At 47.3% G+C, this 40,746-nt stretch carries 39 protein-coding genes; 9 read left to right on the forward strand and 30 right to left on the reverse strand.

Annotation, left to right across the window (positions count from 1 at the left end):
- Positions 1-65: 65 nt before the first annotated feature.
- From mfd to COV52_03785, 3 genes are all read left to right on the forward strand, one after another.
- Complete coding sequence (gene mfd, locus COV52_03775; protein PIR11439.1) at positions 66-3,440, forward strand: transcription-repair coupling factor; 3,375 nt, start codon at positions 66-68, stop codon at positions 3,438-3,440.
- Between the two features lie 73 nt (positions 3,441-3,513).
- Positions 3,514-3,900: a hypothetical protein gene (locus COV52_03780; protein PIR11440.1), complete on the forward strand. Its 387-nt coding sequence runs from the start codon at positions 3,514-3,516 to the stop codon at positions 3,898-3,900.
- Between the two features lie 8 nt (positions 3,901-3,908).
- Positions 3,909-5,609 (forward strand): hypothetical protein, encoded by a 1,701-nt coding sequence (locus COV52_03785; protein PIR11441.1) that lies wholly within the window; start codon positions 3,909-3,911, stop codon positions 5,607-5,609.
- 38 nt (positions 5,610-5,647) lie between these two features.
- On the opposite strand, the gene COV52_03790 is transcribed toward COV52_03785, so the two are convergent.
- The 5 genes from COV52_03790 to COV52_03810 all read right to left on the reverse strand — a co-directional run bounded on the left by COV52_03790 (position 5,648) and on the right by COV52_03810 (position 10,013).
- Positions 5,648-6,229, reverse strand: a complete 582-nt coding sequence (locus COV52_03790; protein PIR11442.1) for a Holliday junction branch migration protein RuvA — start codon at positions 6,227-6,229, stop codon at positions 5,648-5,650.
- A gap of 6 nt (positions 6,230-6,235) precedes the next feature.
- The gene (locus COV52_03795) at positions 6,236-6,733 is read right to left on the reverse strand and encodes a crossover junction endodeoxyribonuclease RuvC (GenBank protein ID PIR11443.1); all 498 of its coding nucleotides are present in this window, start codon (positions 6,731-6,733) and stop codon (positions 6,236-6,238) included.
- On the reverse strand, positions 6,734-7,477 hold the full coding sequence (locus COV52_03800) for a YebC/PmpR family DNA-binding transcriptional regulator (GenBank protein ID PIR11444.1): 744 nt from the start codon (positions 7,475-7,477) through the stop codon (positions 6,734-6,736).
- The gene (locus tag COV52_03805; GenBank protein ID PIR11445.1) at positions 7,477-9,258 is read right to left on the reverse strand and encodes an aspartate--tRNA ligase; all 1,782 of its coding nucleotides are present in this window, start codon (positions 9,256-9,258) and stop codon (positions 7,477-7,479) included. Before COV52_03805 ends, COV52_03800 begins: the two co-directional genes overlap by 1 nt.
- Before the next feature lie 515 nt (positions 9,259-9,773).
- Positions 9,774-10,013, reverse strand: coding sequence for a hypothetical protein (locus COV52_03810; protein PIR11446.1), 240 nt, complete (start codon positions 10,011-10,013; stop codon positions 9,774-9,776).
- Positions 10,014-10,193: 180 nt separating this feature from the next.
- Here COV52_03810 and COV52_03815 point away from each other — a divergent pair, with 180 nt between their 5' ends.
- Positions 10,194-11,624, forward strand: coding sequence for a hypothetical protein (locus COV52_03815; GenBank protein ID PIR11447.1), 1,431 nt, complete (start codon positions 10,194-10,196; stop codon positions 11,622-11,624).
- 139 nt (positions 11,625-11,763) lie between these two features.
- On the forward strand, positions 11,764-13,065 hold the full coding sequence (locus tag COV52_03820) for a transposase (protein PIR11448.1): 1,302 nt from the start codon (positions 11,764-11,766) through the stop codon (positions 13,063-13,065).
- Between the two features lie 299 nt (positions 13,066-13,364).
- On the opposite strand, the gene COV52_03825 is transcribed toward COV52_03820, so the two are convergent.
- The 12 genes from COV52_03825 to COV52_03880 form a co-directional block, all read right to left on the reverse strand.
- Positions 13,365-14,237 carry a hypothetical protein gene (locus tag COV52_03825; GenBank protein PIR11449.1) on the reverse strand — a complete coding sequence of 291 codons (873 nt, stop codon included), beginning with the start codon at positions 14,235-14,237 and terminating at the stop codon, positions 13,365-13,367.
- A 77-nt stretch (positions 14,238-14,314) separates the two neighbouring features.
- The gene (locus tag COV52_03830; protein PIR11450.1) at positions 14,315-14,605 is read right to left on the reverse strand and encodes a GTP cyclohydrolase; all 291 of its coding nucleotides are present in this window, start codon (positions 14,603-14,605) and stop codon (positions 14,315-14,317) included.
- Between the two features lie 357 nt (positions 14,606-14,962).
- Positions 14,963-15,883 carry a hypothetical protein gene (locus COV52_03835; GenBank protein PIR11451.1) on the reverse strand — a complete coding sequence of 307 codons (921 nt, stop codon included), beginning with the start codon at positions 15,881-15,883 and terminating at the stop codon, positions 14,963-14,965.
- An 81-nt stretch (positions 15,884-15,964) separates the two neighbouring features.
- Entirely contained in the window at positions 15,965-16,381 is a 417-nt protein-coding gene (locus COV52_03840; protein ID PIR11452.1) for a hypothetical protein, read from the reverse strand.
- Positions 16,382-16,390: 9 nt separating this feature from the next.
- Positions 16,391-17,512 (reverse strand): 23S rRNA (adenine(2503)-C(2))-methyltransferase RlmN, encoded by a 1,122-nt coding sequence (gene rlmN, locus COV52_03845; protein ID PIR11453.1) that lies wholly within the window; start codon positions 17,510-17,512, stop codon positions 16,391-16,393.
- A gap of 394 nt (positions 17,513-17,906) precedes the next feature.
- Complete coding sequence (locus COV52_03850; protein ID PIR11454.1) at positions 17,907-18,338, reverse strand: nucleoside-diphosphate kinase; 432 nt, start codon at positions 18,336-18,338, stop codon at positions 17,907-17,909.
- A gap of 98 nt (positions 18,339-18,436) precedes the next feature.
- Entirely contained in the window at positions 18,437-19,996 is a 1,560-nt protein-coding gene (locus tag COV52_03855; protein ID PIR11455.1) for an amino acid permease, read from the reverse strand.
- Between the two features lie 19 nt (positions 19,997-20,015).
- Positions 20,016-20,225 carry a hypothetical protein gene (locus tag COV52_03860; GenBank protein PIR11456.1) on the reverse strand — a complete coding sequence of 70 codons (210 nt, stop codon included), beginning with the start codon at positions 20,223-20,225 and terminating at the stop codon, positions 20,016-20,018.
- Positions 20,218-20,649, reverse strand: coding sequence for a universal stress protein A (locus COV52_03865; GenBank protein PIR11457.1), 432 nt, complete (start codon positions 20,647-20,649; stop codon positions 20,218-20,220). The genes COV52_03860 and COV52_03865 overlap by 8 nt, the downstream gene beginning before the upstream one ends.
- A gap of 11 nt (positions 20,650-20,660) precedes the next feature.
- Positions 20,661-23,234 carry an ATP-dependent chaperone ClpB gene (locus COV52_03870; GenBank protein PIR11458.1) on the reverse strand — a complete coding sequence of 858 codons (2,574 nt, stop codon included), beginning with the start codon at positions 23,232-23,234 and terminating at the stop codon, positions 20,661-20,663.
- A 199-nt stretch (positions 23,235-23,433) separates the two neighbouring features.
- Positions 23,434-24,729 (reverse strand): MFS transporter, encoded by a 1,296-nt coding sequence (locus tag COV52_03875; protein PIR11459.1) that lies wholly within the window; start codon positions 24,727-24,729, stop codon positions 23,434-23,436.
- A complete protein-coding gene (locus COV52_03880) occupies positions 24,730-26,052 on the reverse strand; it encodes an MFS transporter (GenBank protein PIR11460.1) in 1,323 nt (440 codons plus the stop codon).
- A 156-nt stretch (positions 26,053-26,208) separates the two neighbouring features.
- On the opposite strand from COV52_03880, the gene COV52_03885 reads away from it, so the two are divergent.
- Both COV52_03885 and COV52_03890 read left to right on the forward strand, forming a co-directional pair.
- Complete coding sequence (locus tag COV52_03885) at positions 26,209-26,682, forward strand: hypothetical protein (protein PIR11461.1); 474 nt, start codon at positions 26,209-26,211, stop codon at positions 26,680-26,682.
- 202 nt (positions 26,683-26,884) lie between these two features.
- A complete protein-coding gene (locus COV52_03890; GenBank protein ID PIR11462.1) occupies positions 26,885-28,240 on the forward strand; it encodes an MFS transporter in 1,356 nt (451 codons plus the stop codon).
- 57 nt (positions 28,241-28,297) lie between these two features.
- Here COV52_03890 and COV52_03895 read toward each other — a convergent pair whose 3' ends face one another.
- The 5 genes from COV52_03895 to COV52_03915 form a co-directional block, all read right to left on the reverse strand.
- Positions 28,298-29,521 carry a hypothetical protein gene (locus COV52_03895; GenBank protein PIR11463.1) on the reverse strand — a complete coding sequence of 408 codons (1,224 nt, stop codon included), beginning with the start codon at positions 29,519-29,521 and terminating at the stop codon, positions 28,298-28,300.
- 183 nt (positions 29,522-29,704) lie between these two features.
- On the reverse strand, positions 29,705-30,166 hold the full coding sequence (locus COV52_03900) for a hypothetical protein (protein PIR11464.1): 462 nt from the start codon (positions 30,164-30,166) through the stop codon (positions 29,705-29,707).
- A 114-nt stretch (positions 30,167-30,280) separates the two neighbouring features.
- On the reverse strand, positions 30,281-30,568 hold the full coding sequence (locus COV52_03905) for a hypothetical protein (GenBank protein PIR11465.1): 288 nt from the start codon (positions 30,566-30,568) through the stop codon (positions 30,281-30,283).
- 36 nt (positions 30,569-30,604) lie between these two features.
- Positions 30,605-30,949, reverse strand: coding sequence for an aldehyde-activating protein (locus COV52_03910; GenBank protein PIR11466.1), 345 nt, complete (start codon positions 30,947-30,949; stop codon positions 30,605-30,607).
- The gene (locus COV52_03915; protein PIR11467.1) at positions 30,946-31,455 is read right to left on the reverse strand and encodes a hypothetical protein; all 510 of its coding nucleotides are present in this window, start codon (positions 31,453-31,455) and stop codon (positions 30,946-30,948) included. Before COV52_03915 ends, COV52_03910 begins: the two co-directional genes overlap by 4 nt.
- Positions 31,456-31,852: 397 nt before the next feature.
- Between COV52_03915 and COV52_03920 the strand changes: the two genes are divergently transcribed.
- Positions 31,853-32,251, forward strand: a complete 399-nt coding sequence (locus COV52_03920; GenBank protein ID PIR11468.1) for a hypothetical protein — start codon at positions 31,853-31,855, stop codon at positions 32,249-32,251.
- 4 nt (positions 32,252-32,255) lie between these two features.
- Here COV52_03920 and COV52_03925 read toward each other — a convergent pair whose 3' ends face one another.
- The 7 genes from COV52_03925 to COV52_03955 form a co-directional block, all read right to left on the reverse strand.
- Positions 32,256-32,504: a hypothetical protein gene (locus tag COV52_03925; protein PIR11469.1), complete on the reverse strand. Its 249-nt coding sequence runs from the start codon at positions 32,502-32,504 to the stop codon at positions 32,256-32,258.
- The gene (gene feoB / locus COV52_03930; protein PIR11470.1) at positions 32,491-34,731 is read right to left on the reverse strand and encodes a ferrous iron transport protein B; all 2,241 of its coding nucleotides are present in this window, start codon (positions 34,729-34,731) and stop codon (positions 32,491-32,493) included. Before feoB ends, COV52_03925 begins: the two co-directional genes overlap by 14 nt.
- A complete protein-coding gene (gene feoA, locus COV52_03935) occupies positions 34,728-34,922 on the reverse strand; it encodes a ferrous iron transporter A (GenBank protein PIR11481.1) in 195 nt (64 codons plus the stop codon). Before feoA ends, feoB begins: the two co-directional genes overlap by 4 nt.
- Positions 34,923-35,043: 121 nt before the next feature.
- Entirely contained in the window at positions 35,044-35,376 is a 333-nt protein-coding gene (locus COV52_03940) for an alkylphosphonate utilization protein (protein PIR11471.1), read from the reverse strand.
- A 1-nt stretch (position 35,377) separates the two neighbouring features.
- Positions 35,378-36,331: a thioredoxin-disulfide reductase gene (trxB, locus tag COV52_03945; protein ID PIR11472.1), complete on the reverse strand. Its 954-nt coding sequence runs from the start codon at positions 36,329-36,331 to the stop codon at positions 35,378-35,380.
- Between the two features lie 144 nt (positions 36,332-36,475).
- On the reverse strand, positions 36,476-37,351 hold the full coding sequence (locus tag COV52_03950; protein ID PIR11473.1) for a succinate--CoA ligase subunit alpha: 876 nt from the start codon (positions 37,349-37,351) through the stop codon (positions 36,476-36,478).
- 111 nt (positions 37,352-37,462) lie between these two features.
- Positions 37,463-38,629: an ADP-forming succinate--CoA ligase subunit beta gene (locus tag COV52_03955; GenBank protein PIR11474.1), complete on the reverse strand. Its 1,167-nt coding sequence runs from the start codon at positions 38,627-38,629 to the stop codon at positions 37,463-37,465.
- A gap of 138 nt (positions 38,630-38,767) precedes the next feature.
- Here COV52_03955 and COV52_03960 point away from each other — a divergent pair, with 138 nt between their 5' ends.
- A complete protein-coding gene (locus COV52_03960; protein ID PIR11475.1) occupies positions 38,768-38,962 on the forward strand; it encodes a hypothetical protein in 195 nt (64 codons plus the stop codon).
- 1 nt (position 38,963) lies between these two features.
- Here COV52_03960 and COV52_03965 read toward each other — a convergent pair whose 3' ends face one another.
- Positions 38,964-40,529 (reverse strand): hypothetical protein, encoded by a 1,566-nt coding sequence (locus tag COV52_03965; GenBank protein ID PIR11476.1) that lies wholly within the window; start codon positions 40,527-40,529, stop codon positions 38,964-38,966.
- Between the last annotated feature and the right edge of the window lie 217 nt (positions 40,530-40,746).

The raw sequence follows: 40,746 nt of genomic DNA on the forward strand, positions 1-40,746 counted from the left end.
GAAAGCATACATCCTTATTCCTCGCAAACACTTCATAAAGCACAAAAACTCAGTATAATGTCGCGATGTTTTCAAGCGACCTATCAAAGCCGCTGTGGGGTAGCGAGCTTGCCTTAGCCATTGCTGACTATGCAAAACAGCACAAAGGCCCTGTGCTTGTGGTAACGCCCTCACAATTTCACTCGTACCAACTAGAAGACGAGCTGGGCTTCTTTACGCCTGAAAAAACCGATGTACTACTGTTTCCAGAGTGGGAAACCCTGCCTTACGATCCGTTTTCAGCGCATGAAGATTTACTCTCAAGTCGGATCGAACTACTCAATCGTGCGCCCAAACTTAAACACGGCATCATGATCGCCAGCGCTCCGTCGCTGATGAACCGATTGCCGCCTAAAGATTTTATCGCAGCTAATGTCTTTCATTACCATCTGGGTGATACACTGGATGTGGACACCTTTCGAAACGCACTGACAGAACACGGCTATCGTGCCAATAGCCAAGTGTTTGAACACGGCGAATTTGCGATCCGCGGTGCGATTATCGATGTATTCCCCATGGGCAGCGACTTGCCCTATCGCATCGAATTATTCGATGATGAAATTGAAAGCCTACGTAGCTTTGATCCGGACACACAAACCTCGATCGAAAAAATCGAAGCCATCAAGCTCTTGCCTGCACACGAGTTTTCCTTAAACGAAGATTCACGCACACGGTTTCGAAACCGCTTTCGCGAAAATTTTGCTGTAAACCCCGCGCAATGCCCAATGTATCAAGACGTCAGCGAAGGTGTGGCTTCATCCGGTTTGGAGTATTTTATTCCTTTGTTTTTCGATGAGACCACAAGCTTTGCCGATTATTTGCCAGCCAACACACACATCATTCGCTTGCCCGCACTGAACAAAGCCTGTGAAAATTACTGGCAAGAGATCAAGCATCGACACGAGCAGCTCTCTCACGATGTTACACGCCCTATTTTACCGCCTAGCCAGGGATTTTTTGCACCCAGTGATGTGTTTTTAAAGCTGAACCAGCACGAAAATCACGATATTAATTTAAAGGCAGATTCGCCTTTTCCAAACTTAATGGCCGAAGTCAAAGAAACTGAAAAGCTGCAGCGTTTAAAACAATACCTAGGCGAACAGGTTTCTCAACGCGTGTTATTCACGGCACACAGCAAAGGCCGGCGTGAAGTCTTAAAACAGTGGCTAAAAAGCCAAAACATTGAAACCCACACCATCAAAACCTGGTCGGAATTCCTTGAAACAAAACATCAGAACGCCATCACGATCGCCCCACTCGATCAAGGCTTGGTGCACGATGAAATCTTACTGATCACTGAAACGCAACTTCTGGGCGAGCAAGCCAGCCAACGACGCAGTGCGCGTAAAAGCAAACTCACGCCCGAAAATGACATTGGCCTGCGCAGCGTGGCCGAGCTTAACGAAGGTGAAGCGATTGTGCACATCGATCACGGTGTGGGGCGCTATCACGGTTTAGAAACCATCGAACACGGCTCGCACATTGGCGAGTTTATTAAAATCCAATACGCCAATAGCAATTTATTTGTGCCGGTCACCAGCCTGCACTTGGTTAGCCGATACAGTGCGGGCGACAGTGAAAACGCACCTTTGCATTCACTCGGCAGTGATAAATGGCAAAAAGAAAAACGCAAAGCCAAAGAAAAAGCGAGCGATGTAGCCGCAGAGCTATTAGCGATTTATGCGCAGCGTGAAGCACGCGGTGGTTTTGCGTTTAACTGCACACCCTCCGATTATGAAGCCTTTTGCAGCCAATTTCCTTTCACGGAAACGGTCGATCAAGAGCGCGCGATCGAAGCCATCTTGCATGACATGGCCGCGGCAAAACCCATGGATCGCTTGCTGTGTGGTGATGTGGGCTTTGGCAAAACCGAAGTCGCAATGCGGGCCGCCTTTATCGCGGTGATGAATCACAAACAAGTCGCCGTGCTTACGCCGACCACCCTGCTCGCACAACAACATTTTCAAACCTTTAGCGACCGCTTTGCAGACTTCCCCGTGAACATCAAAGTGCTTTCACGGTTTGTCACACCCAAACAACAAAAAGAAACGATCGACGCTTTGGCCGCTGGCAAAGTGGATATTGTCATTAGCACACATAAGATTCTAAGCAAAGACATCGCCTTTAATGCACTAGGTTTATTAGTGATCGATGAAGAACATCGCTTTGGCGTGAAACAAAAAGAACAACTCAAAGCCATGCGCACCGAAGTGGATATTTTAACGATGACCGCCACACCGATTCCGCGCACGCTGAACATGGCTTTTGCGACACTGCGCGATTTGTCGATTATCGCCACACCACCCGCTCGTCGACTGGCCGTGAAAACCTTTATTCAAAAGCGCCAAGAGGGCATCATTCGCGATGCGATTTTGCGTGAAATCATGCGCGGCGGCCAAGTCTATTTTTTGCATAACAATGTCGAGACCATCGAAAAAACAGCGCGGCACATTGAAACCCTGGTTCCTGAAGCACGCGTGGTGATTGGCCACGGTCAAATGCATGAACGCGAACTGGAAAAAACCATGGTGGATTTTGCGCACCGTCGATTTAATGTGTTAGTCGCCACGACCATCATTGAAACCGGCATTGACATCCCCACGGCAAACACCATCATCATCGATCGTGCCGATAAATTTGGCTTAGCGCAACTGCACCAGCTACGCGGCCGTGTGGGTCGATCGCATCACCAAGCCTATGCGTATCTCATGATTCCTGACCCGAAGTCCATCACTAAAGAGGCTCAAAAACGTTTAGAAGCGATTGGACAGCACGAAGATTTGGGCGCAGGTTTCATGCTCGCCACACAAGATTTAGAAATCCGTGGCGCCGGTGAACTATTAGGTGAATCGCAAAGTGGTGAAATGCATGCTGTGGGCTTTTCGCTGTACATGAGCATGCTTGAGCGCGCCGTTGAAAGCATTAAAAATGGCAAAATGCTAAACCTTGATGAAGCGTTGCACGAAGATATCGACATTGATGTGGGTATTAATGCCTTGATTCCTGAAGATTATCTTCCTGATATCCATCTGCGCTTAATGTTTTATCAACGTATCAGCACCGCCAACGATGAAGAAAGTTTACAATCGATTAAAATTGAAATGATTGACCGTTTAGGCCTATTGCCCAAACAAGCCGAAAATCTTTTCACGATTCAGCGTGTTAAACAGTTGTGCCATACGATTGATATAAAAGCACTGAAAAAACAAGATAGCACGCTGAAAATCACTTTTCATTCCAAGCCCAATATCAACACTCAAGCCCTACTGACATTGATCAATACGAATGAGCGCTACCGTTTTATGGGCCCTGTCAGCATTGCCCTAACGCTTGACAATAACGAGAGCGTCCAAACGGATATTGAGAGATTAAGTAAGACCTTATGCCTCGAGCCTGATTAGGGCGCGCTATTTTTCTTGCCTTCATCGCTAATTATGCGTATAATTTGACCAAATAATAATAAATAAGTCGACCATGAAAAAAACAAACGCCTCTCTTACTTTATTGTTTGCCTCAATGCTTAGCTTAGCCAACATTACCTGGTGCCCTGCGCCTTATCGTATTCATACCACAAAAATTCAGCATTCCTTTAATGCGCTTTTGTCTGCCAAAGTATTAGGCGTTGAATACGCAAGTTACGGTGCGGCGATTTCGGCTAAGCACGCGCTATTTGACTCTGCTCAAATTATTCATAACGGCCAAACATTGCGATGCTTTTATCGCTTGGGTGGCGGTGAGATTTTTCTGGATGCAGGGGGCGATTTATCTAAAGCAAGGCTAAAACATGCTCAATTTCTTTTACACAAAACGGCCATGCGTTGTAGCGGTGCTCGCATGAGCTGCTTAGTCCATGTTAATTAGGTAAAAAAATGATGACAACAAGCGTAGCCGAAAGTGCGCAAACAGCCAGATTATGCAACTCACTGGGCAATGGTCAGGCGCCTAAGCTTTCATTGAAATTACTGGCCAACGGCCCAAAGTGGAACACATTTAACATTAATTATGGTGCCATGGGGAATATCCCCTTGCCCAATCCCTATAATGCCAGCCAAGACTGGAGCACTTGGGGTGTTTATGACGAGCAAAACAACTATTATGGTTCGTTTGATCTCGCTCGACAAACGTCAGCCTCAGCGTACACCTTATCAAACTATCAGGGTGAGGCAGGCTATTATTTAGAAGGCGTTACATTCAAATCAAGCGAAAATCAATACACCATCTCGGCAGACAGCATTCATCAGCCAGCGCCATTTCCTAATGTGCCGCGCTCAACACCCGCTTGTTACAAGGATACAAACGTACCTATTAAGCTTGGTGTTTCAGGCAATCAAATTCTCGCCAATGGTCGCTCTATTACACTTCAGGGATTTGTTCGCCCCTCTCTGGAGTGGAGTCAAACCGGACAATACTTAAGTGAGCAAGACATTAACAATATTCGCGCTACAGGTGCGAATGTCATTCGACTGGATTTAAACGCTGAGCTCTGGAACCAATCGGGGGATGTAAGCGAGATTGGCTCCTACAAACAAACCGTGGATGCCATAATCGAACTCGCCACCCAAAATGGCATGGCTGTGATCCTTGATTTGCATTGGATGGATGCTTTACGCAAGCAAACACCTATGCCCGATAAAAACGGTGCCACGCAATTTTGGTCGGATATCGCCAGTCGCTATAAAGACCATGGCACAGTCATGTTTGAGCTGTTTAACGAGCCCAATGGCGACGGTGTGACGCCAGATGTATGGCTCAACGGTAACGACCAATATGCCGGCATGAGCGAAATGCTTAAAGCTGTGCGAGACACCGGCGCAACTAATCCTGTCATACTCAACGGGCTAGCCTTTGGCTACGATCACATACATTTGCAAGAACAATGGGAAGCTTTGGCTGGGGAACCCAACCTGATTTTGGGTATCCACGCCTACAATGACCAAGGCTCAGAAAATTACGATCCAGACAATGGCGGCAGTTTTCAAAACAATCTCGCTCCCTATCTTCAAAACAGACCCGCCCTTTCAACAGAGTTTGGTTGCAACCAAGCACAAGCATACTCCGATGGCAGCTGGCAAGCTGTTTACCAAAGAATGCTCGACTTCTACCTTGAAAATAATATCCATTCAACGGGCTTTGCCTGGTGGATTGATGTGCCCAGCTTCCCAAGCATGATTAGTGGTGATTGGACAGCCCCCGTTTTACAAAACGGCGGCAAACTCTTCAAGCAGGCATTACTTGGCAATGCCACAGACTTTTTCAACTGGCCTGCACCCGAAACACGCTCGACTGACGCGATAGCTGGCGCGTGCGATAGCACAGCGGCTTTACTAGCGGCTCAAACGTACGAGCCCCCGAAAGAGTACAATAGCACAGCGGCTTTACTAGCGGCTCAAACGTACAAGCGCCCACAAGAAAATAGACCATCATCAGCAGCAGCAATCCCACCTCTCCTTGCACGTCAAAACCCCCGGGGGCTAGGCCGCGTATTAGCTAGCCTTTTTCCCGCTTGTTGCCTGCCTTCACGCGAGATTTCGCAGCCCCCGGCGGCCCAGCCCACACACACAACCCGCTAGCCAGGATTATGCGCTGCGCGCAATCCAGGAGAAATGCCCTACAGCTTATTTAAAGCCTTTAAGCTCAGACGAATCAATGTCTCAGAATCTTCAGCCTCTTCTAAAAAGCCCTTAACTGTTTTACTGGCGACGGTGTCTTTATAACCTAAAGCAATCAAGGCGCTGATCGCATCTTGCTCGGCACCACTCACAGACATAAAGCTTTGCGTATGAGGATGGGTATCAAACTTATCGCGCATTTCAATAATTAAACGCTCGGCCGTTTTACGCCCAACACCCGGGATTTTTGTTAGCGCCGCCACATCATTTTGTGAAACGTATTGCGCAAATATAGCGCCTTCCATACTCGATAAAATGGCTAACGCCATTTTGGGACCGATACCATTGACTTTGATCAAGCGCACAAACAACTCACGCTCGGCTTTATCAAAAAAACCAAACAAGGTGTGCGCATCTTCTCTCACCACCAAATGCGTGTACAAGGTGACGGTATGCCCGACATCGGGTAGACGAAAAATGGTATTCATGGAAGCTAGAATTTCATACCCCACATCGTGAACATCGAGCAGCACGCTGGGTGGGGTTTTCTCAAGAAGTTTGCCTTTGAGTTGGGCGATCATGGTGCGCTACCTAGCTTGGTTGAGTCGCTCTAAGCTAGCATGGGTTTGACTGTGACACAAGGCTGCGGCGAGCGCGTCTGCCGCGTCAGACGGGGGCGTTTTATCGAGCGCCAGCAAGGTTTTGACCATGTGTTGGACCTGCGCTTTATCGGCATTGCCATAGCCGACCACGGCTAGTTTGATTTGGCGAGGCGAATAACCTTCGATAGGAATACGCGAGGTGGCAATAGCCGCCACTGCGCTACCTCGCGCCTGGCCAAGCTTTAAAGCCGACTGCACATTGGCATTCACGAAGACTTCTTCCATCGCCGCTTCCGTTGGCCGGTATTGCTCGACCAAGGTTTTGATGTTTTCAAAAATCACTGCCAAGCGCTCATACATATTCTCACTCTCGGTGCGAATACAGCCAGAATCAACATAACGAATACGCTTGTCATCCACCTGAATAATACCGTAGCCGGTCACGCGCGAACCAGGATCTATCCCTAGAATGATGCGACTCATTTAAGCCAGCTCGTCTAAAATCTCAGGTGCTATATCGGCGTTAGAATAGACTTCTTGCACATCATCCAAATCCTCGATGACATCAATCATCTTCAAAAACTTTTCAGCATCGACTTTATCAAGATTTACTTTGACCGCAGCATCCATGGTGACTTCCGCATTATCGGCCACAAAACCCGCCGTTTCTAAGGCGGCTTTCACTGCGCTAAACGCTTCTACCGCCGTGTAAACGATAAAGCTGCCGTCATCTTCAGTAAGCACATCATCCGCACCGGCCTCTAGCGCTGCTTCAATCAGCGCATCTTCCTCGGCATCAGGCGAAAAACACAATAAGCCCTTTTTCTCAAACTGAAACGCCACCGAACCTGATGTGCCTAAATTACCGCCGTGTTTTGAAAAGGCGTGTCGCACTTCGGCCACTGTACGATTTTTATTGTCGGTTAAGCAATCGACCATCACCGCGGTGCCGCCAATACCGTAACCTTCGTAACGAATTTCTTCAAGGTTGGCACCCTCTTCGCCACCGGCACCGCGTTTAATCGCACGCTCAATGGTATCCTTGGTCATGTTCGCCGAAAAGGCTTTATCCAGCGCCAAACGCAGGGCTGGATTGGCATCAGGGTCGCCGCCTTGTTTTGCTGCCACGGTGATCGCGCGAATCAAACGCGAAAAAATCTTACCCTTCTTTTTATCTTCTTTGGCTTTTCTGTGTTTAATGTTCGCCCATTTACTATGACCTGCCATCACTCACCCTCTTTTTTCACATCACGTTGACGTAATTTAATGCTTAACTCTTGCAACTGTGCCGTCGACACGCTCGCCGGTGCTTCGGTTAATAAGCAGCTTGCGGTTTGTGTTTTCGGAAACGCAATCACATCGCGAATGTTGTCAGTACCCGCCATCAACATCACCATACGGTCTAAGCCAAACGCAATGCCGCCGTGTGGTGGGCAGCCGTGTTTCAATGCGCTCAATAAGAAACCAAATTTTTCTTCGGCTTCTTCATCGCTAATGCCGAGCGTGCGAAACGCGGCTTTTTGCATGTCTTCTTGGTGAATACGGATCGAACCGCCGCCAATTTCATAACCGTTTAACACCGCATCGTACGCGCGGGATAAAGCTTGCGCGGGGTGTTCAGCAAAGTCACGACCATCGTTTGTTTGCGGCGCAGTGAACGGATGATGCAGCGCATAAAAACGACCGTCTTCGTATTCAAACATCGGGAAATCCACAACCCACAACGGCGCCCAACCTAACTTCACCAAGCCTTTATCGCGGCCAAGCTTAACGCGCAAGGCACCCAAGGCATCGCTGACAATTTTGGCCTTATCGGCACCAAAGAAAATGATGTCGCCCGTTTTGGCTTCTGTGCGTTCAAGAATGCCTTTGATCGCACCTGGCGTTATGAATTTCAAAATCGGCGACTGCAAGCCTTCTTCACCTTGTGAAAGATCGTTGACTTTGATGTACGCCAAGCCTTTAGCGCCATAAACGCTCACAAACTTCGTGTAATCGTCGATTTCTTTTCGGCTAAGCTCGGCACCGCCTGTAAGCTTCAACGCTGCCACACGGCCGTCTGGATCATCAGCCGGACCACGGAAGACTTTAAACTCCACGTCTTGCATAAGGTCGGCAATATCCACCAACTCCAGCGGAATTCGTAAATCGGGCTTATCGCTACCAAAACGTCGCATCGCTTCAGCGTACGTCATGCGCGGAAATATTGGCAGGTCGATACCCGCCACCGATTTAAACACCACGCGGAGCATATCTTCAATCAAGGTTTGCAGCTGGTTTTCATCCATAAAGGACATTTCAATATCGAGCTGTGTGAATTCAGGCTGGCGATCGGCACGCAAGTCTTCATCACGAAAACAACGCACGATTTGGAAATAGCGGTCAAAACCCGACATCATCAACAATTGTTTAAACAACTGCGGCGATTGCGGCAAGGCATAAAATTGACCCGGGTGCACACGGCTAGGCACCAAGTAATCGCGCGCGCCTTCGGGGGTCGCTTTTGTCAGCATGGGCGTTTCAATATTTAAAAAACCACGCTCAGTGAGATACTCACGTAATGCAAAATCCAACTTGGCACGCAGACGGAAAATACGCTGCATTTCCGGGCGGCGAAGATCGATAGAACGGTGCTTTAGGCGCACTTCTTCGCTAACAGCAATATGTTCATCCAGAGGAAATGGTGGTGTGGCCGCTTTGTTTAAAATATCCAAATGCGTGCAGACCACTTCGACCTGGCCCGTTTTGAGATTGGGGTTCACGGTGCCCTCTGGGCGATGGCGCACCACACCCGTGGCCTTGATCACGTATTCACTGCGCAGTGCTTCGGCCGTGGCGAACATAGCCTCGTCTTCGGGATTGAACACCAACTGCAGCAAGCCCTCACGATCACGCACATCGACAAAAATCACCCCACCGTGGTCACGACGACGGTGCACCCAACCGCAAACGACCACCGTCTGCCCAATCATGGATTCTGTGACTTCACCGCAATAATGGCTGCGCATAAAAAAGGCCTTATAAATGATTAAAATAAGGCCGGTATATTACAGAGATTAGCCCGCGCTCGCAAGCTGTGAAGGCGCTATAAATACCGTTTTGGAGCCTGTTTTGGTAGCCTGAGTTGAAATGCGAAGCATTGATAACCCGGGGAAATCAAACCCGGATTATCACGCCTTCGGCGTTCAATTCAGGCTACTTTTTTTGTATCTATGTAGAGCATCGCGACGACGGATCAACCCTGGCGGTTAAGATGCGTCGTTATCAGCCGAATTGAGATTACCTGCGTTCTGAGGTGGATTTGTTATAAAGGTATCTTGCGTATCCCACATCCCCAAAACACCGGGTGAAACGGGTACTGGCGGTGGTGTTATTTCACTGTCGGCCAAGCTACTACCTTCATGAGTAGCGCTATTAGCACTGATCTCATGAAAAGCCGCCTTGGGTTTTTGCACTGTTGTCGCCAGCGCGCAACTGAAACCTAAAAGCCCTGCAAGACAATACCCAAAAACAATTCAATGAGTTAGGCAGTCAAGTTAAGGCTATTCAGCAAGGTTTGCAGCAAATCCAAAACCCCAATGCCACCACAAGCAGCGGTAGCACAAATCAATAGTAGCAACCGTCTTGGGTAGCAACGTCTTTGCGAGGAGCGAAGCGACGAAGCAATCTCCAGGTTAATGAAATAGATTGCCGCGCTCACTGCCGACAACAAGCCTGTGGCTGCGATGGCCAACACGGTCAATTTGAATTTAAATGAACTCACAACAAAACTCCTTACTGTTGTTTAAAACGCTTTCGACATAGCCCATATTGCAACCTCGTTCAAGCCATAATCTAGGGCGCGTCCCTAAATTCATCGCTGGGTTGCAAAACAAGCGCAACACGAATTGTCAAATAGGCCTAAATTCAGTATCCTCGCAGCCACATAACAAGAGGCCTGATCATGTCCCATAGAAGACAAAGACAAACAGCCCGCCCAGCGAGTACCACACAAACCAGCCAGTGCCTTAATACACGAGAGCTGCTTGAACGAGACCCCCTCCTTCGGCTTTACCTCAGCCGGCTATCCAAACAATTGCCGAATTTTCTGAGCCTGGATGCAAACCACCAGCTCCCGAAGATCAGGCCCGAGAACCTACTCAATGCTTACGCGGTGTTTCATAACGAAAGGTTTCGGCCTAATTTTCAGGCTTTAAACTCGCGCTTAATAAGCTTAAACGGCTACAATAACCTTGAGCTTTCACAACCCATGCTAAACCCAGATGACGTGGCAGCTATCAGCGCACTGGCGCATTGGTTTGATTTGAGCTTTTTCTACGTGATTCAGCTCAGGTGCTTGTTAAACAGCCACCCCAAACTACACATCGCTAACACACTGGCCGCTGCTCTAGGCGTACTGGAAACGATCATCGAAAAGTTTCAGCAAAACGTCTTCGCCACCGCCGCAGCCCATACATTTTTTGATGAAGTCGGCCTATGCCTCGATAATGAATGCCTCTCCTATCAACTCAAAAGCGCTGTGAGTCTAGCTTTCGCCTTTTGTAAAGAAACCCGCGAATGGCTTGCACCCCTTAAGGAGAGCTTAGCGGCATCCGATTTTGACAAGCGCCTTAACGATGCTGAAAAAGCACAACAAGCATTGCTCGCTCAATACAAAGAAGAAAAAGCCGCCCGACGAGTCAAAACAAAACCAGAGCCAACACCGGGTAATGAGTCGCCCTCCACGCTATCGGATAACAGTGAGAGTGACACAGAAAGCAAAACACCCTCTGCTGCAAACAATCTCAAACCGATCAGTGATTACAAGAGTGCCAAATTACTGATTAGCTTTCAGCAATACAAAGAAGCCAATGCAGCCCTTACAAGACAACTAGACCCTTTACCTACCGAAAGAAATGAGCAGCTTTTGCGACAAAGTAAACTGTATCTTCATATCGCTGTTTGTTATCGATTATCGGTTCAGACTTTTAGCGACTGCCGCGCGATCTATCAACACTATCACAACGCGTTAGACGCTTTAAGCCAGTCGATGAAATCTCTAAATAATTTATCATCTGATTTTTTCAACCATAATACAACTCGACTCGACGCATTAAAACGCAGCATTGAAGTGGAGCTTTATACCTTGCACTCTGCCCTTGAAAAGCTTGACAATCGCGTCAGCGATATTGTGGCAGAACATCAAGCTGTGATGGACTATTTATCTGAGCATAATCTACACCGTGGCAATAACATGGGGAAAGCTAAAAGCTCTAAAACGAAGCTGTTTGATCAAGTTAAAGACTTGCCACCTCAAATTGAAGCATGCATGTCTGGGGTTGTGGCAGAAGCGAATGAAATTGCTTTATCGTTGTCGGCAAACACCGCGCCGTGAATAAACCCGGGTTATCCTCGCGATACTCCTCAACCCAATGAAATGGACTCAGTAATTCCCGCTAACTAAAGAACCCCTTGCCAAATAAGGGTTGTAAAGGCATTCTCATTTTATTTTTCGCAACAATGAGGATGTTGAGATGAAGATTAAGCTGCGTAAGCGTCTTTCAGCCCCGGGTTTGCTTGAAGCCGGCCGTCTACGTTTTTCCAGGATTCCTGATTCGCTTGCTGCTAGGACAAAGTACCCATTAGCGGATTGCCTTATGTCTGCATTAGCGATGTTTAGTTTAAAATATCCATCACTGCTTCAATTTGACCACAGTCAAGAAGATGAAAAGGTGCGGCATAATTTAAAAACGCTGTATGGTGTGGATCAAGTGCCCAGTGATACCTATATGCGTGAACGCTTAGATCCCCTGGACCCGGAGCGACTACAGCCGGCCTTTAAGGCCTGCTTTAGTGCTGTACAAAGAGGGAAGCAACTGCCTTTGTTTTCATTTCTTGATGATTATTATCTGGTATCTAATGATGGTACAGGCATGTTTTATTCAGAGAACGTGCATTGTGAGAACTGTTGCATAAAGAAGCACCGCAAGGGCGGCGAAAGTTATTATCATCAAATGATGTGCGCTGTGATGGTGCACCCCCGTCAATCGACGGTGTTGCCAATGACGATGGAGCCGATTCTTAAGCAAGATGGCGTGACCAAAAACGATTGTGAAAGAAACTCGTCAAAACGCTTATTAACGAAGTTACGTTGCATGCACCCCAAACTTAAGATGGTCATTGTAGAGGATGCGCTGCATAGCAATGCGCCTCATATTAGCCTGCTTAAGGAATTGGGTTATCAATATATTATTGGTGTGAAACCTGATGGCAACAAGTGGTTGTTTGACTGGGTCAATGCGGGTGGCTGTCAAACGAAGCAGATGAATCGGAAGGGTTTTCAATATGAGTTTCGTTGGTTTAATGATGCGCCACTGAATGCATCGCATGAAGACCTTCGTGTTAATTTTTTCGAATGCAAAGAGACCTCCCCTCAAGGAAAAACTCAAACGTTTACTTGGATTACAGGATTTCATATAACAGAGGCGAATGTTTATGAATTAATGAAAGGCGCACGCGCTCGGTGGAAAATAGAGAACGAGACTTTTAATACGTTGAAGACACAAGGCTATCACTTTGAGCACAACTACGGGCATGGTTATCAAAACTTGAGCACTGTTTTGGCTTACTTAATGATGCTAGCTTTTTTGATTGACCAAATACAGCAACTGTGCTGCCCGCAATTCCAGGCAGCCCTCAAGAAGTGTAAAAAGCGAACTCGCTTATGGGAGCGAATTCGACATTGGTTTTTAACCTTCTTCATTGATTCATGGGAGGCTTTCTTTCAGTGTATCGCGACACCGCCTGATTTCAGGCTCAGCCTCAACTCGGGATAGCTTAATGCCTTGCGAGCTTCGCGTATTAAGCTATTTCATTTTCCACCGCCAAAAAAACAAGTACTTTTAAATAACCAGTCTTTCATGGAGGCTTGCTGGCACCCAGCATTTATATCCACCTTTGACCAATTTAAACATTTAAATCAGCGGGAGCCGCTGAAATGGACTCACCCTTCTTGACCTTAGCGGGTCTTGGCGTCACCCTTTCGGGTTAGATGCCGGATATACAGATGCAATCTTTACCTTATTGTGGCCGAGTGTTTTTTATCCTTTACAATGGGGGTGAGTCCATATACAGGCTACCTTGTATGGAAAAACCTTTTGAACAGCTGATTAAACAGCTTTACATGACCTATCCAAGAAAAATGCGCGGCATTGGGTATGACAACGATACGAATGTTTTTTCTATGAAATTGCTGGTCATTTTCAAATAACGATACGGGCGTTAAATGATCTTGGGCGCCCGTAATAATCAATACAGGTATTTTTTCAGGGGCCCACTTGGCTTCGTATTGAGGATCAAAATATTGAGACGCCCAAGCAAACGCTTTGTTGTTATACGGGAGATTATTTAATAGCGCTTTCCCTTTTTTCATGTCTTTCTCCAAAAAGAAATAAGGCGCCATGGCGAAAGTCAATGATTTGAGCGTTTGATCGCTCGGATTAGCAAAGTAGGCTTTTTGAGCTTTAAGTAGCGCTTTTGACTGAAATGGTTTACTGCTTGTCATCCACTGATGATTAGGTGCCGTGTCAATTAACACTAAACCTAACAAATGATGTTGCAATCCTGGCGATGAGAGCGTCAGCATTCCAGCAAATGAATGTGCTACCAAAATCACATTTGGCAAGGTTTTTACTGCACTCGCAAGATTTGCCGGCCAGTAATTATAATCGACCTTTCTATCGCCGAGTGTATTCGAACCATCTCCCGGCATATCTAAAAGCCAAGTAGTACCAGGTAAATTAAGCTTATCCACGAAAGGTCTTAAATATTCGCTACCAAGCCCAGGCCCGCCCGGAAGAAAAACCCAATTAATCGATCCCTCTGCATTTTGACTCACCTGCTGAAATCGTGCACCCGATTTTGTGTAAAAAACAGTTTCAGAAAAGGCGCTTGTAAAAACAAAAAATAAAATAACACCACATAGAACTTGAAATACTCGAGTAACCATGTTTACTCCTTAATTTATAGCAAGCACTTTTTATCGAGTAGCGGATTCAAGCGATAAGTGCAAGCAATAAAGCCATATCAACATTCAAACCTATTAGCAAAGCATTCATCATAAAATGATGGCGTAAATTCGTAAATTGTGTATTTAGATACCCCCGCCATGGTAAAGGGATCTTGTGCAAGGATTTGTTCAAATTCTTCTTTTGACAGTGTTCTAGCAATGATAACGCCACCTAAGTCATTATTTTGCCGCCCTGCAATGAGTAATTTCTTGCTTTCAAAAAGTGGTTTTAAATATTGATGATGTTTTGCACGATGCACATCAACCTCGTCTAGTGGTGTTAAATACTTTGAAATAGCAATCAACATTTCTTTACCTCTTACGTTTCCGAAAGGATAATGTTTCTCACCTTTACCGTCAATTTGTGTAGCCCGGGTCGTGACCCGGGAAGTTCATCTCCGGATTACGCGCTTCGCGCTAATCCAATGAAATGGACTCACCCTTCTTGACCTTAGCGGGTCTCGGCGTCACCCTTTCGGGGCGCCATAATATTAGATGCCGGATATACAGATGCAATCTTTACCTTATTGTGACCGAGTGTTTTTTATCCTTTACAATCCGGGTGAGTCCATATACAGGCTACTCCAGGGTACGTGATGATGGCGCAATAAAAAGCGCGCTTGAGAGAACCCCAAACGCGCGTAAAGAAACGCTTTTTAGACGGATTAAAGCCCGCTTGCGTTGTTGTCAATTAGCTCCCGTCCATTGCCAGGTGTTGCTGAGCTGTTCGCTGTTTCGTACCTAGGCAACATCCCTCCGTGTTGGCCAACCCGTTGGCCTCGTCCGTCCGCTGCATCGTAGGGGGCATCGACACTGACACCATCAAGGTTGTCGATCTTATTATCGATCAACGGCAGAAGACCCTCCCCCCCACACTCATCAGCGCAGATGTTAAACTTGGGAAGCCCAGCGCCTGTTAGCATATCCATTGTCGCTTGATCAGCCGATACCTTTAGCTGAGCTCCCTTCCCCTTCACAGCGTTCACGAAACCGCGAGTAGCCGGTCTGCTTGCCAGAGAAACGTTACCTAGCCTGACGTTTTGCAGATTGTGGTTATGCTTCACAAGCGCTGTCACAAAGTTAACGACGCTAGTTTGATCTGCTGCTGTTGCCCCTGGGAGAGCACTCAATGCGACATAAGTGAGCTTATCATCAGCCTTAAGTGCCGTCCCCAGCAGGAATAGCTTTCTCAAAGCCCCCTGATTGATCCGCATAGCCACCGCCTTCGGGTTAAGGTTTTTCATAACATCCGCTACCGCCTCGCTGTTTTCCGCAGTCACATCAGCAGACATGAAGCCAAAACGAAACGCTCTTGCATCAGGCCCCATAAAAATAGCCATCGCCTCTTGAGGTGCATCAGGCGCGATAACCAAGTCAGTGCGCACATCTTCTCGCTGAGCAAGACCACTGGTTTTATATTTCTGCACTAAATTTTTGAGTTGATTCGATCTGGTGTTTTTGTTGACCATAAAGGCATTGAGATTAATTATGGTATCGCTTGCAGTGGGAACAGCAGACACAAGCCCCACTGAGAGGACTGTTGTCGCCGCGAGGGCCAGGGCTAACCGTTTGAATTTAAATGACATAACTGTGACTCCTTTAAATTATGTCTGTTAAGTGTACGCCAAGAAAGCAAGATTGCAACCGCCCAGACGCCAGAGTAATGTCTAAATGCCGGCAATATTCTTGCGAATATGCACCGCCTCCTGTGGTAAAGCAAAGCGCAAGGCGTGTTTAAAACACGCCATGGCCTTGATAGCTTGTCCGTGACGGCTCAACCACACCCCTTCATTATTCAACAAAGCGACATTATCAGGGTATTGCGCTAAACCTGCGGTATAAAAACCGGCAACCTCATCCTCGCGCCCTTCTTTTTGGGCCAAATAGGCCGACAAACTGTAATACACCGCGGGCGTGGGTTGAATCGCGCGCAAATCGTTTAATTTTATGTGTGCCAAAGCCCAGTCGCCTTGTCCAATATAATCGCGCGCAAGTTGTGCGTAGATCATTTCTGATTTGGGCGGTGTATTGGGCGCGCACGCGCACAGGCCCAAGCACAATAACGCCAGGGATAATCGTTTCATCGTGGAAAATTAATCGTTAAGAGAATCTAAGTGTATTACAACGCGTTTATGAATCAAGTCTTTTTCTTTGCGGCGCGTGATATCGTCGACTTTACCCGCTAGCTGCCCGCACGCAGCATCAATATCCTCGCCGCGTGTTCTGCGAGTCGTGGTGATAATGCCCTGCTCCACCAAAACATCACGAAAGGCTAAAATCTGCTTACGATCAGAACATTGGTACAAGGTATTGGGAAACGGGTTAAATGGAATTAAATTTACCTTGCAGGGCACGCGTTTTAAAAGGTTTGCAAGCTCGCGGGCTTGCTCAAGGCTGTCGTTCACCCCTTTGAGCATCACGTATTCCATCGTAACTTTGCGCCGACGCTCTTGATCAAAATAGGTTTCACAAAAAGCCAAGAGCGCTTTGAGCGGGTATTTTTTATTGATGGGCACCAATACATCGCGAAGCGCATCGGTCGGCGCATGCAGTGACAGCGCAAGTGCCACATCCGTGTCTTCTTTCAATTTTTTCATGGCGGGCAATACGCCTGAGGTGCTCAAGGTTACACGGTATTTCGACAAGCCATAAGCTAAATCATGGCGCATGATTTTCATGGCTTTTACGACAGGCTCGTAATTGAGCAAAGGCTCACCCATGCCCATCATTACCACGTTCGTGACCTTTTTATCGTGCTTGCCGTTATCATCGGACAACTCGCGCACCGCCAGCCACACTTGACCGATGATTTCACCCAAACTTAAATTGCGGTTAAACCCTTGCCTGGCCGTTGAGCAAAAGCTGCAATTCAAACCACAGCCCACTTGTGATGACACACACAGCGTACCGCGATCATCTTCGGGGATATAGACCATTTCAAAGGCGTTTTTATCATCGAGCTCTAAAAGCCACTTCTCAGTGCCATCGCTGGCAAATTGATGCGTAATGATCTTAGGTGCAGCAATATGAGTTTTTGCTTTAAGCAGCGCGCGCAGCGGTTTGCTGATATTGCTCATTTTGTCGAAATCGGTTTCGCCGAATTGATGAATCCATTGAAACAATTGTTTCGCACGAAACGGTTTCTCGCCCAAGCTTTGAAGCCAAGCAGCAAGCCCCTCAAGGTCGAAGTTTAAGAGATTGACTGTGTTTGACATGATGAAGCTTTAACTCGTTTTAAATATCGATTGTGGATACAGGAACCGTCTTTGCGAGGAGCGTAGCGACGCGGCAATCTCCAGGTTAATTCAAAAGATTGCCACGCTCACTGGCGTTCGCTCGCAATGACATTATCATAAAATGTAGCAACCGCCTTGGGTAGCAACGTCTTTGCGAGGAGCGTAGCGACGCGGCAATCTCCAGGTTAATTCAAAAGATTGCCACGCTCACTGGCGTTCGCTCGCAATGACATTAGCCATACAATGCAGCCTGGATTGATCCGCCGTTGCACTGTAAGTGCCACGGCGAGAGATAATCCGGGTTTTATTCCCCGGGTTATCCTCGCTTTGCTCGTCAAGCCAGGCTACAACTCAAATTAAGGGCTACAAAAAATTACCGTGTGCGCGCACACAATTCATCAGCCGCAAAGAAGAACGCAATCTCTTCTTTGGCGGTGTCAGCGGCATCCGAACCGTGGACAGCATTCTCACCAATGCTATCAGCAAAGTTACGGCGTATTGTGCCCTCGGCCGCTTCGGCTGGATTCGTTGCGCCCATAATTTCACGGTTTTTCATGATGGCGTTATCGCCTTCCAAAACCTGCACGACCACAGGGCCGGAAATCATGAAATCCACCAGGTCATTGAAGAACGGACGCTCTTTGTGTACCGCATAAAAGCCTTCGGCTTGCTCGCGCGATAGATGCATCATTTTCGCGGCCACCACTTTCAAGCCACCTTTTTCAAAGCGTGCGATGATCTCGCCGATCACATTTTTCGCCACAGCATCGGGCTTGATGATAGATAAAGTACGTTCAGTTGCCATAATTATTCACCCAGTTTGTTCAAAAATCGGGCGCATTGTACCGGCAAATAGATCAAAAGGCCAGCGAAGCTCGCAAAGATCAGCCAAAAATGAACACGTCAATCTTCCAGGACCGCAAGTTCGGCAGGGTCGATAGGCCCGCTTCTGGAGGCATACGCCCAAATGAAGATGGCCAGACTAAACAAGGCGATCACGAGAAAATCCCAGCCAAACGTCAGAACATTACGCCCCGAAAAGGCGCCAAAATAAGAGATGAGCCCCAAACCGGCTAAATAAAACAGCAGCCAAACACCGTGCCTGAAATCAAAGCCCTTAAGCACACCACGATTGGACACCAGCAAAACAACATATCCAATACCAATCACCAACAGCATTTTGGAAATCACCGGCCAGCCTGTCCAATACACAATTAAATTACAAATATAAAAGGCAAGAAAACTCAACAATGCAGCACAGGGCAAGCGAAATGGCCGGTGTTGATTCGGTAATTTTGTGCGTAGCGTCACCAGCGCTATCGGGCCAATGGCGTAGGACAACACAAAGCATGACACCAAAAAGCTCACCATTTTTTGCCAACCGGGAAACGGCGCGAAAAACACCATGCCGACCGCAAAATTGAGCCAGATTGCTTTGTGCGGCATATGCTGCTTATTCAGCGCTTGTAAAAACTTCGGCATATACCCATTTTGACTCATGGCGTAATTCAAGCGGGCCGTTGAAGCGGTATAAATAAAGCCCGTACCCAACGGTGAAATCACCGCGTCGATATACAATAACTTCACAAAGCCTAAAAAGCCGAGCATTGTTAACAAACCGGCCACAGGACCTGCGTCATCGCTAAAACTTAAGGCATGCCAACCGTTAGCAATCGAGCTGCCGGGTATGGCGGCCACAAACGCGATCTGCAACAAGACAAACATCACAATACAAAAGAAAATTGCCCCTAACACCGACCAAGGAATGGCACGCTGTGGATTTTTAGCTTCGCCCGCTAGTTGAATGGCCGGGCTATAACCAATGAAGGAAAAAATCACACCCGCTTCTGGCAAGGCATGCAGCAAGCCTTTAATGCCGCCGGCAAAAAAGCCATGGCTGACAAAATTTTGTGGATGAAACCGTGCAGTAAGCAATACGATAATAGTGATGACAGGAATCGCGAGTTTCCAAATAATCACCGTGTTATTCGTTTTGGAAAACACTTTAGCGCCCAAGGTATTCACATAACACATGATGAGCATCACGATGGCGGCCACAACACCGCCCTGCGCAGTTAGAGTATGCCCAACGCCGCTAGGATCAGCCTGCATAAGCCAAGGAATATACGTTGACGCGTATTGCAGCATGGCCATGGTTTCAATGGGCGCGACCACCACAGCAGCCAGCCAGGCAACCCACGTTAGTGTAAAGCTCGAAAACGAACCGTGGCTGAATTGCACAAAACGTGCCATTGCGCCAGAAAAGGGTAACATCGCCGCAAGCTCTGAAAACGTGAGCGCAATAATCATCATCAAAACACCGCCAACCACCCAAGCGATGAAGGCCGAAGGGCCGGCAAATTGTGCTGCATACAAAGGGCCGAATAACCAACCAGAACCCACCATACCACCGATGGCCATGAACAAAAGAGATAAGGCGCTAAAGCGGCGCTGAACGGGCATGGATTTTCCTACACTTTTTTTATTTAAAAATTCGGCGCTGCTTACGTTTTCGAGTACGGGCGCCGATAATGAACAAGACAAACGCAAGAAAATAACCGGCCACAACACGGTATAAAAGATAAATGGCGAGCTGGTGCGGTAGCTTGATAAGCAACACCAAATAGTAGGTGGCCATCACAAAGAAAAAGGCGCTGAATAAAAACAGCGCCCATGTCCAGAACTTACGCATCCTGATCAACCCTGAAGGTCAAGACATCGCACTTCGCGTTATGGATAATCGCATTCGCCGTAGAACCCAACACACCCAAGAATAGATGCTTGTGTGTACCGACAACAATCAAGTCCACCTTGCCCTCTTCGGCTTTTCCAAGGATTTGCACTTTTGCAGGCCCCATATCCACAGAGATATTCGCAGGGTCTATGCCAAATTCATCAGCCAGCTTAGCCAACTGTTTTTTGGCTTCTTCATACAGCTCAGATTCAATATCATTGGGCGCAACAAAGGCATACCCATAACCCGGCAAGGGCTCAACAACATGAATCAAACTGACTTTCGCGCCGAACAAGGCCGCCATTTCTTTGGCATGCGCAACCACTTTCTCACTGTTTTCCGCCAAATCCACCGCGGCCAGTACATGTGCGTAACGTTTCATAATTTCCCCCTTTACCCTTTTTCAAACACCAATGTTTTATCTTTTAGCTTAAGTTTGATGGTGTCGCCCGCTTGAAATACGCCTTTGAGCAAAGCATTGGCCAATGGGTTTTCAATGGCTTGCTGAATTTCGCGCTTCAGCGGCCTTGCGCCATACACCGGGTCAAACCCCGCTTTAGCGACAGTGTGCAGGGCTTCATCGCTAATTTCAAGGGTAATTTCTTTCTGCGCCAAGCGTTTTCGAAGGCCATCGAGCTGAATGGTCGCAATCGCATCAATCTGGGCTTGGTCCAGCGCATGAAAGACGACGGTATCATCGATACGGTTAACAAACTCAGGCCTAAAGTGTTGTGAAACCACCTCCATCACAGCCGACTTCATCGTCTCATACGGCTCGCCGGCCATGGCTTGAATGCGATCAGAGCCTAAGTTTGAGGTCATCACAATCACGGTGTTGCGAAAATCGACGGTACGCCCCTGACCATCCGTTAAGCGACCATCATCCAACACTTGAAGCAAAATATTAAACACATCGGGGTGGGCTTTTTCCACCTCATCCAGCAAAACCAAAGAATACGGTTTGCGGCGCACATGCTCGGTCAAATAACCGCCCTCTTCGTAGCCCACGTAGCCTGGCGGTGCTCCGACCAAACGCGCCACGGCATGTTTTTCCATAAACTCCGACATATCGATACGTACCATGGCATCGTCTGCGTCAAACAAAAACTCGGTCAAACTTTTGCAGAGCTCGGTTTTACCCACACCGGTTGGACCCAAAAATAAAAACGATCCAATCGGCCGTTTAGGGTCAGACAATCCAGCCCGTGAGCGACGAATGGCATTGGCCACCACCTCCACCGCTTCATTTTGACCCACCACACGTTTGTGCAGAAAATCTTCCATCTGCAAGAGCTTTTCTTTTTCGCCTTCTAAAAGCTTGCTCACAGGAATGTGGGTCCAACGCGACACCACATCGGCAATTTCTTCGGCTGTCACACGGTTTCGAATCATGTGTGTTTCTTTGGGCTCGCTATGTTCAGCTGAGGCCAATTGTTTTTCAAGCTCGGGTAATTTGCCGTATTGGATTTCAGCCATTTTACTCAAATCACCTTGGCGACGCGCGTTTTCCATGTCTTGGCGCGCAAGCTCTATCGCCTCTTTAATATGGCGCGTGCCTTTTAGCGAGGCTTTTTCAGACTGCCAGACCTCGTTTAAATCACTGTATTCTTTTTCCAGCGTTTTGATTTGGTCACTTAAATCGCCTAAACGTTTTTTCGACGCTTCATCGTCTTCTTTTTTCAGTGCTTCGCGCTCCATTTTAAGCTGAATCAAACGACGGTCGAGCTTGTCCAAGGTTTCCGGTTTGGAGTCGATTTCAATACGAATACGGCTGGCCGCTTCATCGATGAGGTCAATCGCTTTATCCGGCAATTGACGATCCGTAATGTAGCGATGCGATAAGGTGACCGCCGCGATAATCGCAGGGTCTGTGATTTGCACGCCATGGTGCAACTCATAACGCTCTTTCAAACCGCGCAGGATCGCAATCGCATCTTCTGTGCTGGGCTCATCCACCATCACTTTTTGGAAACGACGTTCAAGCGCGGCATCTTTCTCCAAATACTGGCGGTATTCGTCTAAGGTGGTCGCGCCAATACAGTGAAGTTCGCCGCGCGCTAAAGCTGGCTTTAACATATTGCCCGCATCCATCGCGCCATCGGCTTTACCGGCACCAACCATGGTGTGGATTTCATCGATAAATAAAATCACCTGACCTTCTTGCTTAGCCAAATCATTCAGCACGGCTTTCAAGCGCTCTTCAAACTCACCACGAAATTTCGCACCGGCAATGAGTGCGCCCATATCTAAAGACAAAACCCGCTTATTACGCAAACCTTCAGAGACTTCGCCGTTGATAATACGCTGCGCCAAGCCTTCGACGATCGCGGTTTTACCCACACCCGGCTCACCAATCAACACAGGATTATTTTTGGTACGACGCTGCAAAACTTGAATCACACGGCGAATAATATCATCACGACCAATCACAGGGTCGAGCTTGTTGTTACGCGCGCGCTCGGTTAAATCAACGGTGTATTTATCCAACGCTTGGCGTTGATCTTCTGCCGAAGCATCGTTGACAGTCTCACCCTGGCGGACATTATCAATCGCGGCTTGCAATTTTTTCTTATCAAGACCGGCACGTTTTAGCAAGTCAGCCAAGCTGCCCCCAGCTTCCATGACGGCAAGCACAAATAATTCGCTAGAGATAAACTGGTCTTTTTGCTTCGTGGCCAGTTGATCGCATACATTCAAGACACGACCCAATTCATTCGAGACATGAATATCCCCGGGCGTGCCTTGCACTTTCGGCAGCGCATTCACGCTCTCCGTCACCTTGCTGCGCAAGTTCGCCACGTTCACACCCGCCAGGGTGAGCACATGCCCTACCGTACTGGTTTGATCGTCTAAAAACACCTGCATTAAATGCACAGGCTCGATAAAGCCGCTGTCTTTGGATAGCGCCAGCGATTGTGCATCGCTTAAGGCTTGTTGAAATTTACTGGTAAATTTATCAATTCGCATTGTGTTGCTCCTTGCCGAATCGTTACATTCTATTACTTATAAGATGGTGGTGAATTGACAAAAATCAAGTGGAATTGTGATTTTAACACCACCTAGTACCGTCTTTGCGAGGAGCGTAGCGACGAAGCAATCTCCAGGTTAATTCAAAAGATTGCCACGCTCACTATCGTTCGCTCGCAATGACATTGACCAGAAACCGCTAATCCACCGAAGCACATCGCGTTTCTTTCAAGAAAAACGCGAGGCACAAGGCGACTAAAAACACCGCAGGTAATAACCAAATCGCCACCTGAAAATTATGCGCGGTATAAACCGGCACGCCATGGTTGCGTGCGCCATCCCACGTCAGGTCAATCAGCCAACCAAACACGGGTTGAAAAAGACCGGCTGACATCACTAACATACACGTTAAACCTTCTGCCGTGGTTGTAATTTTTCGTGGGTTACTCTCGACAATCAAAGGATAGGTAATCACCTGTACACCAGACAGTAAACCCAACAAGAAAAACAGCACCATTAGGCCCGGTATGGATAAATGCGTATCCAGAATAATCCAAAGCATAATGAGCAAGGTTAAAATCGCGCCTAAAATCATCGGCAATTTACGCCGCGCTAACTTATCGGAAATAAAACCCATCAACGGTGAGCCGACGATCATCCCTAAGAAAATCATCTGTGTGATATTCGTGGTTTGTATATGCGACAAGCCGTGTACATGCATTAAATACAAGCTACCCCAGGCAGCGCCCAAAATAATCACCGGAAAACTTAAAAAATTCGTGAACAAACCCGCCAACCAATTTTGTGGGTTTTTCAAGGCCATGGCAAAACTCGTCCAGAACCCCAGTGCTTTTAACTGCTGGCGCTCTTCGATTTGGGCTTCACGAATGCTGGAAGGATAATCACGTACGCACAAAGCGATAATCACAATAAAAAACACGCCAAGTGTCGCATTAATCGTTACCGCATGACGCCAACCGACTGCATGGACCATCAACGCCAGCGGGGTTTGCGCGAGCATGCCGCCCGCCATGGCCATGGTCACCACCAAGCCAATGACCAGCGCGATTTTATTCGGCGGGAACCAACGTGAGGCTAAGCGCACCGCACTTAGCATACAAAACGTACTGCCCATGCCCGTGATTAAACGAAAGAAGCCGGCCAGTTCTAAACTACTGGAAAAGGCGAATAGATAGGTACATATCACACAAGTGGTGATCGCAGTAAGGAGCAAGCGACGCGTGGAAAATCGATCGAGTAAAATGCCTGCCGGAATCAGAAACAGCACATTACCGTAAAAATACATCGCGGATAAATTGCCGAGTGCTGCTGCGTTGACCTTGTAGCTTGCAATCAAGCTTGGGGCAATCGCGTTAAACATATTCATTTGAATGAATTCAAAGAAAAAGAACAAGGCCGCGGTTAATACCACCACCCAAGATCGCCACGAATAGGCGAAGTGGCGATGATGCGGCGTGGTGCTAATATGAGCCATTTAATACTCCTGGTTATTGCTGTGATCACTACTCAAATGTCGGCCGTGTGTTTCGCGCGCGAAGTAACACAACACGGTGCCAACGATAAAACTGAAAGGCAAAATCATGAGCGCGACACGAAAGTCAGTCAGGCCATATTGTGGCACACCGGCGATAAGATGATGGGACCAATGAAGATCCAACAGCCAACCAAACAGCGGCTGGAAAATCGCAGGGCCCAGCATGATCAATACAGAAGCAAAACCTAACGCACTGCCCGCTAAGCTGTGCGGATTGCTTTCGGCAATCGCAGGATAGCTGATCACTTGCGAGCTGGTGACAAAACCCAGCAAGAAGTATAAAACCATCAAACCTGTAAAACTTAACTGTGTATCGAAGATTAAAACGAGCATTAACACCAAAGAAATAAAACCACAGACTTTCATGGGCAACAATCGACGTCCCAGCATATCAGACAGCAAACCTACGGCCGGACCGCCAAAAATCGTGCCGAAGAAGATCATGCTCGTGACCAAAGAAGCTTGCGTTTGCGACAGCCCAAAGACTTGCGTGAGATACAAACCCGCCCAAATCGCGCCTAAAATCATAATCGGCAAATTTAAAAAGCAGGTGTATAAACCAAAATACCAGTTTTGTTTATTTTTAAGTGTGTTGCCAATCATGCGCCAAACATTCAAGGAGCGCGCTTGCTTAAGCACCGCTTCTTTCATGCCTTTGGGGTAATCGCTGACATTGATAAAAATAATCGCTGTGAATACGGCGCCAACCAAGGCATCCACCAACAGCGCGTGGCGCCAACCCAAATGATCAATCAAAAACGTCAGCGGAGTTTGACCGGTCACCCCACCAAGCATGGCCACGGTCACCGTGATACCGCTGACCAAAGCTAAACGCCGCGGCGGAAACCATCGTGAGGCCAAACGCAAGCAGCACAGAAACGGAAACGATCCGCCAATACCGGTGATAAAGCGGCAGATGCTCGCCTGCGCCACACTCTGCGAAAAAGAGAACAACACCGTACCGATCACGCAAGTGACCATGGCGGTGAGAATGATTTTTTTCGTGGAAAAACGATCTAGAATCATGCCCGCTGGGAACATGAAGAGTATGTTTGCAATGAAATAGGCTGCCGAAATTTGGCCGGTGGCTGTGGCAGTGACATGAAAAGCGCGCATCAAACTGGGGTTGATGCTGTTAAACATCATGATCTGCACGAACTCGTAAAAGAAGAACAGCGAGGCACTTAAACACACCAACCAAGCTTTTGCCGTGGATTTAACAGCGAAGGTCTCGGCGTTTAAGGATGCTTGTGCTGTATTCATTCTCTCTCCTCAAAAGTGCTTGCCAAGCTTTGGGTGCTTCGCTATACTGAACGTCTTCCCTAAAGAAAGCTATTGATTTTTAAGCGAAATTTCACGCAAAACTTTGCAATACTAGCACTTTGACCGTATGCTTTTCAAGTCGCTCAAGGAGAGTTTATGCGTTTTTTTCATATCGGATGTTTCATCATCGCCACATTGGCCTTATCCACCGGCTTTGCCACACAACTAGAGCGCAGCAAGTTCATGACTGCCCTGCTCGAGCAACCTTTACCGAAAATTCGTGACTGTGCCAAACAAGGCCTGGTCGCCTACCAAAACACCTTAAGCCTGGTGTATCTCGACGACCAACGCAGCGATCATGACGCCGACAAAGTCAAAGCCTATACCTGGGCTTATTTAGCGCTGTACCAACTCAAGCATCGCGACAAGCAAAACTTTTTGATTCAGCAACAAGCCGAATTTGTCACCGCCATCAGCAAGCAACTCACTGATCACGAGATCCGCCGGGCCAAGCATTTAGCACAAACCTATTATGAGCTGTATGGTAAACATTGGCCGAAAGTGCCGGTGATGCGAAACGAGAGCTTTCCAAGCCAATGCAAGCTTGAATTATTAGAAAAACACGCCTAGATAAACCCGCTGAGCGACGCTAACTTTAATGGCAACGCCCAAGATACAGAACTGAGCAATCTTCCCTTACTTAATCAAAACGAACTAGAAAACGCTGACAGCGACGAGCAACACTAAATCACCGCCGGGCGGTTTTATTTTACAAGCCCGGCAAAATCCGCTCTAATGCCGTATCGTTCTGAAACGGCCGTGATACTAAGCTATGAATAAAACACTCTTTATCTGGGTTACACTCATTTGTGCTGGCATGGGCGGCGTGCTCTATGGCTACGACATTGGCGTTATCTCAGGCGCACTCCTCTTCATCAAACAAAGCATTGCGCTCACTCGCAGCCAAACCGAAATTATCGTGGGTGCCGTCTTATTCGGCGGCCTTATTGGCACACTGATCACCGGCAGCCTAGCGGATCGTTTTGGCCGACGCACGATGATACTGGTCGCCTGCGTGGTGTTTGCCGTGGGCTTATTGTTTATCCTCACTGCCAAAAGTTTTATTGCACTTCTCTTAGCCCGTTTATTGCTCGGCATTGGCGTGGGTATCATTGCAGTCGCTGTGCCTTTATATTTGTCGGAAACGGCGCCGGCCAAACTTCGCGGCCGCGCCGTCACCCTCTTTCAAATTTTCTTAACACTCGGCATTTTGCTCGCCTACATCGTCGACAAAGCATTCACAGGCAGCGGCGACTGGCGCAGCATGTTCGCCATGATTTACATCCCTACCGGTATTTTGTTTTTCAGTATGATCATGTTGCCTGAAACACCACGCTGGCTAGTTGTGCACCGTCGCTTGAAACACGCCGCGAACGTCATTCGTAAGATCCATGGCGAATCACGCGTTGAGATTGAAATTGAAGCCATACAACGCTGCGGCCAACGCACCTCCTCACGCTGGCACACCTTATTCAACAAACAATATTTTCCAGCCTTGTGCTTAGCCGTCTTTATTGCCGTGAGCAATCAGCTCACTGGCGTGAATATCATTTTGCAATATGCGCCCACGGTGATTCAATCGGCCGGGATGTCATCCCAAGCCACCACAATGATCGCCACAGTCGGCATTGGCGCGGTGCAATTTGTATTTACCTTAATCGCGCTCTCCTTGATTGATGTATTAGGCCGCAAATTTTTATTGTGCTTAGGCACGCTCGGCCTAGTATTATGCGATGTGTATTTGGCGTATGTGAACCATGTTTACCCTACGGGCTACACCTTAGCGGTCCACTCAGTCTACGGCCTACTCGCATACATCTTATTTTACGGCTTAGGCCCAGGTGTTGTGGTGTGGCTCGTGATTTCAGAATCTCTGCCCACCAAAGTGCGCGGCAAAGCGATTTCCTTGTGTTTGTTTTTCAATTCATTGGCTGCAGCACTATTATCCAGCGTGTTTTTATCGGTCGCGCACGCCATCGGCATGACCGCCACGTACAGCCTCTTTGCGTTTTTCACCTTTTTGTATTTCTTAAGTGCCTATATTTTCCTGCATGAAACCAAAGGGCAATCGCTGGAAGCGATCCAGCAGCGCCTGGAAAGAACGGCGCTGAAAGAGGCTGTGGAATAAGGCGTCTCTTCGTATCACACAGTCTTGTAAATTTAAAAGCGCTAACACTTCAGCATCTTAGCTCGACTCAAAGCGCCTCTTCATTTCTCTTACATTTAAAAGATACTTTATAAGCTCTAAGGCCCGTTCTGGTATGCGGTCAAACTGCTTACGCTGATAAGCAACTTGCTGATCATGCGTAACCAAATCTTCAGGGAACGGCATGCCTTCTCTCGACTCATAAAGCCCAGGGCGGCTCAGGTAATAATCTGTCAAAATACTTTTTTCGATCTCATAGTATTCATCGTTTTCTTCTATAGCGTCTAACGATCTGCTCGGCGGCTGTGGCTTACTACTAGGTGAAAGTGCCATAAAGAAAGTCGGATATGTGCGGCATAAATGGATTGACAGCTTGAGGTTCGCAAGCACGGGAATACCCATTGCTAACAGCGTCTCTAGGTTTCTGTGTTGAACCTTTTCCAGGTGCTGACTTATCTTTTTATAGTTTAGAATAATACCCCGCCAAAAGAGCCAGGATTGATATTCTGGAGAATAATTGCCACACAGCATGTTCTGAACAGCAAATTCAGCATGATTAAATCGAGCCGCCTCAATCGCAAAGAAAGCGACTTTTTTTAACGCTGCCTTATAGTGGTCTTGTTTAAAGAGCATGTTTTTTTGCGCCCTAAACACATCGCTCATGGTCTCAAATGCCTGTTTAAAATCATCCGGCGATAACAAACAGTCTTGATCATCATAAGCCGTCAGGGCCTCTGTTAAAACAAGTAAACGATCAGAAACGCTGTGCTGATCATTCAGACCAGTAATATACAGCGCACCAGTATGGCGATGGGGAAACACCCTTTTTAAATCAACTTCGCCATAAATTTTATACGGCACATAGTGATGATCTGGGCCTTCTACAACCGGTGAATGAATGATTTTGTTTACACGAATCCAAACAGCATCTTTAATAGGCTGATCGTCCAGTGCGACACGAAACCAAAGGTAAGTCTCTGCCTCGTTTAGCTTTTCTAAGTTTTCAGCGGCAACAGAAAGCAAACCGGTGGACTGAATCTGCCTAATAAACAGCCTATAACCTTCTGAAGACGTTCCGACAAATTCTTCAGTATCCGAGTCTAAGGGGTCGCCATCGTCCAAAAATCCTAGCTCATCATCGTTATCATCATTGCCAGAATCAGCGACGACCAGCTCACCATATCCATCATGAACATGCTCTTCGAATCGATATTTCCTACCTGTTGAAGGATCGTAAATTTCAGCCCAGAAACGCGCAGTCACTCTCTACTTTTCCCTACTATTTTCACATAAGACGCGTGTAACCCCGGGTTATCCCTTCGCTCAACCCAGGCTACATGCACGAATAAAAACGAAACAAACGTAGCAACCGTCTTGGGTAGCAACGTCTTTGCGAGGAGCGAAGCGACGTGGCAATCTCCAGATTAATGAGCCAGATTGCCGCGCTCACTGCTGTTCGCTCGCAATGACATTAGCCGATAAAATGTCATTGCCCGGCTTCACAGCCGACTTCATAAAAGCACTGTGAAATACCTGCTGGCAATCAATAAAGAGATACGCATTTTTCGTTTCATACACATGAAAGCATAAACGCTTTTTAAAATCCCAATGCTTCCATTGCACATACACCGTCCCATCTTTGGTAATACTGTAATGACCTGTATCAACCTGCGGCTCGCCCTTAGGCTTTATACCCATCTTACTCACCGCGTGTCCTTTCGCACCCAAGTAGAAAATATTGCTATCCTTCACCGTTTTTCCATTTAAATTATCGATAGGCACCGATGTATACGTTTTATTCAGAAACACGCTCTCTATCTGCGCCTTACTCATTGAGTGCAAAGATGCAGAAAAACCACATAATGGCATCAAAAAAAACAGAGTAGCCTTGCATACTTGTCGTTTCATAACACACTCCTCAAAAAATCCACATCAAGCCCCACCAAGCCAGTTTTGGTTAACATATGCCCGCTTAAGACTGATAACCCGAGTTGTCGTGTTTTGCAAGCAGCGACATCAAAATTAAACAATACCAATTGACTTCACATCATCAAAAAAACCCAGAATCTCAGGCTTGCCAGCCAGCAAACTCAGCCAAGTTTCACTGATCTCAGGTGTGATCTCTTCAATATGCTGCGAATGACTTTCTCGAGTATCCCAATGCTCAACACAGGTGAATTTATGCTTATCATCCTGATTTTGATAAAGCTTGATGCCCTGAAAACCCGGCACAGTTTTCATCATTTCAAAAGAATTTAAAAACGCTTCTCTTGCCGATTCTTTGGTTAATACGTTGAATATAAATACCATAAGCTTTCACCTTGCAAAATCAAAACGAATCATAGATCAAATCGCCTTCCCGTCAAACACCTTTAACGGCAGCGATCGCCAGTCACAATCATCCAGCGCGCACAAATTAACACAGCAAGGAAATAAAGGCTCAGAGGGAATTAAATAAATATAGACACCACAATGCCGGCAGAAATAATGCTCGCCTTTCATTGTATTAAAGCGATAACAGCTTAAATCACCCTCACCTGATGTGATACGTAAATTATCTGCCACGTGGTGAACAACGTTACGGATCGCACAGTAAGAGCAATTACACACCATGGGCTGTTTTAATTCCAACTCACACACAAACCTGACTTTTTTACAATGGCAAGTTCCTGTGTAACGCGCTTTACTCATAATGAAGAAAACCTTTGGAGATAGCCTTTCCAACTTGGTTCATCGAGCACCAGGCTCTCAAAATTACCCTGCGTATAGTCACGGATCACAGACTCCCAGAAAGCTTTCGCATAATCCAAGCCCGGTAACTGCCTGACTTCCCACTGCGTTTTATACGAATCAAATAGTTTTATGGCAGCCCATCTGCCAACACCAAACTTTCTATAAGCCGGCATCACAAAAAATTCGGCAATATCTCTTGTGGCTTTATCTTCATTTATCATGCTTGAAAGATTGATGACAGCAAAGCCAACTGGCAGCTCACCGGCATAAATCATATAAGCATTGTAACCAAACGGGCTCCAGTATTGCATAATTTTATTTTGATCATATAACCCATCGAGATTCAGCTCTTCTTTCGTGATACAAGAAAACTCAAACTCGTAGAGCTGTTGAAGATGAACAAACGGAGCCTTTTTAATATCATCCACTCGATCTAGTCTTAAGCTTTGCATATCTAAACGCACTATCTACTCCTAAGTCTCTGCTAATTGTTTACACGATAGCGCCCATTAGGGCGTGTCCCTAACGTCGTCGCTGGGCTGCAAACCAAGCAAAATGGGCAAAAATTAAGGATGCTTTTCGTTAAATATGTTCAATATTCGCCTCAAACCATCCTTAACTTTTGTACCATTATCTTGATTTTCGCACCTACCGAGACTTTAGGGACACGCCCTAGTCTTCTGTTCATTATCGATTCACCTCTAAATCATTCATCATATCACGCTCTGAAACACACGCCTGAAACACAAGCCTTGAAAAAGAGTGCCAAAGTTGATAAAATTCGCCAAAAATAACAAAAGGAGAGCCCTCGTGAAACGTTTTCTATCTTTAGCCATCGCGGCAATTTGCACAGCCTCAGCCATGGCCGATCAATATATCCAAGTCATCAACGCATCCGACAAACCTGTTTTCGTAGAAACGAGCTCAGGCGCGCTTATCAAGGTACCAAAAGCCCATACCACAGGGTACAACATACACATCATGCCCCAAGACACAAAAATACTGATCACAAATAATAAGGCGCAAATCACCAATACGTTTATTATCCACGCTCCAAGTCCAGAGTTTTCAGCATATCAATGTTCGCAGGCTGGCTCATGGGCGCTGAGCATTTCCGATAACAGTCACACAAACTCAGGCTTTGTCTGTGGAATAAGCAACAGAGGGAGTGGAAACACTAACTATACAGTTCTCATTACAGATAGCCAGGCCAGGTTAACGCCCAAACGAGGCAATGGTCTAGCAGCCGTTAATTATTGATAAGCTATTCTGTTGTCGTGTATTTTTGCTCAGTCAGCTTATACACCTTCACGGTGGATAACTCACACGATCCACAGCCGGAGCCACAGTTGGCCACGCACTGATCTTCGGCTTTGACCACACCTTTTTGAATCAAGTGATCCATTAACGCTTGTATATGATCCGGTTCTTCACGAAAGGTGATGATCAAGCCCTGCATCGTGGCTTCTTTATTTTCCTGCATATATTGCTTTAAGCGGCTAAGGGTGAGCACGACGCTTTCTCCTTCCCGCCACGGCGTACATCACCATAATCTGAGCAAATTGAAACGCTAACATGCCCGCGATCCAACATGCAGAAAACCAGCGATGCGCTGAAAACATCACGGTTTGATAGAAAATGGTGGCGACGGCATAGGCCACACTAAAGCTCCAAAAGGTCGCAAAATACGCCCAACCTTTGCCGATCTCACGCGCAATCACGCCCATGGTGGACACACAAGGAATGTAGAGCAGCACAAAAATCAAATACGCGTACGCCGCCCATGGGCTTAGAAAACGCTGGGCCATATTGCCCATCGCACTTTGTGTCATATCATGATCGGCTTCGTTCGCCGTAAACGGGTTTAAACGTTGAGCCGAAAACAGCGATGAAAAACCCTGGAGCGTCACTTGCCAGGCTTGTTGCAAACCCGCTAATAAATGAAAATCACTGGGTTTGTCGTTAAACTGCCCTTGTGTGTAAAGCGTATTTAACGTACCGACCACCACTTCTTTGGCCAAAGTCCCTGTGATCAAACCCACCGTCGCCGGCCAGTTGTCTTGATGCACGCCCAGCGGTCGCAGCACGGGCGTAATCACACGACCCACGTCGGATAAAATCGATTGCGGGCTGCCCTGCGGCACAATCTTGCCATCGAGCTGTACCGCATTGAGTGTGCCGACCAAGACACACACGGGCACAATCACTTTACCCGCGCGAAAAATAAACCGCTTTAAACGCTGCCAGGTCATGATAAAAATCGATTTAAAATATGGCCAATGATAATTCGGCAGCTCCATCACAAAGGGCGCTTCTTTACCTTTGAGTACGCTCACTTTTAACAAATAACCCGTAAGCATGGCCACCAAAATACCGAGCAAATACAAAGAAAACACCACGATGCCACCGTGCGCTGGGTAAAATGCTGAAGCAAACACCACAAAAATGGCCAAGCGTGCACCACAAGACATAAACGGTGACATCATCGTCGTGAGAATACGATCGCGCGTGTTGCCGAGTGTGCGTGTGGCCATAATCGCAGGCACATTGCAGCCAAAGCCGATAATCAAGGGAATAAAGGCTTTACCGGGCAAGCCCACCGCCTGCATAAAACGATCCACCACAAAAGCCGCGCGCGACATATAGCCTGAATCTTCTAAAAACGATAAACATAAAAACATTAAACCAATTTGTGGAATAAACGTTGCAACTGTATTAATACCCAAACCAATTCCCTGGGCTAATAAAGCATTCATCCATAAAGGCAAGCCCAGCGCGTGAGCCAAGTGATTCACACCATCAATAAAAATCACGCTCGAGCTGATATCAAACAAGGGCTGCAGCAAGGTACCCACGTTCATCGAGATTTCAAACATCAAATACATGATGAATAAAAATAACGGTATACCCAAAAAGCGGTGCATGAATAAACGATCCAGCCAGCGCGTCATGCTTTGTGCGATTTTATGTTGGACTATGACTGCATCACATAATTGATACATCGTCTGATAACGCGCATCAGCCATGACGATATCACTGTCTTCTTCTGTTACAACTTCCAACCCCTGAATAATACGCTCGCATTCAGCCTGTGTGTCATTATCTAAAATCACAGAGACTAAACGGTCTTTTTCCAGCAAACGGATGGCCTGCCAGCGACTTTTTTGCGGCGTGAGCGGAACGAGTTGTTCAATCGTATCTTCAATACGCGGATGAAACGATAAAGCCTTGGGCAAATCCCCTCGTACATACTCGCAAATCGCGGTTTGCAAAGCTTTCACCCCTTTGCCGCGACTACCCACCAACTCTAACACCGGACAAGACAAACGCTTCGATAGCTCGGCCGCATTCACTGCCTTGTGCTGTCGCTTAGCCACATCGCTCATATTGAGCACGACGATCATCGGCACTTGCATATCCAAAAGCTGCAAGGTGAGATACAGGTGACGTTGAAGATTAGACGCATCCAAAATATTGACGAATAAATCCGCCTCTTGGCTCATCAAAAAATTACTGGCAATGGCCTCATCAATCGCACCCTCACCGGATGAGACATTCAGCGAGTAAATACCCGGTAAATCGATCAAGGTGATACGCTCATCGCCGCAACGCATTTGTGCGGTTTTTTTATCGACCGTGACACCGGCCCAATTACCGACTTTTTGGCTGCTACCGCTTAAGCGATTAAAAATGGTTGTCTTACCGCAATTGGGGTTGCCGATAAACGCCACACGCTTCATTCCAAGCACTCCAACAAGTCGAGCATGGCTAAATCTTGCTTGCGCAGGCTAATATCAAAACCGTGTATGGTGATATGAACAGGATCGCCTAAGGGTGCAACACGCTGCACTTCAAACACCGCACCAGGCACCACGCCCATGGCTAAAAGCTTTTGACGAAAATACGGTTTAAGGCCCTTTTTCAGCGCCATGATTTTGATTTTTTTACCGGCCACGTACTGCACGTGATAACCCCTGCGAGCGTTGTGCGAGGGCCAAGTATATACCTGAAATTGTGTCGTTGTAAATGAGAATGGTTCTCATTTGTGAGGCTTATTTTTTCACAAACTCAGCTTTGAGCTTCATCGGGCCAATGCCTGGCACCTTGCAATCGATTTCATGGTCGCCATCGACTAAGCGAATGTTTTTGACTTTGGTGCCGACTTTAATCACCAGCGAGGTGTTTTTCACTTTTAAATCTTTGATCAGCGTGATGGTATCACCATCGCTTAACACATTGCCGTTGGCGTCTTTGACAACACGTGCATCATCAGCGCTCGGCACCTGCTCAGCAGACCACTCGTGAGCACATTCAGGGCAAATCAAGAAACTGCCGTCTTGGTAAGTGAATTCAGATTGGCACTGAGGGCAAGCCGGTAATGTCATATCATTTAGTCTCCAGCGCATCAAGGTAACGCTCGGCATCAAGCGCGGCCATACAACCCGTGCCGGCTGACGTGACCGCTTGGCGATACACATGATCCATCACATCGCCGCAAGCAAACACACCTTCCACACTGGTGGCTGTGGCGTTGCCGCTTAAACCACTTTGCACTTTGATATAGCCATCGTGCATTTCTAGCTGACCGTCAAAAATATCCGTATTCGGCTTGTGACCAATGGCGATAAATACACCGGCCAAATCGATGTCTTTGGTTTCGTCGTTGTTCACATGTTTGATGCGCATGCCGGTCACACCAGTATCATCGCCCAAGACTTCATCCAAAACATGATTCCACTCGATCGTGACATTGCCTTCTTGCGAACGTTTGACCAACTTGTCGGATAAGATTTTTTCCGAACGGAATTTATCGCGACGGTGTACAACAGTGACATGCTTAGCAATGTTTGATAGATACAGCGCTTCTTCCACGGCCGTGTTACCACCGCCAATCACCGCCACATCTTTGCCTTTGTAAAAAAAACCATCACAGGTCGCACAAGCCGACACACCCTTGCCTTTAAACGCTTCTTCAGAGTCTAGGCCTAAATATTTCGCACTCGCACCTGTCGCGATGATCAGCGCATCACAGGTGTATTCGCCGTTATCACCTTTAAGCTTTAACGGCTTTTGTTTGAAGTCGACTGTGTTGATGTGATCAAAAATAATTTGTGTTTCAAAGCGTTCTGCATGCTTTTGCATGCGCTGCATGAGCTCTGGACCTTGCACCCCCTCATTATCACCGGGCCAGTTGTCAACATCGGTAGTTGTCATGAGCTGACCACCCTGCTCCATACCGGTAATCACAACCGGGTTTAAGTTCGCACGTGCGGCGTAAACGGCCGCCGTGTAACCCGCTGGGCCAGAACCTAGAATGATGAGTGTGTGGTGTTGTGTCATAGTGTTGTCCAATTCAAGTAGCCATCGTCTTGCGTAGCCTGGGTTGAAATGCGAAGCATTGAAAACCCGGGGTTAAATTTCCCCGGATTATCGCGCCTTCGGCGCTCAATCGAGGCTACATTCACAAAGACGATAACCCGGCATTTACCAGCCAGTGATCTCTTTCAAAGCATTACCCATTTCAGCCGGTGACTTCACGGTTTTCACACCCGCCGCTTCAAGCGCTGCAAACTTCTCAGCCGCAGTACCTTTACCGCCAGAAATAATCGCACCAGCATGGCCCATACGCTTACCTTCAGGCGCTGTGACACCCGCAATGTAGGCCACAACAGGCTTAGTCACATTCGCTTTAATAAAGGCTGCCGCTTCTTCTTCAGCCGAACCACCAATTTCACCGACCATGATGATGGCTTCCGTTTGTGGATCGTCTTGGAACATGGCCAAGACATCGACAAAGTTCATACCTGGGATAGGATCGCCGCCGATACCCACGCAAGTCGACTGGCCAAAGCCTAGGTCTGTGGTTTGTTTCACCGTTTCATACGTCAATGTGCCTGAGCGTGAGACGATACCGACTTTACCCGGCAAATGAATATGACCCGGCATGATACCGATTTTACATTCACCCGGCGTGATCACACCTGGACAGTTCGGGCCGATCATGCGCGCTTTCGTGTTTTTCTCGATGTAATATTTCACTTCAAGCATATCCATCGTTGGAATACCTTCGGTGATACACACAATCAACTCGATACCGGCATCAGCTGCTTCTAAGATTGAATCTTTACAAAATGGCGCTGGCACATAAATCACAGTGGCTGTCGCACCCGTGGCATCGACTGCTTCACGCACTGTGTCAAACACAGGAAGGCCTAGATGTTTTTGACCACCTTTACCGGGTGTGACACCGCCGACCATTTTCGTGCCGTAAGCAATCGCTTGTTCAGAATGAAAGGTACCGTTTTTACCGGTAAACCCCTGGCAAATCACTTTGGTGTCTTTGTTAATTAAAATACTCATTGTTTACTCTCTTCTAAAAATTTCTAGTCTTGTCATTGCAAAGCTCTCGCACTCGAAACAATCTGATTAAGATTGCCGCACTCACGCTGTTCGCTCGCAATGACGCTAAAATTATTCGCCCTTGGTGACTTTCACAATCGCTTGTGCTGCGCCGGCCAAGCTATCAGCCGGTGTTAAGTTCAAGCCGCTATTGGCCAACTTCTCAGCGCCCAGCTCTGCGTTGTTACCCTCAAGGCGCACAACCACAGGGACTTTCACTTCGACTTCTTTCACCGCTTCAATGATACCTTCGGCGATCATGTCACAACGCACGATACCACCGAAGATATTCACCAAAATACCTTTAACGTTTTCATCGGATAAAATGATTTTGAACGCCTCTGTTACGCGCTCTTTGGTCGCACCACCGCCCACGTCGAGGAAGTTTGCCGGTTGGCCGCCGTAAAGTTTGATGATATCCATGGTCGCCATGGCAAGACCCGCGCCGTTAACCATACAGCCGATATCACCATCCAACGCAATGTAGTTTAATTCCCAATCTTTCGCGCGGTTTTCACGCTCGTCTTCCTGTTCTGGATCACGCATCGCTTTTAAATCTGGGTGACGATACAAGGCATTTTCGTCGATCACCATTTTGCAATCTAGGCACGTTAAGTCACCATTGTCTTGAATGACCAATGGGTTCACTTCCAACAAGGCTAGATCTTTTTCAGCAAACAATTTGCCAAGACCCGTTAAAATGTGTGCGAACTGTTTCATTTGTTTCGCATCAAGGCCTAGCTTAAACGCCACTTCGCGGCACTGATACGGCATCACGCCAACCAAAGGATCGACGACGATTTGCAAAATTTTCTCAGGTGTTGCTTTTGCTACCTCTTCAATTTCCACACCACCTTCGGTTGATACCATAAACACCACGCGACGTGTCGCACGGTCGACCACCGCACCTAAATACAATTCTTTGGCAATGTCGCACGGCTCAGCGATAAACAATTTATTGACCGGCTGACCTTTCTCATCAGTTTGGAACGTGACCAAACGAGAACCCAACAAACGACGCGCTTCTGACTCGAGCTCGTCACGTGAGGTGACAAACTTCACACCACCGGCTTTACCACGACCGCCGGCATGCACTTGTGCCTTGACGATCCAGGCGTTACCGCCCAACGTTTGAGCAGCTTTCACCGCCTCTTCGACGTTTGATACGACAATACCTTTCGGTGCCGGTAAGCCGTAATCTGCTAATAAGGTTTTCGCTTGATATTCATGTAAATTCATGGATTGTTATCCTTTTTGAACCGTATAAGATTAGAGATGTTTCCGGCGCAAAGACTACGCCAATAGGCAGTAAAAATCAAGTGAGTAAGGTCTCTCGTGGCAAGGACATGAAAAGGCACAGGTGCGCGCTTTTTCGATTTGCGCTTGCCTTACCTCGCGCGCCCGCTTCGCCGAGCTTGTAGTCTCGGCTATGCTCATGCGCTGATTGCTCGGCAAGGGGAGGCAAGCCCAAATCCCTTTTGCACGCGACCTGTGCCAACAGTGTGCCTCTCAGGATTGATCAAAAAGGGCGCAAAAAACGGCTTTGAAAAACTTATCCAAACCTATTCTTGAACTAAGCTCGATTTTGAGGCTGCGAGACCGAATCCGGAGCCTTTCGGCCCTCCAGCCAAACAATGCTCAAAATGAGCCCAAGAATGGCCACGCCGAACAAAACCCACATGCTGACACGCAAAGCGTGAGAGTAAGAGTGCCCAAGCAAGGCGCTCACATCCGTATACAAGTGGCCCGGGAACATCGCCTTGACCTGTCTTGCGGGCAGACTGCCTTTAAGCGCATACAAAACCTTGCCGCTCAGCTCTGGGCTCATCAGACTGGGGTAATGCGACAAATCCCGGTCTAAAAAATGCGCAGCGGTTTGCTCAAAAATCGTGGAAATCACCGCTGCACCCAAACTAGAGCCAAACCAACGGATCATCATCATTTTGCCGTTAGCCAAGCCCGTTTTTTCCGGCGGCATATGGCGCATGGTCACTTTCACCAACAAGGATGTGCTAATCACAAAACCGAAAGCCATCAAAGCAAAGCCAATCGTGATATACCAATATGGGGTGCACTCGTGTACAAAGGCCAGCGACAGCGTCGAGAGTGCCATCAAAACAAAGGCCGTTATTGCGACGATTTTAGGATTGAGTTTATCGGCAATTTGGGTGAGCACATAGGCCGTAATAAAAAAGACCACTGAAAATGGCAAGAAGGCTAAGCCCGCCTCCAAAGCCGAAAAGCCATACACGCTTTGCAAATAAATACCGAAGACAAACAGCCAGGCGATCATAATAAAATAACCCAGCATAGCGATAAAACTGCCCGCAAAAAATTGGCGTACTCTAAACAAAGGGTAATCCAGTAAACTGTGCTTAATGACTGCCTCAGCAATTAAGAGCGCGATGAGCGCAACGACAAACACAGCCAACACAATCAACGCACGATGGCTTAACCATCCCCAATTATCACCTTGCGATAAATACACGGTTAAACTCATCATACTGATGACAAGCAAAACCAGGCCGATAATATCAAAATGAATCTCACTCATCGCACGTTCACGACGCTTCATGAGGAGCGACACGAAGATCATGGCAATAAACGCAATCGGCACATTGACCCAAAAGGCCATACGCCAACTAAAAAAATGAATCAACAAACCACCCATTACTGGCCCCAAACTCATGCCCAAGCCCGTACCCGCCACGATCGCAGAAGTCGGTACGCCACGTTTTTCAGGTTCATAACTTTTGGCCACCCAAGTGAGTGCGCCAATAATAATGAACGAGCCAAACGCACCCTGAAGAATACGAAAGGCGATAATCCAATAAATATTATCAGACAAGGCAATCGCCGCTGAAAAGATCGCAAACGCCAGCAAGCCGATATTGACGATTTTTTTAGCGCCAAACATATCAGCCAGCTTGCCGGCAATCACATAAAATGAGGCATTACCAATCGCGTAACCTGCCAGTAACCACTGAAGCAAGGAAATACTTACGCCCAGAGACACTGCCAAGGGCTCGATCGCCACGCCCATGATCATCAGATCCACACCGACCATCAAGGGCGGTATCACCAAAGTAAGCAAAATCCAAATAGAAACCTTTTGTTTGATTGCGTCGGCCATCGCCATTCCTTAATTCAATCATGTATCTTTCAACAGTGAGACCAAAAGATCAAGCAGAACTGCATTTGACACCGAATGGGTTTTTACCTAGAGTGAAACGATTATCAAGGAGGCCGCTATGAACAATCTTAGGGCCTTATATGGACTCGCTCCGTATTGTCAAAGAATAATTTCTCGATGATTTAAAAAATGGTAAAGATTGCGACCATATATCCGACATCTC

Source organism: Gammaproteobacteria bacterium CG11_big_fil_rev_8_21_14_0_20_46_22, assembly GCA_002796245.1.
Taxonomy (GTDB): Bacteria; Pseudomonadota; Gammaproteobacteria; order UBA12402; family UBA12402; genus 1-14-0-20-46-22.

Coding starts and splice junctions, on each gene's coding strand:
- COV52_03920 (PIR11468.1), top strand. CDS start 31,853: ATGGCCGATCAATATATCCAAGTCATCAACGCATCCGACAAACCTGTT.
- COV52_03865 (PIR11457.1), bottom strand. CDS start 20,649: ATGAAACGTTACGCACATGTACTGGCCGCGGTGGATTTGGCGGAAAAC.
- rlmN (PIR11453.1), bottom strand. CDS start 17,512: ATGTCAAACACAGTCAATCTCTTAAACTTCGACCTTGAGGGGCTTGCT.
- trxB (PIR11472.1), bottom strand. CDS start 36,331: ATGACACAACACCACACACTCATCATTCTAGGTTCTGGCCCAGCGGGT.
- COV52_03965 (PIR11476.1), bottom strand. CDS start 40,529: ATGGCGATGGCCGACGCAATCAAACAAAAGGTTTCTATTTGGATTTTG.
- COV52_03805 (PIR11445.1), bottom strand. CDS start 9,258: ATGCGCAGCCATTATTGCGGTGAAGTCACAGAATCCATGATTGGGCAG.
- mfd (PIR11439.1), top strand. CDS start 66: ATGTTTTCAAGCGACCTATCAAAGCCGCTGTGGGGTAGCGAGCTTGCC.
- COV52_03790 (PIR11442.1), bottom strand. CDS start 6,229: ATGATCGCCCAACTCAAAGGCAAACTTCTTGAGAAAACCCCACCCAGC.
- COV52_03940 (PIR11471.1), bottom strand. CDS start 35,376: ATGACATTACCGGCTTGCCCTCAGTGCCAATCTGAATTCACTTACCAA.
- COV52_03785 (PIR11441.1), top strand. CDS start 3,909: ATGATGACAACAAGCGTAGCCGAAAGTGCGCAAACAGCCAGATTATGC.
- feoA (PIR11481.1), bottom strand. CDS start 34,922: ATGGCGCTGAAAAAGGGCCTTAAACCGTATTTTCGTCAAAAGCTTTTA.
- COV52_03900 (PIR11464.1), bottom strand. CDS start 30,166: ATGAAACGACAAGTATGCAAGGCTACTCTGTTTTTTTTGATGCCATTA.
- COV52_03860 (PIR11456.1), bottom strand. CDS start 20,225: ATGCGTAAGTTCTGGACATGGGCGCTGTTTTTATTCAGCGCCTTTTTC.
- COV52_03800 (PIR11444.1), bottom strand. CDS start 7,477: ATGGCAGGTCATAGTAAATGGGCGAACATTAAACACAGAAAAGCCAAA.
- COV52_03830 (PIR11450.1), bottom strand. CDS start 14,605: ATGTTGATTGCTATTTCAAAGTATTTAACACCACTAGACGAGGTTGAT.
- COV52_03855 (PIR11455.1), bottom strand. CDS start 19,996: ATGCCCGTTCAGCGCCGCTTTAGCGCCTTATCTCTTTTGTTCATGGCC.
- COV52_03780 (PIR11440.1), top strand. CDS start 3,514: ATGAAAAAAACAAACGCCTCTCTTACTTTATTGTTTGCCTCAATGCTT.
- COV52_03815 (PIR11447.1), top strand. CDS start 10,194: ATGTCCCATAGAAGACAAAGACAAACAGCCCGCCCAGCGAGTACCACA.
- COV52_03885 (PIR11461.1), top strand. CDS start 26,209: ATGCGTTTTTTTCATATCGGATGTTTCATCATCGCCACATTGGCCTTA.
- COV52_03850 (PIR11454.1), bottom strand. CDS start 18,338: ATGGCAACTGAACGTACTTTATCTATCATCAAGCCCGATGCTGTGGCG.
- COV52_03955 (PIR11474.1), bottom strand. CDS start 38,629: ATGAATTTACATGAATATCAAGCGAAAACCTTATTAGCAGATTACGGC.
- COV52_03870 (PIR11458.1), bottom strand. CDS start 23,234: ATGCGAATTGATAAATTTACCAGTAAATTTCAACAAGCCTTAAGCGAT.
- COV52_03825 (PIR11449.1), bottom strand. CDS start 14,237: ATGGTTACTCGAGTATTTCAAGTTCTATGTGGTGTTATTTTATTTTTT.
- COV52_03905 (PIR11465.1), bottom strand. CDS start 30,568: ATGGTATTTATATTCAACGTATTAACCAAAGAATCGGCAAGAGAAGCG.
- feoB (PIR11470.1), bottom strand. CDS start 34,731: ATGAAGCGTGTGGCGTTTATCGGCAACCCCAATTGCGGTAAGACAACC.
- COV52_03890 (PIR11462.1), top strand. CDS start 26,885: ATGAATAAAACACTCTTTATCTGGGTTACACTCATTTGTGCTGGCATG.
- COV52_03875 (PIR11459.1), bottom strand. CDS start 24,729: ATGGCTCATATTAGCACCACGCCGCATCATCGCCACTTCGCCTATTCG.
- COV52_03880 (PIR11460.1), bottom strand. CDS start 26,052: ATGAATACAGCACAAGCATCCTTAAACGCCGAGACCTTCGCTGTTAAA.
- COV52_03950 (PIR11473.1), bottom strand. CDS start 37,351: ATGAGTATTTTAATTAACAAAGACACCAAAGTGATTTGCCAGGGGTTT.
- COV52_03835 (PIR11451.1), bottom strand. CDS start 15,883: ATGTCATTTAAATTCAAACGGTTAGCCCTGGCCCTCGCGGCGACAACA.
- COV52_03795 (PIR11443.1), bottom strand. CDS start 6,733: ATGAGTCGCATCATTCTAGGGATAGATCCTGGTTCGCGCGTGACCGGC.
- COV52_03840 (PIR11452.1), bottom strand. CDS start 16,381: ATGAAACGATTATCCCTGGCGTTATTGTGCTTGGGCCTGTGCGCGTGC.
- COV52_03820 (PIR11448.1), top strand. CDS start 11,764: ATGAAGATTAAGCTGCGTAAGCGTCTTTCAGCCCCGGGTTTGCTTGAA.
- COV52_03910 (PIR11466.1), bottom strand. CDS start 30,949: ATGAGTAAAGCGCGTTACACAGGAACTTGCCATTGTAAAAAAGTCAGG.